Here is a 56,861-nt window from a genome sequence, read left to right as displayed (position 1 = left end):
CCGCCATCTGCGGTGCGCTGGCGGTTGACGTGGCCGATGTGGTCGCTCAGGCCAGCGTGTCGCTGCGCCCGTTCCCCACGATGGTGATCCCCGCGCCGGCGCTCGCCGTCGCCTGACCCCGAGACGACCGGTCCGCGGGCTCGGGGGAAAACCCCGAACCCGCGGACCAGGGCGGCGCACCGGGGTCGTTTCCCGATAGATTGGTAAGCACGAGCCCGGCGGTCGCCGGGCGGCCGGACCCGGATCCGGGTATGGACGTATCGAGGCGGAGGAGAACTGACGATGGCTAACCCGTTCGTCAAGGGGTGGCGCTACCTGATGGCGCTGTTCAATTCGAAGATCGACGAGAACGCCGATCCGAAGGTGCAGATCCAGCAGGCGATCGAGGACGCGCAGCGCCAGCACCAGTCGCTCTCGCAGCAGGCCGCTGCCGTGATCGGCAATCAGCGTCAGCTCGAGATGAAGCTGAACCGTCAGCTCGCCGAGGTCGAGAAGCTGTCCGCCAACACCCGCCAGGCCGTCCAGCTGGCCGACCAGGCCGCCGCCGCCGGCGACGCGGCCAAGGCCAACGAGTACACGAACGCCGCCGAGGCCTTCGCCGCGCAGCTCGTCACCGCGGAGCAGAGCGTCGAGGATCTGAAGGGGCTGCACGACCAGTCGCTGCAGGCCGCCGGCCAGGCGAAGCGGGCCGTCGAGCAGAACGCGATGCAGCTGCAGCAGAAGCTCGCCGAGCGCACCAAGCTGCTCAGCCAGCTGGAGCAGGCGAAGATGCAGGAGCAGGTCTCCGCGTCGCTCAACCAGATGGGCCAGCTCGCGGCCCCGGGCAACACGCCCAACCTCGACGAGGTCCGCGAGAAGATCGAGCGCCGCTACGCGAACGCCCTCGGCTCGACCGAGCTGGCGCAGAACTCGGTGCAGGGCCGGATGATGGACGTTCAGAACGCGACGGTGCAGATGGCCGGCCATTCGCGCCTCGAGCAGATCCGTGCCTCGATGCAGGCCAGCGGTCAGATCCAGGGTGCCCCCGCCTCCCCTCAGGCCGCGCCCGCACCGCAGACCCCGCAGCAGGCCCCGAACCCGAACCTGCAGAAGCCCTGAGAACAGAGGAACGATGACCGACCAGCAGGGCCGCCACCGCACCGACTTCTCGGCGGTGGCGGCCTCTGCCGGTCGCATGGCGGCCTCCGCTATTGCCGCGGCGTCGACCGCGATGGAGACCGCCGCCCGTGCCGCCGATGAGGCGCGCGACAAAGCCGCTCGGCGGCGCGATCCCAAAGTCGCCCACCAGCGGTCCATCACGCAGGCCCGGTACACCGTGAACACCTGGGCCGCCACGACCTCCACCTCCGCGGTCGTGGCCGTGGGCGGCTTCGCCGCCGCCGCGCCCGTCGTCGGGGGGACGGCCACGGCCGTGACTGCGCTGGTCGCGGTGCCCGCGGCGTACGCCGTGCGCAAGCTCCGGCGCCTGCGCCGCACGCCGCCACCGCCTCGCGCCTACGCCCGCCGTGCCGTGCCGCCGCGCTCCTCCGCGCTGCACGATCCGGTGCGCGGGCTGGCCGACGCCGAGCAGGAGTTCCTCGCGCTCATGGCGGTGCTCCTGCGCTCCGGCGCCCTCCCGCCCGACGCCCTCAGCGAACTCGACGACGACGCCGAGGCCTCCGCCGACGCGATCGCGTCCTACGCGGAGCAGCTCGGCGAACTGGAACGCGTCGTGGTCGGCGGCGGGGGATCCGCCGCGTACCTGCGCGAGACCTTCGACGAAGGCCTCGACAGCCTCGACGAGGGCGTTGAGGCGTACCGCGAGATGGTCCGGTCCGCGGCGACGACGGTGGCCGCTGCCCGCCGGTCGCTCGGCTCTCCCGCCCGGTTCGACGAGCTCAGCACGGCGACGCCGCGGCTGCAGGAGACCGCCGAGCGGCTGCGCGCCTGGGCCTACGGCATCGCGGCGCTGCCGCCCGTGGCGGATCCCCGGACCCGCTGACGAACCCTCGGGGTTAACCCCCAAATCTCCCTGAAACCGCAGTTCAGAGGGTGACTTTCCCGCTTCGGCGGGGGCAGTATGGAAGGCGGAAGCCTCCTCTGAAACCTCCCGAAAGGTGCACTGCAATGTTCTGGAAGATCCTCGGCGCCATCGTCGTCATCTGGCTCGCCCTGATGGTGGCCTCGGCGATCATCAAGTCCGTGATCCCGCTCGCCGTGATCGCACTCATCGTGATCGGTATCGTCACGGTGGTCAAGTGGCTGAGCTCAGGGAAGAAGACCCCGAGCACGTTCTAGCGGGGCCGTCCCGCGCACGTCCCCCCCGCGGGCGTGCCGCCGGCTCACGAAGGAGTGCGGGTGCGCGTTGCGATCGTCGCGGGTTCCGAGGCCGGGCATGCACTGCCCGGCCTCGCCCTTGCGCTCCGCCTGATCGGCGCCGGCCACGAGCCCGTTGTCTTCACCGGCCGGAAGTGGCGCGACGTGGGTGCGCGCTACGGCGTCGACACTCGCGAACTCCTCGGGCTGGCCGCTCGGTCCGGCGACGACGACGGCGACGCGGGATCCAAGATCCACGGCCGCGCCGCGTACATCGCCACCCGGGTGCTCCCCGGCATCGAGGCGGTCCGCGCCGACCTCGTCGTCGCCGACATCCTCACCCCCGGTGGGGGCATGGCGGCCGAGCTGCTCGGCGTGCCGTGGCTGGAACTCAGCCCGCACCCCCTCTACCTGCCGTCGCGGGGCCTCTCGCCCATCGGTTCCGGCCTCGCCCCCGCGCAGACGCCGCGCGAATTGCTCCGCGACGCCGTGCTCCGCGCGTTCACGTCCCGCGACATCGCGAAAGGACGACGCCAGCGCGAGCTCGCCCGCGCGGGCATCGGGCTACCGCCGCGCGACGACGGTCCCGCCGGACGGATCGTCGCCACCATTCCCGCGCTCGAGGTGCCCCGGCCCGACTGGCCGGCGCGGACGCACCTCGTCGGGCCCCTCACCCTGGAGCCGACCGACGATCCGTGCCCCGTCCCGGACGGTGGGGGTCCGCTCGTCATGGTCGCCCCGTCGACGGCGGCGATAGGGGAGCAGAACCTCGCCGACGTCGCCGTCGACGGGCTGCGTGGCGCCGGCGTGCGGCTCGCGGTCAGCGGACTGAACCCGCCCGTGTTCGACGAGCCGTGGGTCGCCAGCGGCTTCGGCCGGCAGGACCAGCTCGTCGCGCGGGCCGACGCCGTGATCTGCGGCGGCGGCCACGGCATGCTCACCAAGGCGCTCACCGCGGGCAAGCCGGTCGTCGTCGTGCCCGGCGGCGGCGATCAGTGGGAACTCGCCAACCGCGTCCTGCGGCAGGGGAGCGGCGTCGTCGTCCGGCCGGCGACCGCCGACGCGATCCGCGACGGTCTGCGCCGGGTGCTCGGCGACCCGTCCTTCGCCCGCGCCGCGCGGACCGCGGCCGAGGGGGCCCACCGCGTCGCTGACCCCGTGCTGGTGTGCGAGGCGTATCGGTAACCTGGTGCCGTGCGCCTCACCGACTTCCGCGAACTGCTCTACGCCGAGTTCGGCACCCTCCGTGGCGACACCCTGATGCGCGATCACCGGCTCGGCGATTTCGGCGTCACGGGCGAACAGGCCATCGAGTCCGGCGTCGACCCGCGGGACGTGTGGCGGGCCCTCTGCGCGGAGTTCGATGTTCCGAGGTCCCGCTGGTAGCTACTCCTGAGGCGTCGGGCCCGGCGTCCACAGCCCGGACCGCGTGACCTCGGCCCGGCCCTGCTGCGCTGCGGGCGCCTCGACGTAGGGGACGTACCGCTCCAGCGCGCCCCACTCCCGGCCCCAATCGTGATTCAGGTAGGTCGGCACAGTCTGCGCCTTGGCGAGCAGCAGCGCCCACCCCAGCGGCCCGCCGGCGTCGCCGCCCTGCCAGGTGGTGGTGGCCGCGGCCGCGAGGTCGCGCTCGGGAAGGATGCGCCACTTCGGCTGCTCCGCGACGCCGCCGTTCTCCCGCCACTGCCGCTGGCACGGGAAGCCGATGCCGGCACCCCAGTCGACCAGCGTCGGGTCGTCGCCGAGCAGTTCCTGGAGCGTCTCCAGCCGCGGTGCGCGCGGGGGCGTGTACGCCACCCACGTGGTCTCCGACGGTGCCGTGATCGTCGCGCGTACCCGCACGGCGGTCGCCCCCGCGGGCACCGACTCCGCGGGCACGCGGAGGTTGCGCCACGCCGGAGCCGGGCCGATGTCGATCGGCGCGACGACGCTGCTCGGGGTGATCGTTCCCTGACCGGTGCCGAACTCGAGCTGCAGTTCGCCGGGCCCGAAGCGGCCGGCCGCACTGATCGTCAGCAGTCGGTCGATCCCGCCCGCGGGCAGGGCGTACCAGCTGGAGATCGCCCGCGCCGAGCGCTGCGGACCGGTCTGTCGGCTGCCGACCACGGGCACGCGCGCCGGATCCAGCCCGAACGGCAGGGCCGCGATCGAGCCGTTGACGCCCGGCGCGTCGAGCGTGCCGCCGCCGGTGCCGCCCGTGTTCGACGGGGTGTTGTCGGCGTCGCCGGTGCGCACCAGGTCCGCGGCGCCGCGCGACGACGAGCTGAGGCTGCCCGCGATGCCGTTCGGCGTGAAGTTCGCGTTGAGCTCGCCGACCAGCGGGTCCGGCGCGGTGCCGATCGGCGTCAGCACGCCCGCGGTGGCGTCGCGTTCGACGAGCACCTCGTCGGCCATGCCGCACGGGTCGCCGGCGAGGGAACGCAGGTTCTGCTGCCCGTAGGAGTAGGCGGGCCACTGGATCATGACCGACGCGGCGTTGGTGGCGCCGATCATCGCGATGATGAGCGTCGCGACCAGGGTGATCGGCGTCGCGAAGCCGGGCAGGCGGAACCTTCCCCGGCCGTCCTCCGGGCGCCCGCCCGCCGGACCGCCGAACGCCGGAACCCGTGGCGACCATCCGGTGACGTGCACCACGAACGATGCGGCCAGCAGCACCGTCAGCGCGCCGAAGACCGTCGCGATCTTCACGCCGGCGACCGTCGGATCGGCGCCACCCCACGGGATGCCGAAGTTGCCCGGGTAGAACCAGCCGTTGGTGGTCTCGAAGGCGAGCGTCGCGCAGCCCGCGACCGCCGCGAGCGCGAGGAGTCGGAACTGCGGCCGACGGATCGTCCGCGGCCCGACCGCGACGACCGCGATCGCCGCGACCATCGCGCCCAGCGTCGCGAAGGCGCCGAAGTGATGCGTCCACTTGGTGGGGTTGAACGCCATGACCAGCAGCGAGACGCCGATCGCGGCCACCACGCGGCGCGCCGGCCCGCTCGCGATGCCGGGGATCCGCCGCCGCCACAGCAGCAGCGTCGCGACGATCGCGGAGCCGAGGAGCAGTGCGAGCATCGCGAACCGTCGGGCGACGGAGCCGTTGGGGTTCTGCTGGAACAGCGCCTCGTACCGGATGATCTCGCGGTGCCAGGGCTCGCTCGGCCCGACGTCGCCGAGCAGCTTCGTGGACTGCAGCATCTCGACGAGGCCGTGGTCGGCGAACACGAGGTACAGCACCGACGCGCCCGCGGCGGCGAGCGTGAGCAGGGTCGCGGCGTAGCCGTTCGCCTTGACGTGGGCCACGACGGCCTTCCACAGCGGCGCCGCCGCGACGAGGAAGACGACGAAGGCGAAGCTGCCCGTCGGGGCGGCCGAGAGGGTGAGTCCGGCGACGACGAGCCCGACGCCCGCGGGGGCGAGGCGGCGGGTGGCGACGGATCGCTCCACCAGACACCACGTCACAACGGTGCCGACCGCGACGATCGGCTCCGGGCGCAGCCCCGGGTTGTACGTGAGCCAGAACAGCGTGAAGACCGCCGCCATCGCCCACAGGGCCCGCGAGTACTCCCGCGGCGCGCGTCGCTTGCTCAGCCCGAGCCGCGGCAGCACCTCGCGGGAGAGCAGGAACCACGCCAGGATCCCGGAGAGCAGGGCTGGCAGGCGCAGCCACGGGCTCGAGACGCTGAGATCCGCCATCCAGGACACCACGTAGAAGGGCATGCCGAAGGGCGCGTAGGGCGCGTCGTAGTAGCGGAAGACCTCGGGCATGTAGCCGGAGTGCGGCGCGGCCTTGATCATCCCCAGGATGTAGCCGTCGTCCGAGGTGGGCGCCCCGACGATGTGCCAGGCCAGCAGGCTGCCGATCACGGCGACGTCGGCGAGGCGCACGTGCAGCCAGCGGCGGGGGAGCCACCGGCCGCGGCGGCGACCGTCGGCGCGGTCGAGCAGCGCTAGCGCGATCAGCGAGAGCAGCACGCAGGCGACGCCGACGAGGATCGCGGCGCCCTTGAGCACCGACGGGGAGGACGTGTATCGCGAGTCGACGTCGATGGTCATCCGCGGCGTCGGGCCCTGCAGATTCGCCGGTAGGTCTGAGAACACCCCCACCACCTGGGGCCGGAGGTCGCTCCGGACGTCGCCCTGGCCGGAGATGCCGCTGGCCGCGGCGAAGGCGTGATCGGCGTCGATCGAGATCCGCAGCTCGCCGCATCGCGTGAGGTCGGCGCGGGGCACGGTGTGCACGAGCGCGCCCCGGGAGCGGACCGTCAGGGCCTCGCCGTCGACGGTGACGTACAGCCCGGCCGTGCGCGCCCGGTCCCCGGCGGGCGGGGGCGTCGTGGCCGCGAGCACCGTCTGCCGGTCCGACGGTGCCGCCGCCGCGACGGCGCACGGGATCGCGGCGTCGACCTGCAGCGGCTTGTACATCGTGAGCGGCGCGGTGACCGGTGCGAGTGACCCGGACTGCGGCCAGTCGATCGTGACCGCGGTCTGCTTGACCGGCAGCAGCGGCATCGCGATCGCGAGCACCAGGCCGATCAGGCCGGCGACGACGGCGGCGATCCGGGCGATTCGGAGGTTCACGATCAGTCAGGGTATCGGCCCGGCACGACGGGTCCGGTCGGCGCGTGGGGAGTCGCCCGAGACGGCTGTGAAATACCCCGGCTCTGCGGCTATGCTGTGATCACCGACACAGCCCACGCCCGTTCCGCCACCCCTGGAACTGGGCGTATGAGAGAAAGCATGGTGGTTTCAGTGACCCTTGACGCCAATTCGCCATTTCAGAAGGTTCCCGGCGTTGCCGACGCCACGCAGGCCGGCCAACACGACGCGGATCCTCGTGGCGGGCAGTCGGCGGCGGTCGAATCCTTCTCCTTGGACGACCGTTACACGCGCGAAGAGGGCACGATCTACCTGACGGGCATTCAGGCCCTGGTCCGCATGGTGCGGGACCGGGCGCGGCTCGATCGCCGCCAGAATCTCACGACGGGCTCGTTCATCTCCGGCTACGAGGGCTCGCCGCTCGCGGGCTACGACCTGGAGATCGCCAAGCGCACGAAGTACCTCAAGGACTTCGACATCGTGCACCGCCCGGGCCTCAACGAGGAGCTGGCCGCCACGTCGGTCATGGGCTCCCAGATCGCCGCGCAGGTCGCGCACCTCGACCGCGGCCTCGACGGCGTCACCGGCTACTGGTACGGCAAGGCCCCCGGCCTCGACCGCGCCACCGACGCACTGCGGCACGCCAACATGATCGGAACCCATCCCACGGGCGGCGCCGTCGCCCTCGTCGGCGACGACCCGGGGGCCAAGAGCTCGACGGTGCCGTGCGCCTCGGAGATGTCGCTCGCGGATCTCTACATGCCGATCCTCTACCCGGCGGACTCGCAGGACATCCTCGACCTCGGCGTGCACGCCGCGATCATGTCCCGCGTCTCCGGCGTGTGGACCTCGCTGAAGATCTCGGCGCACGTCGCCGACGGATCCTCCACCGCGGACGTGCACCCCGACCGCATCCTGCCCGTCTACGGCGACCTGGGCACCAGCCCGCACGTCCCGTCGGGCCAGCTGCTCGGCGCGAAGCTGATGGAGCTCGAGCAGAACCAGCTCACCGTGCGCATCCCGCGCGCCATGGAGTACGCCCGGATCAACCGCCTCAACCGGATCACGGTGCGCTCGAGCGACGACCGGATCGGCATCGTCTGTGCCGGCAAGACCTACCTCGACGTGCGCGAATCCCTGCGGCTCATCGGGATCGAGGACGACGAACTCAACCGCCTCGGCATCCGCATCCTCAAGATGGGCATGGTCTACCCGTTCGAGCGGCAGATCCTGCACGAGTTCATCGACGGGCTCGACGAGGTCATCGTGGTCGAGGAGAAGCGCGACTTCCTCGAGACGATGATGCGCGACATCCTGTTCCGGCACCCCGGCGCCCCGAACATCGTCGGCAAGGCCAACGAGGACGGCTCGACGCTGTTCTCCCGCTTCGGCGAACTGGACGTCGACTCGGTCTCCCGCGGCCTCGCGCAGCGCCTCGCCCGGGTGCACCAGGTCGCCGCCGCGAAGGACTGGCTGGACCGCAAGGCCCAGATCCGCACGCGCATCGAGCTGCCGCTCGCCGCGCGCAGCCCCTATTTCTGCTCGGGCTGCCCGCACAACAACTCCACCAAGGTCGCCGACGACACGCTGGTCGGTGCCGGTATCGGGTGTCACGCCATGGTCCTGCTCATGGACCCGCAGCAGGTCGGCGACGTCACCGGCGTGAGCCAGATGGGCGGCGAGGGGGCGCAGTGGGTCGGCATGGCCCCCTTCGTCACCGAGAAGCACTTCGTGCAGAACATCGGCGACGGCACGTTCATGCACTCGGGCTCGCTGGCGCTGCGCCAATCCGTGGCCTCGGGTGAGCGGATCACCTACAAGCTGCTGTTCAACGGCACCGTCGCCATGACCGGTGGCCAGGATCCGGTCGGGGAGATGACGCTGCCGCAGATCTGCACCCTGCTGCTCGCGGAGCGCGTCACCAAGGTCGTGGTCACCTCCGACGATCCCAAGCGCACGAAGGCCCTCGGCCTGCCGAAGGGCATTGAGGTCCGCGACCGCGCCGACACGCTCGACGTGCAGCGCGAGCTCGCGGAGGTCGCCGGCGTGACCGTGCTGGTGCACGACCAGCACTGCGCCGCGGAGAAGCGCCGCAAGCGCAAGCGCGGCAAGTACCCCACGCCCAACCAGCGCGTGGTGATCAATGAGCGCATCTGCGAGGGCTGTGGCGACTGCGGCCAGAAGAGCAACTGCCTCTCGGTGCACCCGGTGGAGACGGAGTTCGGCCGTAAGACCCGCATCGACCAGAGCTCCTGCAACCTCGACTTCTCGTGCCTCAAGGGCGACTGCCCGTCGTTCGTGACGGTCACGCCGGGCTCGCAGGGCAAGGTGCGCAAGTCGGTGCCCGATATCGCGGCCGATGCGATTCCGCAGCCGAAGAAGGCGCGCCGCGAGGCGGACGGCATGGCCATCCGTATCACCGGCATCGGCGGCACGGGCGTGGTGACGGTCTCGCAGATCATGGCGACCGCCACCGTGCTGGACGGCCACTCGGCGCGCACCGTCGACATGACCGGCATGGCCCAGAAGGGCGGTGCGGTGGTCTCCGACATCAAGGTCTCGGCCACGTACGTCGACCAGGCCGCGAAGGTCGCCTCGGGCGACTGCGACGTGTACCTGTCCTGCGACAGCCTCGTCGGCGTGGACCCGGCGAACCTCAAGGTGGCCTCGCCGGAGCGCACCACTTCGATCGTCTCGACCACCGAGGTGCCCACCGGCCAGATGGTGATCGACACCTCGGTCGGGTACCCGGACGCGCGGAGCATCCACGAGGCCATCGACCGGGCGTCGCTGCGTACCGTCTACCTCGACCCGGGTGACCTGACCCTGCAGCTGTTCGGCGATGAGCAGTACGCCAACCTGTTCATGGTGGGCGCAGCGTTCCAGACCGGTGCCCTGCCCATCAGCTCGGCGTCGATCGAGCGGGCCATCGAACTCAACGGCGTCGCCGTGGAGAAGAACCTGCAGGCCTTCCGTCGTGGCCGTCAGTCGGTCTCGGACCCGGCCGGCGTGCAGGCCGCGATCGACGCGCTGCATCCCGTGCCCGCGCCGGCTCCGGTCAGCGCGTTCGCCAAGGGCCTCGTCGCCGTGCTCGATGGAGGCTCCGACGAGTTGCTGCGCCAGGTCGGGATCCGCGCGGACGAGTTGGTCGCGTACCAGGACAAGGCCTACGCGCAGCGGTACGTCGATGACGTGGCCCGCGTCTTCCGCGCCGAGAAGAGCTGGGGTTCCGAGGATCTCACCGCGGCTGTGGCGCACAACCTGCACAAGCTGATGGCCTACAAGGACGAGTACGAGGTGGCGCGCCTCTCGCAGGACGCGGGCTTCGCAGCGCAGGTCGCCGACGAGTTCGGCGCCGACGCCAAGAAGGCGATCCGCCTGCACCCGCCGACGCTGCGCGAGATGGGCCTGAAGAACAAGCTCGCCCTGGGGGAGTGGGTGAACCCGGGGATGAAGGCGCTGGCGAAGATGAAGCGTCTGCGCGGCACCAAGCTCGACGTCTTCGGCATGACCGAGATGCGCCGCATGGAGCGCACGCTGATCGCCGAGTACCGCGCGCTCGTGGGCCTCATGATCGCCGCCGCCGAGGGTGGCCGCGTCGCAGACGAGCAGCGCATGCAGGTCGTCGCCCTCGCCGAGCTGCCGGACATGGTCCGCGGCTACGAGTCGATCAAGACCGACAACGTCGAGAAGTACCGCGCCGCCGTCCAGGCGCAGCTGGAGAAGCTGGGCTGGTAGCTCCCGTTCTCTCGTGTTCGACGGTGACCGTCCCTCCGCCCGGAGGGGCGGTCACCGTTCGTACACCCACAGGCGCCGCGCTCAACCATCACTTCACGTCGATGGTCGGGTCGAATCGCGCGTGGGGCGGCGTGTCGCACGTTCGGTGCTTGCTTCGAACGCAGGTTCGCCTATAGTCGACGGTGTTCGACGTGAAAGTGAGCCGGCGAGAGCGCGCCCGAAGTGGATGCGAAACTTGTCAGAGCGTCCCTCTAGCGTCCGTAGCAACAGTAGAACCCAGCGCCGGCGGTACTTCCCACCCCGGCCCGAAGGACGGAGAGTCCCATGGCACCTGCACCCGCGGATCGCGATAAGGCCCTCGAGCTGGCGCTCGCCCAGATCGACAAGAGCTACGGCAAGGGCTCCGTCATGCGCCTCGGAGACGAGGTGCGCCAGCCCATCGCGGTGATCCCCACCGGCTCCATCGCGCTGGACGTAGCACTCGGCATCGGCGGCCTCCCGCGCGGCCGCGTCATCGAGGTGTACGGCCCGGAGTCCTCGGGTAAGACCACCGTCGCCCTGCACGCGGTCGCGGAGGCGCAGGCCAACGGCGGCATCGCGGCCTTCATCGACGCGGAGCACGCGCTCGACCCCGATTACGCCGCGAAGCTGGGTGTCGATACCGACGCCCTGCTCGTCTCCCAGCCCGATACGGGGGAGCAGGCGCTCGAGATCGCGGACATGCTGATCCGCTCCGGCGCGCTGGACATCATCGTGATCGACTCGGTGGCGGCCCTGGTCCCCAAGGCCGAGATCGAGGGCGAAATGGGTGACAGCCACGTGGGCCTCCAGGCCCGCCTCATGAGCCAGGCGCTCCGCAAGATGACCGGCGCGCTGAACAACTCGGGCACCACCGCCATCTTCATCAACCAGCTGCGCGAGAAGATCGGCGTCATGTTCGGCTCGCCCGAGACCACCACGGGCGGTAAGGCGCTGAAGTTCTACGCCTCCGTGCGCCTGGACGTGCGGCGCATCGAGACCCTCAAGGACGGCACCGACGCCGTGGGCAACCGTACCCGCGTCAAGGTCGTCAAGAACAAGGTCTCGCCGCCGTTCAAGCAGGCCGAGTTCGACATCATCTACGGCCAGGGCATCAGCCGCGAGGGTTCCATCATCGACATGGGCGTCAACGAGGGCTTCATCCGCAAGTCGGGCTCCTGGTACACGTACGACGGTGACCAGCTGGGCCAGGGCAAGGAGAACGCCCGCAAGTTCCTGGTCGAGAATCCGGACGTCCGCGACGAGATCGAGAAGCGGATCAAGGAGAAGCTCGGTGTGGGCGCCGACGTCACCGCCGACGCCGACGAGATCGCTCCCGCGCCCGTCGACTTCTAGGCCGCGCCGTGTCCGACTACTCGGACGACGAGGTGGTCTCGCGGGGCCGGCGCCGCGGGCGTCGCTCCCGCGGCGGCGACGGCCCCGTCGACGGCGAACCGCGGCAGCAGGAGGAGCAGGATCCGGCCAAGCGTGAGGCGCTGGCCCGCGACCTGATCTATCGCGCCCTCGGGATGCGGGACCACTCGCGGGCCGAACTGCGGACCAAGCTCGCGCGCCGCGGCTTCGACGAGGAGCTGACCGAGCGGATGCTCGACAAGTTCGTCGCCGCCGGTCTCATCGACGACGCCGCCTTCGCCCAGCGCTGGGTCCAGTCCCGTCATCAGTTCTCCGGTCGGGGTCGACGAGCCCTCGCGCAGGAGCTGCGGACGAAGGGGGTCGGCGAGGAAGAGGCGTCCGCCGCGCTCGACACCGTCAGCCGCGAGGACGAGCGGGAGCGCGCTGCGGAGCTGGTGGACCGCAAGCTCGCCCGCGTCGAGATCCCGGTGGACCGGGTCGAACGCGACAAGCTGACGCAGCGCCTCGTCGGGATGCTCGGGCGTCGCGGCTACCACCCGTCGATGGCGCTGTCGGTAGTGCTCGACGCCATCCGCGAGAAGGCCGATGCAGCGGAGTAGCCAGCTCGGAGTACCGTCGAGGTCATGACTGCCGGACAGGCCCGCTGGGGCCGCACACGGACGGGCGATCCGGCCATCGTTTGACGGCGCGGTCTCCACCCGGGGCGACGGAACACCACCCATCCGATCCCCTCGAAGGAGAATCCATGTCCGCCCGCTTCAATCACACCATCATCTTCGCTGTCGACGTGGCCGAGTCGGCAGCGTTCTACCGGGACTATCTCGAGGCCGAGGATGCGCAATCCTGGGGCCCGTTCACCAATCTCATGATCGGCGACGGGGTGCTGCTCCAGATCGCGTCGCCACCCGGTCTGGTGCCGCAGCCGCAGCACTACGCCTTCCTCGTCGAGGACGATCATTTCGACCGTGCCCTCTCGCTGCTCGACGACCGTCGTGCCGACTACACCGCTGACCCGCACGGGAAGCGGCCCGGCGCGATCAATCACGACCACGGCGGTCGCGGCGTGTACATCCGCGATCCGGCGGGTCACGGCATCGAGCTGCTCACAAGCCCGTATCTGTGATGTGACGGCCGCTGGAACGGCGTGCGCCCCCGGAGGATCTCCGGGGGCGCATCCGTCGAGCACGGAGGATCAGTGTCCGCGGCGCTCGCGCAGTTTGCGCTCCACCCACCGGGCGAGCATCGACAGGCCGTAGTTGATCAGGATCATGATGACCGCGACCACGATCAGAGCCACGAACAGCGAGCGGTACGAGATGCCCGCTTGGATGCCCTGCCGCACGATCTCCGTGTAGCCGATGATGTAGCCGAGCGCGGAATCCTTCAGCGCCACTACCATCTGGGAGATCAGAGCCGGGAGCATCGCCGTGATCGCCTGCGGAAGAAGGATGATCCGCATCGTCTGGCTCTTGCGGAGCCCGAGCGCCGAGGCGGCCTCGCCCTGTCCGCGCGGCAGCGAGTTGATACCCGAGCGGATGATCTCCGCGATGACGGAGCCGTTGTACATGGTGAGACCGAACACCACTGCCGCGAATGCCAGCTGCGACGACGGGAACAGCGCCGCGGCCGCGAACGCGTAGTACGCGAACAGGATGAGGATCAACACCGGGATGGAGCGGAAGATCTCCACCACCGTGCCGGCGATCCACCGCACCGCGGCGTGATCGGACTGCCTGCCGATGCCGAGGACCATGCCCAGCACCATGGCGAAGACGATCGACACGACCGCGGCGAGCAGTGTGCCCCACAGTCCGGGGAGGATGTACGTGGTCCAGAAGTAACTCTCCGTGACCATCTTCCACTTGGACCAGTCGAGCTGGCCCGCGTCCGACATCGCCATCGTGACCCAGACGAGGAAGGCGATCACCGCGGCGATGAACACGACGGCAACGATCTTGTCGCGCATCTGCTGCCTCGGGCCGCGCGCGTCGAACAGCACGCTGCCCTTCTGCTTCGGGTTGATCTTCGGTGCGGTCACCCGGACCTGATCGGGGATGGTCATCGCTTCACCGCCAAACGGTTGCCGAGGTACGTGAACAGCAGACCCATCGGCAGCGTCAGCAGCACGAAGCCGAGGGCGATGATCGCGAAGATGGTCATGATCTGGTCGGGATACGTCTCGACCGACGACTTCATCAGGAGCGCCGCCTCAGAGACGCCGATGACGGATGCGATCGTGCTGTTCTTGGTCAGCGCGATCAACACCGAACCCATCGGTGCGATGACGGCGCGGATGGCCTGGGGCAGCACGATCGTGCCGAACACCGTGAAGAACGGCAGGCCGAGCGCGCGAGCCGCCTCGGCCTGGCCCACCGGCACGGTGTTGATACCCGCGCGCAGCGTCTCGCACACGAACGCCGCCGTGTACATCGACAGGCCCAGGATCGCCAGGCGGAAGTTGTTCTCCTTGACGAAGCTGTCGTTCTGCGGGGCCAGTGTCAGGTTCAGCACCATGAACAGGCCCATCCAGCAGAACAGGATGATGAGCGTGAGCGGAGTGTTGCGCACCACGCTCACGTAGAACGCCGCGAACCGGCGCATGATCGGAACCGGTCCGACCGCCATCCCGGCGAGCACCATTCCCAGCACCAGTGCGATCACGCCGGAGAAGAACGTCAGTTTGATCGTCATCCAGAACGCGGGCCACAGCTGTGGCCCCATGTACTCCCACATCGTCACGCGGCACCTCCGCACTTGCTGGCCGGAGCGTCGACGAACGCGAGGTCTCCCACGGACGGCTTGAACTTGTCGAAGCCCCCGGCGCGGTCGATCAAACGCTGGGTCTCGGTGGCGCCGAGGTTCTTCCGGAGCGCCCGCTCCCAGCTCCCGTCGGCGATCATCTTGGCGATCGCCTCGTTGAGGGCCGCCTTCGACTTGGCGTCGTTCTTGGCCAGGCCGATGCCGTAGCGCTCCGTCGAGAACGGGTTGCCGGCCTTCTTCTGCGAGCCCTTGATGCACTGATCGGTGAGGTACGTCATGTCGACCACACGGAACTCACCGCTGTACTGCTCGTTGAACCCGGCGAGGATCGACTCGTCGGTGGTGAGGGCGTCGATCCGTCCCTGATGCAGTGCTTCGGTGCACGTGGAATACGAATCGAACTCCTGCAGCTGCACGCCGGGCAGCTGCGCTTTGACGTTCTGTGCGGATGTGGAACCCGCCGCGGAGCACAGGATCTTGCCCTTGTCGAGGTCGGCGAGTTGTCCGAGCGACGAGTCGTCATTCCGCACGAGCAGGCCCTGCCGAACCACGAGGTAGGGCCCGGCGAAGTCCACCTTCTTCGACCGCGAGGCGTTGATCGAGTAGGTCGCCGTGATCATGTCGACCTCGCCGTTGTTGATCAGCGTCTCGCGCTGAGCGGACGGCGTCTCGCGCCACCGGATCGTCGGCTTCTGCCAGCCGTTCGCCTCCGCGATCGCGTTCACCACGTACTCGCTCACGTCCACGTCGAAGCCGCTCATCGACTTGTCCGGTTTGCGCAGGCCCAGGCCGGGCTGGTCGAACTTGGTGCCGAGGATCACCGATCCGGATTCGATCGAATCGACCAGGCTGCGGGCACCGGTGCTACCGCAGGCGACGAGGCCGCCGGCGAGGACGACGGCGGTGATCGCCGCGACTATCCGTCGAATCCCTCGTGGTCGTTGCATCGTGTGCTCCCTCATCAGTGGCTCAGGATCTTCGAGAGGAAGTCCTTGGCACGATCGGACTTCGGGGCGGTGAAGAACGTCTCGGGGTCCGTGTCCTCGACCACCGCACCGTCGGCCATGAACAGGATCCGGTCGGCGGCCTTGCGGGCGAAGCCCATCTCGTGGGTCACCACGACCATCGTCATGCCGTCCTTGGCGAGCGCGACCATGACGTCCAGCACCTCGTTGACCATTTCCGGGTCGAGCGCCGAAGTCGGCTCGTCGAACAGCATCACCTTCGGCTCCATCGCCAGGGCACGGGCGATGGCCACGCGTTGCTGCTGTCCGCCCGACAGCTGAGCAGGCATCTTCTCGGCCTGGCTCGCGATCCCCACACGCTCGAGCAGTTCCATGCCGCGTTGACGGGCATCCTCCGACGACTTCTTACGCACCTTGGTCGGCGCCAGGGTGACGTTGTCGATGATCGACTTGTGGGAGAAGAGGTTGAACGACTGGAACACCATGCCGACGTCGGCGCGGAGCGCGGCGAGCGCTTTCCCCTCCTCGGGGAGGAGTTTTCCGTCGATCTTGATCGTGCCCGTGTCGATCGGCTCGAGTCGGTTGATGGTTCGGCACAACGTGGACTTGCCCGAACCGGATGGTCCCAATACCACCACCACCTGTCCCCTCGGAACGGTGACGTTGATGTCCTTGAGCACGTGGAGATCGCCGAAGTGTTTATCGACTGCTTCGATCTCGATCATCGGAGCCGAGCCTGTGGGCTCTTTTGCTGCGGGTGTGGTCATGGGCAGAAGCCTATGACCACCGGTGTTTCGCCCGCGTTAAGACGGCGGTTTTAGTGCGTCGAATGTGCACGGGAGGCCGCGGGCCGAGGGCGCTGCGGCACGGCCCGATTTGCTCCCGCCGATACCCTGGTGGGGTGATCGAGTCCGCCCCCACCAGCCGAACGTACGAGGTCCGCACCTACGGGTGCCAGATGAACGTGCACGATTCCGAGCGCCTGTCCGGCCTGCTCGAGGACGCCGGTTACGTGCGCGCGGACGGCGGCGAGCAGGCCGACCTCGTGGTCTTCAACACCTGCGCGGTCCGGGAGAACGCAGACAACAAGCTGTACGGCAACCTCAGCCACCTCGCGCCGATCAAGCGGGAGCGGCCGGGCATGCAGATCGCCGTCGGCGGCTGCCTAGCCCAGAAGGACCGCGGCACCGTCGTGAAGAAGGCCCCGTGGGTCGACGTGGTCTTCGGTACCCACAACATCGGATCCCTGCCGACCCTGCTCGAGCGCGCCCGGCACAACGAGACGGCCGAGGTCGAGATCAAGGAGGCGCTGGACGCCTTCCCGTCGACGCTGCCCGCCCGCCGCGAGAGCGCCTACGCCGGCTGGGTCTCCATCTCGGTCGGCTGTAACAACACCTGCACCTTCTGCATCGTGCCGAGCCTGCGCGGCAAAGAGGTCGACCGCCGCCCCGGCGACATCCTCGCCGAGGTGCAGGCCCTCGTCGATCAGGGCGTCTCCGAGGTCACCCTGCTCGGCCAGAACGTCAACGCCTACGGCGTGAACTTCGCCGACCCAGAGCTGCCGCGCGACCGCGGCGCCTTCGCCGATCTGCTGCGCGCGTGCGGCCGGATCGAGGGCCTCGAGCGGGTCAGGTTCACCAGCCCGCACCCCGCCGAGTTCACCGACGACGTCATCGACGCCATGGCCGAGACCCCGAACATCTGCCCGCAGCTGCACATGCCGCTGCAGTCCGGCTCCGACCGCGTGCTCAAGGAGATGCGGCGCAGCTACCGCAGCACCAAGTTCCTCGGCATTCTCGACCGGGTCCGCGAGCGCATCCCGCACGCCGCGATCACGACCGACATCATCGTCGGCTTCCCGGGGGAGACCGAGGAGGACTTCCAGGCCACCCTCGACGTGGTCGAGCAGGCCCGGTTCAGCTCGGCCTTCACCTTCCAGTACTCCATCCGCCCCGGCACCCCCGCCGCCGATCTGCCCGATCAGCTGCCGAAGAAGGTCGTGCAGGAGCGTTACGACCGGCTCATCGCGCTCCAGGAGCGGATCACGCTCGAGGAGAACCAGAAGCAGGTGGGCCGCCGCGTCGAGTTGCTGGTCGCGCTCGGCGAGGGCCGCAAGGACGCCGAGACCAAACGCATGTCCGGTCGTGCCCGCGACGGTCGGCTCGTGCACTTCGCCGGGGGCGAGGGCATCCGCCCCGGTGACGTCGTCGAGGTCGAGATCACCGCCGCCGCGCCGCACCACCTCGTCGCCGACGGCGGCGTGCTGAGCCACCGTCGCACCCGCGCGGGCGACAACGTCGAGGCCTCCATCACGCCCGTCACCGCGCCCGTCGGCGTGGGCTTGGGGTTGCCGTCCGTCGGCCGTCCGGCGGCCGCCGCGGAGCCCGCGTCGACGGGGTGTTCGTCCTGCTGACGGGCAGTACGACGACCTGTAGGAGACGCACCGCGGTCCAGGGTGGACAATGGGGCGTATGAACGCCGACAGCGAGGGCCCCCGGAGGGCCGAAGAGTTGGAGAACCTGCGCTCGCAGGTCGAGTCGGTCGAGCGCAAGCTCGCCGGCGAGTTCCAGGTCAGTCCCAGGATCCTGGTGGCTGCGATCGCCGTGGTCGCGGTGATCGGCTCGCTCGCGCTACCGCACACGGGCTCGGTGACGGGCCTCGCGATCATCACCGGCGACCCGCAGATCGAGGGCAGCTCGCTGGTCATCGTCTCGAAGATCTTCGTGTGGCTCGAGGTGCTGTTCGGTGTCTTCGCCTCGGGCGCCGCGCTGCTCACCCGCCGCTGGGCGCTGTCGGTCATCGCAGGCGCGGGCTGCGGCGTCGCGGTGGTCTTCGGCCTGCTGTCGGTGTGGTCGCGGCAGACCCCCGGTCTGCACGGCGAGCCGCCGACGGGCGCCGGGATCGGCCTCTTCCTCGGCTGGTTCGCCATGATCGTGCTGGCGATCGTGTGGATCAAGACCATCTGGGCGCGGACGCCGTACCAGCTCGCCGCCGAGAAGGAGCGCCGCGCCGCCGCGCAGGAGTGGGACGCCTTCGCCCAGTCCAACCGCATCGGCCACCAGCCGCCCCGCCCGCAGCGCCCCACCGACCAGTCGTAGTCGCTGGTCGCGGGGGAGTCAGCGGTTCTCGATCGCGCCCTCCGCCGCATCGGCCCACTCCCGCCACTGCTGCGCCTGCTCGCGCAGCCGCACGGCGTCCTTGGCCTTGCCTGCCTTCTCCGCCTTCTCGGCCTGCTCCTCGAACTGCGCGACGCGGTCGCGGAACTGGGCGGCGCGGGCGGCGGCTTCGGGATCGGTGCGACGCCACTGAGTGTCGTCCGCGGCCTTGATCTTCTTCTCCAGCGCACGGATCCCGGCCTCCAGCGAGCCCATCTGCTCGCGCGGGACCTTGCCGATCGCCTCCCACTTGTCCTGCAGCTCCCGGAGCGCCGACTTCTGCGCGGCGAGGCTCTGCGCCGACTCGATCCGCGGGGTGTACTCGTCGAGCAGTGCCTGCTTGGCCTTGCCGTTCTCGGAGAACTCGGCGTCCCGCTCGTCGGCGGCGGCGTTGCGGGCGGAGAAGAACTCGTCCTGAATGCCCTTGAAGCGCGCCCACAGCGCGTCGTCGGTGTCGCGGGGCGCACGGCCGGCGGCCTTCCACTTCGCGAGCAGGTCCCGGAACTTCGCCGAGGTCTCGCCCCACGACGTGTCGTTCTTGAGCTTCTCCGCCTCCGCGATCAGCTCCTCCTTGCGCGCCTTGGCGCCGGCGCGCTCCCGGTCGAGCTCGGCGAAGTGCGCGCCGCGCCGCTTGTTGAAGGCGTCTCGGGCCTTGGAGTAGCGCTTCCACAGCGCGTCGTCGGTCTTCCGGTCGACGCCCTTGATCGTCTTCCACTCGTCGAGCAGGGCGCGCATCCGATCGCCGGCGGCCTTCCACTGGGTGGCCTCGGCGGCGATCTGCTCGGCCTCGGCGGCGAGGGCTTCCTTGCGCGCGATGCCCTCGGATCGGCTCTTCTCACGGTCGGCCTGCGCCGTGACGATCGCGGTGTCGGCGCCCGTGAGGAGCGCGCCCACCCGGGCGGCCAGGCCGTCGAGATCGCCCACGACCGCCGCGGTGGGCAGCGTGTCGGCGACCTGCTGGGCCGCGGCGCGGATCTTCTTCGGATCGCCGGTCCCGCTGGCGAGGCGCTCCTCGAGCACCTCGACCTCGGTCGCGAGCTCGTCGTACTTGCGGCCGTAGTGCGCAAGGCCCTCAGCGGACTCCCCGGCCTGCCAGGAGCCGACGGCGCGCTCGCCGCCGGAGGTCACCACGTAGACGGTGCCGTCCTCGTCGACCCGGCCGTGCTTGCTCGGGTCCGACGCCGGACGCGTGCGCGGCGCCGCCTGCGCGGCCGCCGGGGCGTGCGGGCGCGGTCCGCCGGGGCGCGGGCCGGGATGGGGCTTGGGGCCGGGCCGAGCGCCCGGGGTCGGCTTGGGAGCGGCGCTCTCGATCGGAGTGGTCTCGGCGATCGGGTCGTTCTCGGCCACGGGGGTCCCTTCGTCTGCGCCGCGCGTCACGGCTGCCGGTCGTCACGGATCCGCACAGCGCGCGGCCCTGGATCCATTGAAGCACTCCGCGGGCCCCGCGGCGCGATCGATTAGCGTTCTCCTCGTGCACCCGTCCCAGCGCGACCACCGGCCCGTGGCCGTGATCCCCGGCGCCCCGCTGCTCGTTCCCGAGCTGGTGGGCGTCCCGGGCGACCCCGACGCAGACCGGCTGCGCCGCGCCGCACTGACCGCGGGTGGGTGGCTCGGCGCGCGCGCCCGCACCTGGCGTGTCGTGGCCTCCGAGGCCCTGACCAGGCGCGACGAGGCGTCCGCGGGCACCTTCGCCGGGTTCGGCGCCGACGTGATCGTGACGATGGGGCCCGGCGGGCCGTCGAACGACCTGCCGCCCAGCCCCGCCTGGCCGGTCCCGCTGCTCATCGCCGCCTGGCTGCGCGGGAGCGCGGCACCGTCGGCCCGGATCGTCGGCGAGGACGACGACGCCGAGGGTCTGCTTTTCGTCCTCGATGGCCCGAACACCCTCAGCGCCCGCGCTCCGGGTGGCCACCGGCCGGAAGACGAGAGCGTCTTCGAGGCCCAGGTCGCCGCAGTCCGCGAGGGCGGGCCGGTCGACGGTCTCGACGACGCCTGGCGCGCCGCCGCCTCGGCCTGCGCGGGCGGGCCCGTCGACGTGCTCTACCGGGGCGCGCCTTTCGGTGTCGGGTACCTGGTCGCCACCGGGGGCGCCGGGTGACGACGGAGACCCGGGGCGTCTCCGACACCGTCCGGCCGATCGCTGTCGTCGGACCCACCGCCACCGGCAAGTCCGACCTGGCGCTCGACCTCGCCGAGCGACTCGACGGCGAGATCATCAACATCGACGCCATGCAGATGTACCGGGGCATGGACATCGGCACCGCGAAGCTGCCCGTCGCGGCGCGGCGCGGTATCCCGCACCACCAGCTCGACGTGCTGGACGTGACCGAGACCGCCACGGTCGCCGCGTACCAGGAGCGGGCCCGCGCCGACGCCGAAGCGCTGCTGGCCGCGGGCCGCACCCCGGTGATCGTGGGCGGCTCGATGATGTACTTCCAGGCCCTGCTCGACGAGTGGAGCTTCCCCGCGACCGACCCCGACGTCCGGCGACGGCTCGAGGACCGGCTCGCCGAGCTCGGCCCCCTGGCCCTGCACCGCGAGCTCGCGGCACTCGATCCCGCCGCCGGGGCGAAGATCCTCACGACCGACGGGCGGCGGATCGTCCGCGCGCTCGAGGTCGTGACCATCACCGGCGAGCCCTTCGCCGCCTCCGCGCCCGAGATCGGCCCCGCGCGCTGGGACACCGCGATCGTCGCGCTGGACCGCGACACCGCGGAACTCGACGCCCGCATCGACCTGCGCACCCGGCGCATGTTCGACTCCGGCCTCGCCGACGAGGTTCGCACCCTCGAGGACCGTGGCCTGCGCGCGGGCGTCACCGCGTCGCGCGCGATCGGCTACGCCCAGGTCCTCGCCGCCTTCGACGGGGAGTACGACCTCGAGCAGGCCCGCGAGCTGACCTTCATCGGCACCCGCCGCTACGTCCGCCGGCAGCGATCCTGGTTCCGGCGCGACCCCCGCATCGTCTGGCTGGACGCGGCCGCACCCGACCTGCTCGGCTCCGCCATCGCCGCACACGCCGCCCCACCGTGGCGGTCGTGACCCGTCCGTAGACTGGTCCGCATGATCGCGCTGGACTTCCTCAAGGGGCACGGCACGGAGAACGACTTCGTGATCCTGCCCGACCCGGGCGTCGACATCGACCTCACGCCCGAGCTCGTGGTCGCCCTGTGCGACCGGCGGGCGGGGATCGGCGGCGACGGCGTGCTCCGTGTCGCCCGAGCGGGTGAGCTGCTCGACGCGGGCGTCCTCGGCGCGCTGCCCGAGGGCGTCGCCCGCGAGGACTGGTTCATGGATTACCGCAACTCCGACGGTTCGATCGCCGAGATGTGCGGCAACGGTGTCCGCGTCTTCGCCCACTTCCTCGCTGCGAACGCCCTGGTCACAGGCGAGGAATTCACTGTCGGCTCCCGCGCGGGCGGCAAGCCGGTCCGCGTGCACCACGCCGGCCCCGAGACCGCCGAGGTCTCCGTCGCGATGGGCGCGCCCCGGGTCTACGGCGACTCCTCGGCCGGCGTCGACGGCCGCGACCTCGCCGGGATCGCCGTCGACGTGGGCAATCCGCACCTGGCCTGCGTCGTGCCCGGCCTCACCGTGGAGGATCTGCTGGCCCTCGATGTGGCGAGCGCGCCCACGTTCGACCACGGCCTGTTCCCGCACGGCACCAACGTCGAGGTGCTGACCCCGCTGGCCGACGGCGCCGTGCACATGCGCGTGCACGAGCGCGGCTCGGGGGAGACCCGCTCCTGCGGGACCGGCACCGTCGCGGCCGCCGTGGCCGCCCTGCACGCCGCGGATCGCGACACCGGTGTCGTCGACGTGCACGTGCCGGGCGGGATCGTCACCGTCACCGTCGAGGCCGACGGTGCCGTGCTCCGCGGCCCGAGCCGCATCGTCGCGTCCGGGACGGCGCACCTGTAGAACGCGGCGCCGCGTTCCGCCCTGGGAAAACCCGCGTGACCTCCCGCGTCCCGGCGTGCCACACTGGACGTATATGACAGACATGGATACCTGGGAGCCGGCCCCGACCGTCGGCGAACTCCAGTTGCAGGAGCGCTCGTCGCTCCGTCGCGTCGTCGGCCTCTCGACCGAGCTCGACGACGTCACCGAGGTCGAATACCGTCAGCTGCGCCTCGAGCAGGTCGTGCTCGTGGGCGTCTGGACCTCCGGGTCCGCCGCGCAGGCCGACGCCTCGCTCGCCGAGCTCAAAGCCCTCGCGGAGACCGCAGGCTCCGCGGTCCTCGAGGGCCTGATCCAGCGGCGCGACCGTCCCGATCCCGCCACGTACATCGGCTCCGGCAAGGCCCACGAGCTCCGCGAGGTCGTGCTCGCGACCGGCGCCGACACCGTGATCTGCGACGGTGAACTGACCCCGGCGCAGCTCAACGCGCTGGAGAAGGTGGTGAAGGTCAAGGTCATCGACCGCACCGCCCTGATCCTCGACATCTTCGCCCAGCACGCCACCTCCCGCGAGGGCAAGGCGCAGGTCAGCCTCGCGCAGATGGAGTACATGCTGCCCCGGCTGCGCGGCTGGGGTGAGGCGCTGTCCCGGCAGGCCGGTGGCCGCGCGGGCAGCAACGGCGGCGTGGGCCTCCGCGGTCCCGGTGAGACGAAGATCGAGACCGACCGTCGCCGGATCCGCGAGCGGATGGCGAAGCTGCGCCGCGAGATCAAGGGCATGAAGCAGGCCCGCGACACCAAGCGCGGGGCGCGCCGCCGCTCCGGCGTGCCGGCGGTGGCGATCGCCGGCTACACCAACGCCGGCAAGTCGAGCCTGCTCAACGCACTCACCGACGCCGGCGTGCTGGTTCAGGACGCACTGTTCGCCACGCTCGACCCGACCACCCGGCACGGCGTGCTCACCGACGGCCGCGACGTGGTGCTCACCGATACCGTCGGTTTCGTGCGGCACCTCCCCACCCAGCTCGTCGAGGCGTTCCGGTCGACGCTGGAGGAAGTGGTCGACGCCGACCTCCTGCTGCACGTCGTCGACGGCAGCGACGTGATGCCGCAGCGCCAGATCGACGCCGTGCGCGAGGTGCTGCGCGAAGTCGCGGGGGAGCGGGAGGCGTCGTTGCCGCGGGAACTGCTCGTGGTCAACAAGATCGACGCCGCCGATCCGGTCGTGCTCGCCCAGCTGCGCGTCGCGCTGCCGGAGGCGGTCTTCGTCTCTGCACACTCGCGCGAGGGCATCGACGAGTTGCTGGAGAGGATGACGCAGCTCATCACCGCCGGCGACGTCGAGGTCAGCGCCCTCCTGCCGTACGACCGGGGTGACCTCGTCGCGCGGATCCACGCCGAGGGCACGATCCTGGAGACGGAGCACGTCGCCGAGGGAACGCGGATGATCGCGCGTGTGCCGGGCGCGCTGGCGGGTGCGCTGTCGTCGTTCGCAGTTCAGTGCCGCACAATCAACGGATGAGTCGTCCGCCAGCCAAGCCCGTCCTGTCCGTTGCCACGCGCGCAGTCCTGTCGCTCGTGGTCGGCCTGATCGCCGGTGGCCTCGTCGGCGTACTCGTCGACGCCACCCTCGGCGTACTCGTCGGGATCGGCACCGCCGCCGCGGTCTTCGTCGTCACCGGATGGGCGACACTGTGGCCGCTCGACGCCGCGTCGACACGCGCCACGGTGCAGCGCGAGAATTTCCGCCCGCGGGTCGCCGAGGTGGTGGTCGCGGCGATCGCGTTGAGTGGGCTGGTCGCGATCGTGGCGCTGCTGGTCACCGGGAGGTCCGATCACAAGGACGCCGGCGCCGCCGCCGCGCTGCTCGGGTCGTTCGCGGTGTGGGCGGCATTGCACTTGACCTATGCCACGCAATACGCGGCGCAGTTCTACGGCGACCCGGGCGACGAGCCCGGCGGGATCGACTGGAACGCCGACGAGGCGCCGGCGTACCGCGACTTCTTCTACTTCAGCTACAACCTGGGCATGACGTACCAGGTGTCGGACACCTCGGTGTCGTCGCAGCAGATCCGCAGCGTCGTGCTCCGGCACTGCCTGCTCTCGTACGTCTTCGGCACTCTCATCCTCGCGACCGCGATCAACCTGGTCGTGGGCATCGTCTCCGGCTAGGCCGCGCGGGTGAGGGACGCGGCGGCGCGGCGGACCGCGGCGCGTACGGGCGCGGGCACCCGGCCGCCCACGGTCACCGCCAGCGCGATGGGCGGTAGGGCGGGCATCGTGTCGACGGCGACCAGGCCGTCCGTCGCATCGATCACGGGAAGCAGGGTCACCCCGAGCCCGCTGCGCGCCGCGGAGTACAGGCCGGCGAGATTCGCCGCCTCGGCCGCGACGACGTAGTCGATCCGGTTGCGCACGAGCGCGTCCGCGGCGGGTGCGCGGAGGACACAGGGATCGTCGAAGAGGAGGACGGGCACGGCATCGGCGGGGCGCTCCCAGCCGCGCGCGGCGTACCAGTGCAGGGCGATAGGGCCGACGGCGTCCGGGTGATCGATCGGGGCGAGGAAGACGGCGACGTCGGCGAGGCCGTGCTCCACGGCGCCGGCGATCTGCGCGCTGCGGTCGAACCGGAACTGAGCGCCCCAGCCGCCCGGGAGGGTGCCGAACCCTCGGCTGAGCTCCGGAATGAGGCGGTCGGCGCCGTGCTCGGTGGCGGCGACCGACAGCGTTCGGGCCGTGGGGGAGGCGAGTGCGTGCACCGCGGCGTCGTGCGCGTCGAGGATCGTCTGCGCATGCCCGAGGAGACGGGTGCCGTGGTCGGTGAACCGCACGCCGCGGCCTGCCTTCTCGACGATCGTGCCGCCCGTCGATTTCTCGAGCCTGCGCAGGTGGGCGCTGACCGTCGACTGGGTGAGATGCAGCGCCTCGGCCGCGCGGTGCACTCCGCCGCAGCGGGCGATCGCGACCACGCTGCGCAGCGGGACGATGTCCAGGGTCGGCTCGGCCATGAATGAACGATAGAACCAATCGATCGTGATCGTCAATCATTGTTGGACGCGCGGCACTCCCGCGTTCGACCATCGGATCATGAGAATTCCGCCCCTGCTCGCGCTGTCCGTCGTGGTGTTGTACGCCTTCGGGTATCCCCTGGGCGCCCTCGGGATCGCGGCGATGAGCCCGTTCCTGCTGCTGTTCCTCCGCTTCGCCGTCTCCGGAGTGCTCATGCTCGGCGTGGTCCGGGCGAGCGGCCGCAGCCTGCCCCGCGGTGCGGATCTGGGCCACGCCGCCGTGGTGGGCCTGTTGACCCAGGCGACGCAATTCCTCGGGTGCTACCTGGGCCTGCAGGCCGGCGTGCCGGCGGGGGTCGCCGCGTTGATCATCGGTGTAAACCCGGCACTGACCACGGTGGTGGCCCGGATCGTGCTCCGCGAGGCGCTCACGCCGCGGCGCGCGCTCGCCGCGGTCATCGGGGTGGCCGCCGTCGTGACCGCATGCTGGTCGATGGTGCCGGCGCTGGCGCACGCCGGGGCAGGGATCGGGTTCACGCTGTTCGGGCTGGCCGGGATCGCCCTGGGCGGCGTGTACCAGCAGCGCTTCTGCCGCGACGTGGACCCGCTTGCGGCGAACGCGGTGGGAATGACCGTCGCTGCGGTGCCGGCGGGTGTCCTGCTCGCAGTGTTCGGCGCGACGGTCGCCGACCCCGCGCGGGGCGCCGTCGTGCTCGTGCTGATGGTGCTGCTCAGCTCGATGACCGCGACCACGCTGTACCTCCGCGTGATCGGCATCGCCGGGGCGAGTGGGGCGGCCATGTTGTTCGCGGTGATCCCCTCGGTATCGGCCCTGTTCGCATTCCTCATGCTGGGCGAACCCGTGCACCCGGGCGTGCTCGCCGGCCTGGCGCTCGGTGGAGCCGCGTGCGCGATAGCCTCGCGCGGACGACGAACGCCGGCCCCCGACCCTGCGGTCGACGAGCCGGCGCGGCGTGCGGCGGGTGCGGTCAGATCCGACGCATGACGGTGACCACCTTGCCCAGGATCACCGCATCGTTGCCGTGGATCGGGTCGAACGCCGGGTTGTGCGGCATCAACCAGACGTCGCGGCCCGTCCGGCGGAAGGTCTTCACGGTGGCCTCGCCGTCGAGCATCGCGGCCACGATGTCTCCGTTCTCCGCGACGGACTGCTGCCGCACGACGACCCAGTCGCCGTCGCAGATGGCGGCGTCGGTCATCGATTCACCCACCACCTTGAGCAGGAACAGCGAACCCTCGCCGACGAGCTCTCGGGGGAGCGGGAAGATCTCCTCCACCGCCTCCTCCGCCAGGATGGGGCCGCCCGCAGCGATGCGGCCGAGGACCGGCACGAAGGCCGGTTCGGGCATCCGGTCCTCGTCCTCCATGACCTTCTGGATCACCTGCGCGGTGCGCTCCTCCGCACCCTGCACGTTCACGGCACGGGGCCGGTTGGGGTCGCGGTGGAGGAAGCCCAGCCGCTCCAGCGTGCGGAGCTGGTGGGCGACCGACGACGTGGAAGTCAGGCCCACCTCGTCGCCGATCTCCCGGATGCTGGGCGGGTAGCCGCGGTCGCGGACCGACCGCCGGATCACTTCCAGGACCTGCTTCTGGCGACGGGTGAGGTGGTCCTCGGAGACGTTGCCCTGGGCGTCGCGGAAGCGCTTATCCCGGTGCTGGACTTGTCGTTCATCTGTCATGTGTCGCTCCTCGCGCCCGTTCGGTTCCGACTCCACTGTAGTCCAGCTCGCACGGCCTGACAAACATCTGTTCGAGAAATTTCACCGCGTGTCTTCCGCTCGGCAACGGCGTGTGATAGAAATCGAACAGAAGTTCTTTCGAACACTTGCACGCACTAAGGTGTGACTGGTGGGGCTGGATGGAAAAACTTGTCAGTGCCCACCGATAGACCTGTAGGTGAGCGAGAAGGACCCGCTACGACACCAGGAGAGACCATGACCGCGATCATCGATCGAGACGGCATCACTGCAGTGCAGGAGGCTGCGACGGAGGCGCAGGCGCTCGTGCGGCACGGCTCCGCCGCTGCCGGCCGGCGCGCCGCCACCCGGGCCCGCGGAGTCTCGCCGCGTCTCGCCCGCAGCCGCTCTCAGGACCCGTCGGCGGCATCGATCACCTCGTCGAACGAGCTCTTCGTGAGCCGCGTTCGAACAGAGTCCGCGGAGATCCGGGTGACCGGCGCCCGCGGGGCCGCCCGGCGCACGGTCGAACGCCCGGGCGTGCGATCGGCGGTGCGCCGTGCGCCCCGCGGCTACTCGCGCACCGACGGTTGCGCACGTCGATCGCCCACGCCGTCGCTGGCGGTCTGCGTCCTGTTCGCGGTCGGCGTCTTCGCCGGCCTGCTGGTGCTCTTCGGCGGATCCGCGCCCGCCGAGCCGGTACCGACGGCGGCGCAGCCCGGCCTGACCTCGATCGTGACGGTGCGCGACGGACAGAGTCTGGACCAGATCGCCCGCGAGATCGCGCCCGACCGTGCCCAGGCCGCCGTCGTCGCGGAGATCTCGGAGATCAACGGCCTGCGGGACGGCCGCGTGCACGCCGGCCAGACCCTCGTCACGCCGCGGTACTGACCACCACACACGCGCGAAGGAGAAGCAGATGACCACCCTCATGGAGATGCCGGATTCCCGGCAGGGCGGGCGCTCGGCCCACCTCGACAACGTGGTGCCGTTCCCGCGCCGAGTATTCTCGAGGACGAGATCGCGGGGCACGGCGGTGGCAGGGGCCACCGTGCTGCAGCTGCCCCGCCGGACGTCCGAGCGCAGCCGGGCGGGAGGTGGCCCCATGTATTGCCCGTTCTGCAAGAACGAGGACACCCGTGTGGTCGATTCGCGTGTCTTCGACGACGGGCAGGGCATCCGCCGGCGTCGGTCGTGCAATGAGTGCGGCCGCCGCTTCACCACTGTCGAGAGCGCTGTCATGGCCGTCGTCAAGCGCAACGGCGTGACCGAGCCCTTCAGCCGGGAGAAGGTCGTCAAGGGAGTCCGCCGCGCGTGCCAGGGGCGCGACGTGGCCGAGGACGACCTGCACAAGCTCGCTCAGCAGGTCGAGGAGGCGATCCGCGCCACCGGTGTCGCCGAGGTCCCCGCGAACGAGGTGGGCCTCGCCATCCTCGGGCCGCTGCGCGACCTGGACGAGGTGGCCTACCTGCGGTTCGCTTCGGTGTACCAGGGCTTCTCGTCCATCGAGGACTTCGAGGCCGCGATCCGCGACCTCCGTACCCGTGCCGCCGCCGCGGATCCGACCGACGCGGCGTAGGCCGCTCGCTCGCACGCGGTGCTCAGGTCAGGGCCGCGATGGCGGCGAGCACCTTCTTCTCGGACACCGATCCCGCCGTGCCGAGCGACTGGGCGAACAGGCTCACCCGGAGCTCCTCGATGAGCCAGTGCACCTGATCCAGCGCCGCGTCCCGACGGTGCTCGGGGAGCGCGTCCAGCTTCGCCGTGAGTGCGCCGTAGACCCGATCGAGCGTCGCCATCCCTCGGTCGTCCCGGTCCGCAGAGGCGGGCAGTGCCGCCCAGCGCGCGGCGGCGCCCGCGGTGTAGCGGGGCAGGTGCTGCAGATGCGCGTCCGGCGTCGCGGAGATGAAACCGGGATACAACAGCGCGTCGAGTTGCTCGGCGATGTCCTCCGCGGCGTCGCGGAGCGCCGTTGGGGCGGAGGCGATCGCGCCACGGACCTCAGTGGCGGTTGCGACCGCGGTCGCCACGGCCGCGAAGTTCCGCTGGACCGCCTCCCCGAGCCCCGCCCGGACCGTCGCCGTCAGCGCCGCGAACTCGTCCGGCGTCCACGCGAGCCCGGTGCGGGCGCGCAGGTCCGTGATCGCTCGTCGCCGGCAGTCGGCCAGGAGATCCATCGGCGTGGCGTAGGGGCTCTGTGAGAGCGCCAGTCGCTCCCGCTGCCCCACGGACTGCAGCACCGACTTGTGGGCCGCCGGCAGGGCGTTCGCCAGAAGCACGTCGAGTCCTGCTCCCATGAGGGCAGTCTGCTCCGGCTCCGCGGCGACCACCTTGACGCCCGCGGCGTCGCCGGCGGGGTACAGCGTGCCGAAGCCCGTGACCCGGCTGCCCCGGACCTCGGTGTCGATGGTCCGCGGCACGTCCCCGAGCGTCTGCGCGGTCCACTGCTTCGCGGGCGCCCGCTCGTAGAAACCGGCGCGGCTCGACAGATCTTCCTGCACGGCGGCGCCGAGGCGACGCTTGAGCGCGTCGAGGTCCTTGCCCGAGCCCAGCGCACGGCCGTCGTCGCCGATCACCGTGAACGTCACCCGGAGGTGATCCGGGATCGCGGCGGACGCGAAATCCTCAGGGCGGATCACCGTGCCGGACAACTGCGTCAGCTCCCGGGCGAGGCCCTCGTTGAGCGGCTCCGCACGCGGGGTGAGGCGCGCGAGAGCGGCTGCGGCGAAGTCGGGCGCGGGTACCACCTCGCGGCGCAACTGCTTCGGCAGCGACTTGATCAGCGCCACCGCCAGTTCCTCGCGCATCGCGGGAACGAGCCACTCGAAGCCGTCCGCCCGGACCGTCGCCAAGTCCTTGACGGGGATGCGCGCGGTGACACCGTCATCCGCAGCGCCGGGCTCGAATCGGTACTTCAGTGGCACCTCGATGCGGCCCTGCAGCCACGACGTCGGGTACGCCTCCGCGGTGACGTCGGCGGCACCGTCGGCGAGGAGGTCGTCGGCGGTGAAGTCCAGGAGGTCGGGATCGGTCCGAGAGGCCTTCTTCCACCACGCGTCGAAGTGCCGCGCAGAGACGATGCCCTCGGGAATCCGCCGGTCGTAGAAGTCGAAGAGCCCGTCCTCGTCGACCACGATGTCGCGGCGACGCGCCTTGTCCTCCAAGTATTCCGCGTCGTCGAGGAGCGCCCGGTTGCGCGCGAAGAACGGGTGCCGCGTGCGCCATTCGCCCTGGACGAGCGCGTGCCGCAGGAAGAGCTCCCGCGCGGCGACGGGATCTATCCGACCGAAGTTCACCGTGCGATCGGCGACCAGCGGCACCCCGAACAGCGTGACGCGCTCCTTGGCCAGCACGGCCTCCCGCTTCGTGGACCAGTGCGGCTCGGAGTAATGGTGCTTCGCGAGCGGCCCCGCCAGCTTCTCGGCCCATTCCGGCTCGATCTTGGCGACGGTTCGCGCGAACAGGCGGGAGGTCTCCACGAGTTCGCCGGCCATGACGAAGCGCGGCGGCTTCCGGTAGAGGGCCGACCCGGGGAAGACCATGAACTTGGCGTTCCGCGCTCCCAGGAACTCCTTTCCGTCCGGCTCGCGCAGCCCGATCTGGGACAGCAGGCCCGCCAGCAGGGCCTGGTGGATCAGGTCGGCCGACGGTGCGGGCTCCCGGCCCAGCGAGTCGAGCTTCCAGCCGAGGTCGCGACAGATCTGCCGAAGCTGCCCCTGCAGGTCCTGCCACTCGCGGATGCGCACGTAGTGCAGGAACTCGCGCTGGCACTCACGGCGGAAGGCGCTCGAACTCAGCTCGGCACGCCGGTCGCCCAGGTGGCGCCACAGATTGAGGTACGAGAGGAAGTCCGACGTGGGGTCGGCGAACCGTGCGTGCTGCGCGTCCGCGGCCTGACGGTGCTCGGCGGGCCGCTCCCGCATGTCCTGGATCGACAGGCCGGCCACGATCACGAGCACCTCGGGGAGGACCCCGAATTCGCGGGCCGCCACGAGCATCCGGGCCATCCGCGGATCCACGGGGAGATCGGCCAACTGCCGGCCCACGGTCGTGAGTCTCTTGTGGCCGGGAGCGGCGTCCTCCAGCGCGCCCAGCTCCTCGAGGAGCGCCGTACCGTCGCGGACCGCGCGCTCGTCCGGCGGCTGGACGAACGGGAAGGCGGACACCTCGCCGAGTTCGAGCGCCGTCATCGACAGGATCACCGAGGCCAGGTTGGTCCGGAGGATCTCGGGATCGGTGTACTGCGGCCGGGCGTCGAAATCGTCCTCCGAGTAGAGCCGGATCGCGATGCCGTCGGACGTACGGCCGCACCGGCCGGACCGCTGCTGCGCGGAGGCCTGCGAGATCGGCTCGATCGGCAGCCGCTGCACCTTGGTGCGGAGCGAGTACCGGGAGATGCGCGCCGTGCCCGTGTCGACGACGTACTTGATGCCGGGCACCGTGAGCGAGGTCTCGGCGACGTTGGTGGCCAGCACGATCCTGCGGCCCGTGTGCGGGGCGAAGACGCGGTGCTGCTCGGCGGAGGAGAGCCGTGCGTAGAGCGGGAGGATCTCCACGGCGGAGCCGCCGCGCCCGGTGGAGCCCCGGGGGCCGTACTTCGCCTCCAGCGCCTCCGCGGCGTCGCGGATCTCGCGCTCGCCGGAGAGGAAGACGAGCACGTCGCCGGGCGCCTCGCGGGAGAGCTCCTCGACGGCGTGCACGATCCCGGTGACCTGGTCGAGCGGTTCGGAATCGTCGGTCATCTCGTCGAGCGGGCGGTACCGGATCTCCACCGGGTACGTGCGGCCACTGACCTCGATGACGGGGGCGGCGGCCCCGTCGGGCCGCGCGAAGTGGGTGGCGAAGCGCTCCGGCTCGATGGTCGCCGACGTGACGATGACCTTGAGATCGGGCCTGCGGGGCAGGAGCTGCCGCAGGTAACCGAGCAGGAAGTCGATGTTGAGGCTGCGTTCGTGTGCTTCGTCGATGATGATCGTATCGTAGTCGCGCAGCAGCCGGTCGCGCGTCAGCTCGCGCAGCAGAATGCCGTCGGTCATGAGCTTGACCGAGGTCTTCGGCGAGACCCGGTCGGTGAACCGTACGGCGTAGCCGACGGCGTCGCCCAGCTCCGACTTCGTCTCCTCCGCGATGCGCTCGGCGACGCTGCGGGCCGCGAGTCGGCGCGGCTGGGTGTGGCCGATCATGCCCCGCACGCCGCGCCCGAGCTCGAGGCAGATCTTCGGCAGCTGGGTCGTCTTCCCCGACCCGGTCTCGCCCGCTAGGATGACGACCTGGTTCTCGCTGATGGCCTTCGCGATCTCCTCGCGGCGCGCACTCACCGGCAGGTTCTCGGGGTAGACGATCGCCGGCACCGCGTCGCGGCGCTCGGCGTAGCGCTCCCGCGCGGCGTCGATCTCGCGGGCGAGCCTCGGCAGGTCGGAGGCCTTGGCACGCTTGAGTCTGCCGCGCAGGCGCGCCTCGTCCCGCAGAGTGAGCGCGGGATCGGCGTCGGTGCCGAGCGCGCCGTACAGTTCGCGCTTCGACGGTCCGCCGTCGCCGTCCTCCCGTGCGGTGCGCGTCTCCTGCTTCGTCATTTGCGACTAGTTTATCCACCATGAGCGGACAGGGACCCACGACCTCATCGGCACTCTGGCACGGCTTCGCGGACATGGGCGCCGTGGTGCGCGACGGCGCCTTCGTCTTCGCGCGCGGCGAGGGCGCGTACGTCTTCGATACGGCGGGCAACCGGTACCTGGATGCGACCGCCGGGCTGTGGTTCGCCAACGTCGGTCACGGCCGCGCCGAGGTCGCCGACGCGGTGCGCGACCAGCTGCTCAAGGTCGCGCACGTGACGGGCTTCGGCGACGGGGCTACGGATACGACGGTCGCCCTCGCGGAGCGCCTGCAGGGCATCGCGCCGGTCCCGGACAGCAAGATCTTCTTCACCTCCGGCGGCTCCGATTCGGTGGACTCGGCGATCAAGCTGGCCCGCCGCTACTGGCAGGAGAAGGGCCGGCCCGAGAAGAAGCTCATCGTCGGCCGGTCCAACGCGTACCACGGCATGCACGTGGGCGGCACGAGCCTGGGCGGCATCCCGGTCAACGCCGAGGGCTACGGGGGCGTGCTCTTCGACGACACCGCGACGGTGGCGTGGGACGACGCCAAGGCGTTGCTGGGCCTCATCGAGCGGGTCGGCGCCGAGTCCGTCGCGGCCTTCGTCGCCGAGCCGGTGATCGGCGCAGGCGGTCTGCTGCCGCCGCCCGAGGGCTACCTGCGCGAGGTCCGCGACATCTGCCGCGAGCACGACGTCCTGTTCATCGCCGACGAGGTGGTCACCGGCTTCGGCCGGATCGGCGGCGCCTGGTTCGCCTCGAGCCGGTTCGACCTGCAGCCCGACCTGATGACCACCGCGAAGGGGCTGACCAGCGGCTACGTCCCCATGGGTGCCTTGTTCGTCGCGCCGCACGTCGCCGAGCCCTTCTTCGCGGGCGGCGTGTGGTGGCGGCACGGCTACACCTACGGCGGGCACGCGGCGGCGGCCGCCGCATCGATGGCCGTGCTCGACATCATGGAGCGGGAAAACCTGGTCGCCGAGGCGCTGCGCCTGCAGGACAGCCTCCTGCGCGAGCTGTCCACCCTGGCAGAGCATCCCAAGGTCAAGGACGTCCGGGGCGGCGTCGGCGCGGTCGCCGGCGTCCAGCTGCACGAGCCCGCGGAGGCCATGGCGACGGTCAAGAAGCTGCGGGCGCAGGGCGTCTCCGGGCGGGCCGCCGGACTCGGCACGCTGCAGTACTCGCCGGCGCTCATCACCACCGACGAGCAGGTCGCGGAGATCGCGGCGGCGACCCGTCGGGCACTCGACGCCTGACACGTAAGGCCCGGGTAAGGACCGTTCCACGGGTTTGCACAGCGTTTGTCACTCATTCAAACCCGGGCGCATGTGGTCCGTGCCACACTCACGAGGGTGAACGAAGAGGATACGGCGGCGGTCTACCAGCGCGCCTACGACAGCAAGGAATTCCACGAACTCCGGCGCAGATTGGCGAGGTTCGTGATCCCGGTTTCCGTGGCCTTCCTGCTCTGGTACGCCCTGTACGTGCTGCTGGCCACGTACGCCCATGACTTCATGAGCCAGAAGCTGTTCGGGAACATCAATGTGGCGCTGGTGATGGGGCTCGGGCAGTTCGTCTCCACGTTCGCCATCACCTGGGCGTACGTCCGGTTCGCGGATAACGCGATCGACCCGATGGCGACGGATCTGCGTGAGCACATCGAGGCCGAGCTCAAGGCCGGGGAGGCGGACCGGTGACCGATCTCCTGGCCTGGGAGCCCGGCACGATCGAGGTCGGCCAGCAGGTCGGCTCCACCGCGCTGAACATCCTGGTCTTCCTGCTGTTCATCGGCGTGACGATGGGGCTGGTCATCAAGGCCAGCCGGACCACGAAGAAGGCGACGGACTTCTACACCGGCGGCGCCACGTTCACCGGCCCGCAGAACGGTTTCGCCATCGCGGGCGACTACCTCTCGGCCGCCAGCTTCCTCGGCATCTGCGGCGCCATCGCTGTCCAGGGCTACGACGGTTTCCTGTACTCCATCGGCTTCCTCGTCGCCTGGCTCGTCGCGCTCCTGCTCGTCGCCGAACGTCTGCGCAACGTCGGCAAGTTCACCATGGCCGATGTGTTGAGCTTCCGGCTCAAGCAGCGCCCGGTGCGGATGGCCGCCGCCCTGGCCACGCTGACCGTCTCGCTCTTCTACTTGATCGCGCAGATGGCGGGCGCGGGCGGCCTCGTCTCGCTGCTCCTCAACATCAAGGGCACCACCGGGCAGGCCGTCGTGGTCGCGGTGGTCGGCGTCCTGATGATCGTCTACGTGCTGGTCGGCGGTATGAAGGGCACCACCTACGTGCAGATGGTCAAGGCCGTTCTGCTGGTCGGCGGCGCGCTGCTGATGACCCTCATGGTGCTCGCGGCGGTGAAGGGCAATTTCTCCGATCTGCTGCAGAAGGCCATCGACGGCAGCGCCGCGGGGGAGAAGATCATCGAGCCCGGCCTCAAGTACGGCAAAACCGAGACCACGAAGCTGGACTTCATCTCGCTGGCGCTTGCGCTCGTGCTCGGCACCGCGGGCCTGCCGCACGTGCTCATGCGCTTCTACACCGTGCCCACGGCCAAGGAGGCCCGGCGCTCGGTGACCTGGGCGATCGGACTGATCGGGGCCTTCTACATCTGCACGCTGGTCCTGGGTTTCGGTGCCGCCGCGTACGTGGGAGCCGACGTGATCGCCAGTGCTCCCGGCGGCGTGAACTCCGCAGCGCCGCTGCTGGCCTTCTCGCTCGGCGGCACGATCCTCATGGCGGTCATCTCCGCGGTGGCCTTCGCGACGATCCTTGCGGTGGTCGCCGGCCTCGCCATCACGGCCTCCGCCAGCCTCGCCCACGACGTCTACAACGGCGTCATCAAGCACGGCAGGGCCTCGGAGGAAGCGCAGGTGCGCGTCTCGCGGATCACCGTGGTGGTCATCGGCATCGCGTCGATCGTTCTCGGCATCGGCGCCATGGGGCAGAACATCGCCTTCCTGGTCGCCCTCGCGTTCGCCGTCGCGGCGTCGGCCAACTTGCCGACCATCCTGTTCTCCCTGTTCTGGCGGAGGTTCAACACCACCGGCGCGGTGCTCTCGATGTACGGCGGTCTGGTCTCGTCCATCGTGCTGATCGTCTTCTCCCCGGCCGTCTCGGGGAAGTCGACGTCGATGTTCAAATCGGTTGATTTCCACTGGTTCCCGCTGGAGAACCCCGGACTGGTATCGATCCCGATCGGCTTCGGCCTGGCGATCCTCGGCACGATCTTCGGCAAGCCCGACTTCGCGCTCGCCGACAAGGCGGTCGAGATGGAGGTGCGCTCGCTCACCGGCGTCGGGGTCGAGAAGGCCATCGACCACTAGCCCGGTCCGGGGTCAGAGCGGGATGACCTCGCTGCCGGCCACCTCGTCGGCGCGCAGTGTGACGTCGAGCGCGGCGATGCGGCCGTCCTCGGTGAAGGTCACATCGCCGAGCAGGAGGTAGCCGGGCGCGCCGGGCGGCCGCGCGGTGTAGCCGAGCACCCCGTCGACAAGAGCGACGAGGGCGGTTTTCGCCTTGAACAGGAAGGCCTCGGCGATGGCCGGCGCGCCCGTGAGGATCGACGGGGGAGCGTCGTCGGTGCGAATCCGGAAGACCGCGTCGGGGTCGAGCAGGTCCACGAGGGTGGTGAAGTCCCCGTCGCGCGACGCCGCGAGGAAGGCGCGCACGGCGTCGGTGCGCGCGGCGTCCGGGCGGGGCGCGCCCGCCACCCGGCGGCGGGCGCGGCTCGCGAGCTGTCGCGTCGCGGCGGGGCTCATGCCGAGGATCTCCGCCACGTCGTCGAAGGGAACGGCGAAGACGTCGTGCAGCACGAACGCCACGCGCTCGGCGGGCGCGAGTTCGTCGAGGACCGCGCCCATCGCCGCGCCCACGGATTCCGCGAGCTGGGCCTGCGCGTCGGGCGACGGCGCCGGGTCGGCGGGGTCCACGTCGTCGAGCGACGCGGTGTAGTGCCGGGAACGCAGGCGGTCCAGACAGATCCGCGAGACCACGGTGGTCAGCCACGCGGTCGGATTGTCGATGGTGTCGTCCCCGTCGGCCCGGTCTGCGCGCAGCCACGCCTCCTGGACCGCGTCCTCGGCGTCCGCGGCCGAGCCGAGCATCCGCGTGGCCACCGCGAGCAGCCGGGGGCGGGCGCTGACGAAGTCGTTCAGGTCCATGTGTCACATCCTCCGTCGGTGATCCGTCAACACAGTGACGGGGCGACCGCCTCGAGTGTGACCGACCGAAGGAGACCACCATGACCGCACGGATGGCGAACCCCGCTTTCGCCCTTCCCGGGGCGCTCGACGCGCTGACGAAGCTCGGTGAGGCGGTGGCGGCCTCGGGGCTGTCGCCGGAACTGCTCGAGCTGGTCAACGTGCGCGCCAGCCAGCTCAACAGCTGCAGCACCTGCCTCGACGGCCATTGGCGCGTGGCGCGCAAGCACGGCGCGTCCGACGACAGGCTCTTCGCGGTCGGCGCCTGGCGGCACACGCCGTACTTCTCCGACGCCGAGCGGATCGCGCTGGAGCTGACGGAGCAGCTCACCGCCCTGGCCGGGAATCCCGAAGCGGTGCCGGACGAGCTGTGGGACGCCGCCGCGGACGAGTTCGATGCGACCCAGCTCGCCGCACTCGTGCTCGCGATCGGACAGATCAACCTGTGGAACCGGGTCAACCACGCGACCCGTCAAGAGGCCGGCTCCTGGCGCCCCTGACGTGACCGGGGTTCAGAGGAGACGGCCGGCGGCCCAGCCGATGCCGGCGGCGGCCATCCCACCGCCCAGCAGCAGGAGGATCGACCAGGCGACACCCTGCAGCCCGTTCCACCGGTCGCGCCGCGGCGGCAGGGGGTCCACCGGTTCGATCCCGCCCGCGGCGGGGTCGCGTCGCCACAGCGGTGTCGGCTCCAGGACGAGGTACAACAGCGCGCCCACCTGCCCGATGACGAACATCCAGAACCACGCCCACCTCGTGCCGTAGGTCGGGGGTGAGATCAGCATCGCGAGGAAGACGGCGAGCCAGGTGAGGCCGAGCAGGGTGGTGACCCAGGTGGGCCCGGCGGAGGGCCAGGTGAGGAGCTCGGTGTCGTCGTCCTTCGTCGTGATGCGGACCCCGCGATCCCGCATGGCGACGGTGAAGTCCGAGAGCGTGGTCATCAACCCTTCTGCGACGGGCCCCCGGCGCCACTGGAACGGGCCCGTGGACCACGTGGCCATCCAGACGGTCGCCTCGCCCGAGCTCGACGGGGTGTCCGGGAGCGTGATCTGGACGACCTCGCCCCGGTCCAGAGCACGAGCGAACTCCCCGTAGTCCGTCTCGCGGGGGTGTGCGGCGGTCGCTGCGGCGACCGCCGCCGTGAGGAGGACGAGCAGGGCGGCCACGCGGAGCGTGACGAGCAGGTTCTGCCGCATGACCGTGTGTCGCGCGCGGCCCGCCTCCTGTTACGCGTGCGGGAACGGCGGAGACGGCGCCTGCGGTCGTTCGTCGGCCGTCCCTCCCCAGCACCCGTGCTGCCGCAAAGAACGTGTGATGAATGGTATTAGACTGATAGGTATGTCCGATCAGGTGTACCAGCCGACCCTCGCGCAGCTGCGTGCCTTCGTCGCAGTGGCACGCTCGCGCCACTTCGGCACCGCGGCGACCACTCTCGGCGTGAGTCAGCCGTCGCTGTCGCAGGCGCTGGCCTCCCTCGAATCGGGGCTCGGCGTCCAGCTGGTGGAGCGCAGCACGCGCAAGGTTCTCATCACCGAGGCCGGGATGGCGCTGCTCGAGCAGGCCTCGGGCATCGTCTCCTCCGCGGCGGAGCTGGTGAGCTCGGCCGCCGGGCTCACCGGCGAGCTGCGCGGCACGCTGCGCCTCGGCATGATCCCGACGGTCGCCCCCTACCGGCTGCCCCGCCTCCTGCCGCAGTTGCGCGCCGAGGTCGACGACCTGGCCGTCACCGTCGTCGAGGACCAGACCGCCCGGCTGCTCGACGCGCTGCGGTCGGGGCGGATCGACGTGGCCGTCCTCGCACTGCCGGTGCATAGCTCGGCGGTGGCCGAGATCCCGCTCTACGACGAGGAGTTCGTGCTCGTCGTGCCGCCCGGGTATCCCCTCGCGGGCCGCGACGACCTCACCGCAGACGACCTCTCCGGCCTCCCGCTCCTGCTCCTCGACGAGGGGCACTGTCTCCGGGATCAGGCGCTCGACCTGTGCCGGCAGGCCGAGGAGGGCGTCGGCATCATGGGGGACACCCGCGCGGCCTCGCTCGCCACGATCGTGCAGTGCGTCTCCGGCGGCCTCGGGGTGACCCTGCTGCCCGAGCCCGCGGTCGCCGTCGAGCTCCGGGGAACGGACCTGGCCGTCGCGCGGTTCGCCGCGCCCGCCCCGGGCCGGCGCATCGGACTCGCTTACCGGGCGTCCAGCGCCAAGACCGAGGGCTTCACGCGGCTCGCCGAGATCGCCCGCGCGGCCGCGGGATCTACCGTGGATATCGACGCGCTGCGCTGAGCGCTAGCCTGGGAGCATGGCTGCTGAACGCTCCGTCCTCCTTCTCATGGACTACCAGCGCGGCATCGTCGACGGTGCCGAACGGCCCGGCGCCGCGGCGCTGGCGTCCGCCGCGCGGGCCCTGTCCGCGGCGCGCGATCGCGGCGTGCCAGTGGTGCACGTGCGCGTCGCGTTCCGGCCCGACTATCCCGAGATCCCGCCGACCAACCGGGCTTTCGCCATGATCCGTGAGGGCGGCGATGCGATGACCGAGGTCTCGCCGCTCACGGCGATCGTTCCCGAGGTGGCGCCGCTGCCCGGCGAGCCCGTCGTGATCAAACGACGATTCGGGGCGTTCAGCGGCAGCGACCTCGACGTGGTGCTGCGCGGCCTGCAGGCGAGTCATCTGGTGCTCGCGGGGATCGCGACGAGTGGCGTCGTCCTCTCGACGGTCCGCTACGCGGGCGATCTGGACTACGGACTCACCGTTCTCGCAGACGCCTGCGCCGATCACGATCCCGAGGTCCACCGCGTCCTCGTGAGCAAGGTCTTCCCGCGCCAGGCCGAGGTGCTCGCCGTCGACGAGTGGATCGAATCGCTGGGCTGAGCTCAGCGACGGGGGCGCTTCGCGGGCTTGCCCTTCGACGGTCCCGGCGACTTCCCGGAGGCGGCGCGCGCCGCCTGTTTGGCGAGCGTCTTCTCCCGCGCCGTGCGCTTCGGCGCCGGCTCCGCCCGCCCGCGGGACGAGCCCGCCCTCCGGCCGCGGACGATTCCGATGAACTCCGCGACCGCCTCCGGCTGCTCGCCCTCGGGCACCGCGAGCACCACGGCGGAGAGCGGCGCGTCGGTGAGCGGCCGGTACGTGAGGTCCTTGCGGTGATGCAGCCGGGCCAGCGACTGCGGAACGATGAGCACGCCCAGCCCGGCGGCGACCAGCTCGATCGCGGCCTCCGTGGTCTCCGGCCGGTGCCCGACCGGCGTGCCGGGGGTTCCCGCCCAGTGCAGCGCGTCGTCGAGCGGCAGCAGGGCCGGCTCGTCGTCGAGGTCGGCGGCGGTCAGCTCGTCCGCGGCCGCCGCGTGGTGCTCCGTGGGCACCACGGCCACCACCTGCTCTTCGTACAGCGCGATCGTCGCGAGCCCCCGCGTCTCCGTGGGCAGGCGCAGCAGCGCGAGGTCGACGGTGCCCGCGCGGACCGCTTCCGCAGCGTCCGCTGCGGCGACGGCGACGAGCTCGAGCCGTACCTCCGGATGACGCTCGCCCCAGATGCGCGCCCACTTGGCGGGCGTGGCGCCGGGGACGTAGCCGAGTCGCAGCGACGACGGGAGCGGGGAGGTCACCCCTGGAGGTTACCGATAGGCTCGCATCCATGAGCAGGCCGAACACCCAGTCCATGAAACCGGCGACCGCTGCGAAGAAGCTGGACGTGTACCTGCCCGCCACGCCGGCCGCGTTCCAGGAGAACCCGGTCACGCGCGACGAGCTGGCGGCGCTGCAGGCCGAGCCGCCGCAGTGGTTGCAGGATCTGCGGAAGAACGGGCCGCACCCGAAGAACCTCGTCGCAGCCCGTCTCGGCGTGTCGATCTCGGGCCTGCAGCGCGCCGGGGTCGGTGAGGCGCTGACCACCGAGGAGATCGCCGGCCTGCTCGCGGATCCGCCGCAGTGGCTGATCGACGAGCGCGCGAGCCTCGTCGCCGCGCGGGCCGAGGAGCAGCGGGCCGCGGAGGCGCGCGCGGCACGCAACCGGCCTCGCCGGAAGTAGCCACGGGCGGCCCGGCGGAGAATTCCGCGATCGGCGACGGACTGTACACTGTAAACATGGCGCGCGGAGCGGCCGCACGCCGATCGCCCCAGGGAAGCAGGTGGATCATGTCCGAGCAGATATCCAGCACCCGAGTCATCGCGGCGAGCCCCGATCGAGTCTTCGCCGTCCTCGCCGATCCGGCGCGTCACCAGGACATCGAGCCCACTGATTGGGTCCGGGCCGCGGTGGACGCGGCCCCGCTCGACCACGTCGGGCAGATGTTCTCCGTCAACATGTATCTCGAGCAGGCGGGCGGCGATTACGTGATGGAGAACAAGGTCTCAGATTTCGAGCAGGACCGGGTCATCGGCTGGCGGCCCGGAACGAGCCGCGGGGGCGAGTGGGCGGCGGGCGGCTGGTGGTGGCGCTACGACCTGGTCCCGTCGGAGGGCGGCACGCAGGTCACACTGACGTACGACTGGACCGATACCCCGCAGGCGGTCCGGGACTCCTTCGGCTCTCTGCCGCCGTTTCCGCCGGAGTACCTCGACCAGTCCCTCGCGGGCCTCGACGCGGCGGTCGCGGTCCGCGGCTGACTCAGCCGGAGACGACCTCGACGTCCACGAGCACGACGTCGCCGCGCTCGTCGGACGCGGGGAGGTCGACGACGGCGCTGATCGCCCAGCCGTGGTCGCCGTCGGGATCGGCGATGGTCTGCCGCACCCGCCACGCCCTCGGCATCGAGGTGTCGAGTGAGAACAGCTGCGGGCCGCGGGCGTCCGCGCCGGTCTCGATGTCGTCGTACTCCTCGTAGTAGTCGTCGAAGGCCGCGTACCAGTCCACGCCGGGGTCCATCGCGTCGAGCAGGTCGTACTCCTCCTCGGCGACGAGCTGGACCCGGCGGAACATCGCGTTGCGCACCATGACGGCGAACGCCCGCTCGTCGGAGGTCAGGGACGTCGACCGGCCGATCTCCGGCGCCGAGGCGTGCGCCTTCACCGGGTCCGGGGAGGTCATCTCCTCCCACTCGTCGACGAGCGAGCTGTCCACGTACCGAACGAGTGCGCCCAGCCAGGCGATGTAGTCGTCGAGTTCGGGCGTGCGCACGGCCTCGGGAACGGTGTGCCGCAGCGTCCGGAAGGCGTCCGAGAGGTACCGCAGGACGGCACCCTCCGAGCGGCCCAGCTGGTATTTCGAGACCAGGTCGTTGAAGGTCATCGCGCGCTCGATCATCTCGCGCACTACCGATTTCGGCGCGAGCTCGAACTGGTTCACCCAGGCGTGCCCTGCAGCGTAGGTCGCGAACGCGGGGACCAGCAGATCCTCCAGGGGCTTCGGGTACGTGACGTCCTCGAGCAGTGCCATGCGCTCGTCGTAGTCGATGCCGTCGGCCTTCATCTCCGCCACGGCCGCCCCGCGTGCTGCGTTCTGTTGCGCGCGCAGCACCGGCCGCGGGTCGTCGAGCACGGACTCGATCACCGAGATCACGTCGAGCGGGTACTCCGGCGACTCGGCGTCGAGCAGTTCCAGTGCCGCGAGCGCGAAGGGGGCGAGGGGCTGGTTCAACGCGAAGTCCGGCTGCAGGTCGACGGTGAGCCGGGCGTGCCGGCCGTCCTCGTCGGGTTCGGCGAGTCGCTCGACCACGCCGCCCGCCTCCAGGTCGCGGAACAGGGTGATCGCGGTGCGGATGTGCCGCAGCTGGTTTCGGCGCGGTTCGTGGTTGTCCTCCAGGAGGTGACGCATCGCGTCGAAGCAGTTCTGCGGCCGGGCGATCACATTGAGCAGCATGGAGTTGGTCACCGAGAACCGTGAGGCCAGCGGCTCCGGGTCGGCCGCGACGAGTTTCTCGAAGGTCGCCTTCCCCCAGGAGACGAAGCCCTCGGGAGGCTTCTTGCGCTGCACCCGCTTGAGCTTGGCCGGATCCCCGCCCGCCTTCGCCTCCCGGCGGGCGTTCTCGATCTCGTGCTCGGGTGCGGCCACGACGACGGTGCCCATCGTGTCGAAGCCGGCGCGCCCGGCGCGCCCGGCGATCTGGTGGAACTCGCGGGCGCGGAGGTGGCGGGTCCGCGTCCCGTCGAATTTGGTCAGGCCCGTGAGGTAGACGGTGCGGATCGGCACGTTGATGCCGACGCCGAGCGTGTCGGTGCCGCAGATGACCTTGAGCAGGCCCTCCTGCGCGAGCTTCTCCACGAGCCGCCGGTAGCGGGGGAGCATGCCCGCGTGGTGCACGCCGACGCCCGATCGGATCAGCCGCGACAGCGTCTTGCCGAAACCGGTGGTGAACTGGAAATCGCCGATCGCCGCGGCGATCGCGGCCTTGTCGTCCTTGCTCGCGAGCGGCAGCGACATCAACGCCTGCGCCCGTTCCGCGGCGGCCTGCTGGGTGAAGTGGACGACGTAGACGGGCGCTTGGTGGGTGGTGACCAGTTCGACGATCTGATCCTGGATCGCCATCGTGGAGTACGAGAAGTGCAGCGGCACGGGGCGTTCCGCCCCGGCGACGAGGACCGTCTCGCGCCCCGTCCGCCGGGTCAGGTCCTCCTCGAAGAAGGACGTGTCGCCGAGCGTCGCGGACATGAGCACGAACTGCGCCCGGGGCAGCTCGATCAGGGGCACCTGCCACGCCCAGCCGCGGTCCGGCTCCGAGTAGTAGTGGAACTCGTCCATCACGACCTGCGCGATGTCGGAGTCGGCGCCCTCGCGCAGGGCGAAGTTCGCCACGATCTCCGCGGTCGCGCACACGATGGGCGCGTCGGCGTTCACCGCCGCATCGCCGGTCACCATGCCCACGTTCTCTGTGCCGAAGACCTCGCAGAGTGCGAAGAACTTCTCGCTGACCAGGGCCTTGATCGGGGCGGTGTAGTAGGTGCGGCGCCCCTGCGCCAGCGCCGCGAACTGGGCTCCCATCGCCACCAGGGACTTGCCGGAGCCGGTGGGCGTGGCCACGATCACGTTGGCGCCCGAGCAGGCCGCGATCAGCGCCTCCTCCTGGGCCGGGTACAGCGTGATACCACGGTCATCGGTCCACTCCAGGAAGGCCTCGAAGACCGCGTCGGCCGTCGGGTCGGCCGGGAGCAGGTCGATGAGGTTCACTCATCTCACTCTACGGGCCGCGATCGTGGCCCCTCAGCCCAGCTCCTGGGCGGGTGCGGCGACGGTGACGCCCGCGGCCGACCGCAGCCCGTCGCGCAGATGGGTCCGGGCCAGCCGCGCCGGCGACGTCGTGGTCAGGAAATCGGTGAGCAGCGCGAGGAACCGGTCCGGCGCCTCGGTCATGGGGAAGTGGCCGACACCGTCGAAGACCTCGACGCGCGCCGCGGGGAGGGCCGTGCGGAGCACCTCGGCGTGCGAGGCGGGGATGATGGAGTCGTCGGCTCCCCACGCGACGAGCGTCGGCACCTCGGCCGTGAGGTAGCAGCGGTCCAGCATGGTCACCACCTGGCCGCGCAGGTCCACGACGGAGCGCAGGGTTCGCGCGAAGGCGTGCGGAGAAGCGGTGTTCGGCATTCGGTCGAGTGCCCGGCGCAGCTGCGCCGCATCGGGGCGCACCGGGCTCGGCACGGCGGCCGCCGCGAGCAGTGCCGCCGCGAGGACGTGCTTGGCCCCAGGCAGTGCCGTGAGCGCGACGAGCTGCTCGGCGAAGGGCAGGGAGAGTAGGCGCAGCAGCGGCGAGACGTCGTGGTCCACGCCGCCGGGCGCGACGAAGGCGATCCGCTCCACCATGTCCGGGAACTGATAGGCGAACTGCCCCGCGACGCCGCCGCCCAGCGAATGGCCGACGATCGACACCCGGTCGACGCCGAGGTAACACAGCAGATCGCGCATGCCGTTCGCGAACGCCGCCACCGAGTAGTCGGCGCGCGGCCTGTCGGAAAGGCCGTGGCCGAGCAGGTCCGGGGCGATCACGGTGAACCGGTCGGTGAGCGGCGCGAGCACGGAGTCCCACACCAGGGAGTTGTCGCCGATGCCGTGCAGCAGGAGCACGGCCGGGCCGGTGCCCCCGATGCGGTAGGCGCGACGGTGCCCGTGAATCGTCGCGAAACACAGGTCGGGCACGTAGGGGCGGGCCCGGAAGGGCAGGACCTCGGGACTCATCGCGGCCTCCTCACGACTGACTGTCCGTCAGTGTGGGAGCGCCGGATGACGGGCGGCACCTCCGCCGGTTACGCCGGTGTTTCGGCCTCGGCGTCGAGGTCCGCGTCGCGGCGCAGCGCGGTCTGCAGCTCGGCCACGGTGAGTCGCGCGGGTTCGGTGCCCGCGATGAAGTCGGTCAGCACCGTCAGGAACCGCTCGGGGTCGCTCCGGAACGGGAAGTGCCCGGCACCGTCGAACACCTCCAGGCGCGACGAGGGCAGCGAGGCGTGCAGCAGGTACGCGTGCTCGACGGGGATGATCGGGTCGTCTGCGCCCCACACGACGAGCACCGGTACGGTGTCGGCGACGTAGGTGCGGTCGAGCATCGTCACCACTTGGCCGAGCGGGTCGACGACCGCACGCAGAGTGCGGGCGAAGGCGCGCGGCGTACCGGAGTGCGGCAGGCCCGCGAGCACCCGGGCGCACTCGGCGTTGTCGACGAACTGCTTCAGCGGAACGCGTCCCAGCAGGTCCAGCGCGGCGCTGGCCACGGGCAGCACCCCGGGGAGGGCGAGCGACCGGATCGCGATCTCCGACATCGGCAGCGAGACGGCCTTGAGCACGGGGGAGACCGAGCGGGTGACGCCGCCGGTGTCGACGAAGACGAGCCGCTCGACCATGTCCGGGTACTGGTAGGTGAACTGGCCGGCGATGCCGCCGCCGAGCGAATGACCGACGAGCGTCGCGCGCTCGATGCCGAGGTAGAGCAGCAGGTCGCGCATGGCGTTGGTGAACGCGGGCAGCGAGTAGTCGGCGCGCGGGCGTCCGGACAGGCCGTGCCCCAGCAGGTCGGGGGCGATCACCGTGTACTGCTCGGCGAGGCGATCGAGGATCGGCTCGAACGTCGACGAGTTGTCGGCCATCCCGTGGATGAGCAGTAGGGCGGGGCCGCTGCCGCCGATCCGGTAGGCCCGACGGTGGCCGTGGATCAGTGCGACGCGCTGACGGATCCGCGTCACGACGCGGTGCCGTTCTCCCCCTCGTCGCCGGCCTGCTCCGCGAGGAAGGCCTCGAATTCGCTAGCCAGATCGTCACCGGTGGGGATGGCCTCGCCGTCGGCGATGAGCAGTTCGCGGGGCTGTGACGTGATCTCGTCGTACTGCTGCTCCAGCGTTTCGACCACCGAGGAGATCTCCGCGCTCGACGAGACCTGGGCGTCGATCTGCTGCCGCAGCTCCGCGGACTCCACCGGGAGATCGCCGTCGGGCAGCTGCAGCCCGACGGAGCTGCGCAGCGCGCCGAGTATGCCGAGGACGGCCTCGGGATACTCGTTCTGCGCGAGGTAGTGGGGCACGTGCACCGAGAGGCCGAGTGTGTCGTAACCCTTCTCGGCCATGCGCAGCTCCAGCAGGCCCGCGGCACTGCCGGGCAGGCGCATCGTGCCGCCGTCCCACGAGCGCAGCTCGCTGCGCAGTTCCGGGTTGTTGCCGTGCGCGGTGACCGGCACGGGCCGGGTGTGGGGCACCGCCATCGGGATGGCGTGCAGGCCCACGACGGTGCGGACCCCGAACCGCTCGGCGAGGCCCGCGACGGCGCTGACGAAGCCGTTCCACCGCAGGTCCGGCTCGGCGCCCGCGAGCAGCAGGAAGGGCTTGCCGGAGGAGTCGCGCACGGCGTAGAGGTTGAGCTCCGGGTCGTCGACGCCGGTGAAGCCGTCCTCGAAGGTCATCGCAGGACGGCGCGAGCGGTAGTCGAGGAGCTCGTCGACGTCGAAGGAGGCGACCAGCTCCGTGGAGAGGTTGTCCTTGAGATGCCGGCGCAGGAGCCGGAGCGCGTGCCCGGCGTCGGCGTAACCGTCGAGCGCGTGCACCAGTACGGGTCCGTTGCCGTCGGTGTCCGAGACCGACGGCCCGGGGAACTCCAGCTCGTACATGTTGGACTGCTCGTCCATGCGTCACCTCCGACTGCCGTGCTCCCCGCGCGGGCGGGGAACTACCAGTTTTCCATGTCGCATAACCTCGCGTACGCCATGTCGATTCCCCCGCGCCGCGTGTTTCCGCTCACGGCGAAACAGCGGAGGTCAGGAAACGCTTCACGACCTCGGCCTCCGTGGGTGAGAGCGCGGCCGCCGCGATTCGGATCGGGCCGATCAGATCGCCGAAGAACTCCTCGCCGAGGCGCCGTGCACCCGCGGTGACATGCAGGCGGATCCTGCGTCGATCGTCGGGATCGGGGCCGCGCTCGACCAGGCCGGCGGCGGTGAGGCGGTCGAGGAGCGCCGTGCACGCCGCGGAGCTGAGCAGCAGTTCCGTGGCGAGTGTGCCGGGGGTCGCGGGCGCTCCAGCGCGCTCCAGATCCAGCAGGGCGATGAGCGCCCGGACGTCCGTTCCGCCGAGGCCGTGTCGTGCGCCGAACGCGGCGATCTCCCGCTCCCAGCGGAGGGCCGCCGCGCGCAGGGCGTGCACGAGGTGCTCGTTATCGCTCATGCCACAACGCTATCAGGTAGCTTGATCGTCATAAATCTCGATGATCGAGAGGAAATTATGAGCTCCGAGTTCGACGACGCCTACGACGCCGTGGTCGCGCAGTGGGGCGTGGCGGTGCGGCGAACCGTGGTCGACGGTCCGCTGGCCCGCACGCGGGTGCTTCTCGCGGGCGCTGCCACCGCTCCGCCGCTACTGTGCCTGCCGGGAGGAGGAGGAACCGCGGCGGTGTGGTTCGCGCAGGCCGCGGACCTGGCGCAGCGGTTCCGCGTGATCGCCCCCGATCTCCCCGGCGACGCGGGCGCGACCGAGCGGCGCGCCTTCCGCTCTCGAGCGGACTGGCCGGCGTGGGTCGACGAGGTCCTCGACGGCGTGGGCGCGCCGTCCGCCGCGGTGCTCGCGCACTCCTACGGTGCGCAGATCGCGGTCGCGCACGCGCTGGCGCGCCAGGAGCGGGTGCGCACGCTGACCCTGCTCGATCCGACGGACGTCTTCGCCCGCATCCGACCGAGCGTCCTGGTCCGTGCGCTCCCGGGGCTGGTGGCGCCGTCGAGCGCACGGCAGCGTGCCCACGCGCTCTGGGAGACGCGAGGACAGTGGCCGCCCACCTCCGAGGCGGGACGGCTCGCTGCAGCAGTCGCTGACGGCCCCCGGCCGACGTACTGGCCGCCGCGGCGGCCCGCCGCGGCGGCGCTGGATGCATTGGAGTCGGTTGCGGGCGGGGTCACCGTCGTCGTCGGGCTCCGCAGTCGGTACCACGACGGCCCTGCGCTGGCGCGTGCCGTCGGACAGCGGTACCCGTGGATGCGGGTCGAGACGCTACCGGTAGCGCACCACGAACTCCCGTTCGCGTACCGGCCGTGAGCGTCGGCGTCAGGAGACGTGGACGGTGGGGCGGCGCTTGGCGTCGTGCTCGGCCTGGCGCAGCACCTCGTGGCACACGGCCGCCACCTCGCCGGAGCCCTCCACGAGGTACTTGCCCATATTGAGCACGGGGTTCGTCTCGGACCACTGGAAGTACACCTCGGGGACCACGCCGGTCTCGTCGCGGATGTAGAGGAGCACGGCGGCGATCGTGTTCGCGATACTGCCGGACCGGACCTTGAGCAGGCGGTAGCCGAACTTCTCGATGCCGCGGACCTCCAGGTCCTCCTCGAAGTCCGAGGAGTCGCGCGGCCACACCTCGAGCAGGATCACGCGCGAGCGCCCGGGGATGTGCCCGAACTTGCGCTCCGCGCGGACCTTGTCGCGGTACTCCTTCTTGGTGTCCACGTCCGGCTCGTGCGAGACGATCCGGATGGCGTGCTGGGCGGCCGCGTCGTCACGGATGAACTCGAGGGCCTTCTCGTCGAAGGTGATCGACGAGGCACGCAGCTCGAACGAGCGGCGGACGCGCGAGCCGATGGAGACGACCGCGATGGCCAGGATGAACAGTGCGGCGATCCGCACGCCGTCGGGCCGCTCGATGATGTTGTCGATCGTGGTGTAGACGAAGACCGCGGAGATCAGCCCGAAGCCCCAGGTGGCCGCGGTCTGGCGCTTGCGACGGGCGGAGATCGTCACCGCGATCGCGGCGGAGGTCATGAGGACCAGGACGCCGGTGGCGTACGCACCGCCCTGGGCGTTCACGTCGGCCTCGAAGATGAGCACGATCACGAGCGCGATCACGGTGAGCACCACGACCAGCGGCCTGACCGCGGACGCCCACCGCGGCGCCATGCCGTACCGGGGCAGATACCGCGGCACCAGGTTGAGCATGCCCGCCATCGCGGACGCGCCCGCGAACCAGAGGATCGCCACCGTCGAGACGTCGTAGACGGTGCCGAAGGCGTTGCCGAGGTACTCGTGCGCGAGCCAGGCCAGGGCACGGCCGTTGGCGGCGCCGTTCGGCTCGAACTCCTCGGCGGGAATGAGCACGGTGGTGGCGAAACTGGAAGTGGCGAGCAGGACACTCATGATCACCGCGGCGGTGGTCAGGAGGCGCCCGGTGTCGCGGATGCGCTTGGCGGGGTACTCGGGGGGATCGTTCGGATCGCCCTTGATCTGCGGCATCACGGCGACGCCGGTCTCGAAGCCGGAGAGACCCAGGGCCAGCTTCGGGAAGACGATCAGCGCGACGGCGATCACCATGAGCGGATTCGCGTTCTCCGACCACAGCAGGTTCTGCCAGTCCAGTACCTTCTGGGGCCGCTCGGCGATGTGGAACAGCGAGATGCCGATCACGACCACGTTGAGCGACAGATACACCGCGACGAGCACGACGGCGGTGCCGATCGCCTCACGGAAGCCCTTGAGGAAGATCACGCCCAGGGCGAGGACGAGCCCGAGGGTGATCGGAATGTTCGCGCCGTGCAGGAACGACGGGGCCAGCGGGTTCTCGACGATGTGCTCGGCCGCGTCGGACGACGACAGCGTGATCGTGATGATGAAGTCGGTGGCCGCGAAGCCGAGAAGCACCAGGACGAACAGTTTGCCACCCCACCAGGGGAGGAGTCGCTCGAACATCGCGAGCGAGCCCGCGCCGTTGAAGCTCTCCCGGGCCACCCGCTTGTAGACCGGGAGTGCGCCGAAGAGGGTGAGCGCGATCAGAACGAGAGTCGCGATGGGGGAGATGGCGCCGGCCGCGATGAACGCGATGGCGGGCTGGTAGCCCAGGGTCGAGAAGTAGTCGACGCCGGTCAGGCACATGACCTTCCACCACGGCTGCGGGTGTTCCGCGTCCTTGGCATGGGGTCCGACGTGGGTGCCGGCCCGCTCAGACATGCCGCTGAGGAACCAGTCGCGCGTGCGGTCCGGGAACCGCGGTAAGCCGATCACGCGGTTCACAGTAGCCCTGACCGCCGCCGTCCGTCGGCCGCCCACCCACCGGTGTCCGGTCCGGGCCGCTCCTGTGCACAACGCCCAGCGTGGAGAACGTTTCGTAATCAAACTGGGGATGAGTGGCGCGCAGCGGCGATCGGCGTCCCCGGCCTCGGTGAGCATTCCAGCATGACGAAACATCACGCATCCCCGGCCATGAAAATCGACTCCCTCGGCGACCTGCTCGCCGCGGTACCGGCGCTCCTGGGCTTCTACCCGACGCGGTCGGTGGTCCTGCTCACTCTCGACGAGGTGACCGGGCGGATCGGTGCTACCGCCCGCACCGATCTCGAACTGACCCGGACCGGTGGGCTCCGCAAGGACTGTCGGGCGCACATCGCCGAGGCCGTGGGCCTTCTGCGGGGTCAGGGGGCGGACCGCGTTTTCTGCGTGGCCGTGGACGACCGCCCTCTCGGGCGGGCTGTCCCGGCGCTACTCCAGGTGATCGAGGGCGCAGCCCGGTCCAGGGAAGCGGTCGATCCCGACCTCGACATCGTCGACGTGGTGTTGCTCGACCGGATCGGCGCCGGCGAGCGCTGGATCTGCCGGCACGGGGAGAGCGGCGCGCTCCCGGATCCGGCCTCCTCGCCGCTCATGGTGGCGGCGGTCGTGGAGGGCCGCACCGTCCACCGCTCCCGCGCGGAACTGACCGACCAGCTCGCGGAGGAGGGGCCGGGGATCGGCGGGGACCGTTGCCGCGACGCCGCGGACCACGAGGCGGACGGCGATCCGTGCGAGCTGCTGGCCGCCGTGGTGGGTGCCGTGACCGAGCAGCGGGCGGCCCCGCTGTCGGACGCCGACGTCGCCCTCCTCGGCGGAGCACTCCTCCAGGTGAAGGTGCGCGACGCGGCGATGGCTCTGGGCCTCACCGTGATGGCGGACGAGGCCCGCCTGTTGTTCGCCGAGTTGGCCCGCCGCCTGCGGGGTACCCCACGGGCCGCGGCGGCGACGCTGGTCGCCGCGTCGAGCTACCTCCACGGCGACGGTCCGCTGACCGGCATCGCCCTCGACGCGGCGCTCACGTCCGACCCGCACTACCGGGGCGCGCACCTGCTCGCGCACGCGCTGGCCGCGGGCATGCACCCGCGGGAGCTGTGCATCACCGCCGAGGTCGGTCTGAGCGTGGCCCGCCGCCTCGGCGTGGCGCTTCCTCCCCGCGACCTCGAGTTCCCGCTCGCCGGGTGACGGCCGGCGAGCGGGCTCCGTAGGCGTGCGGTCCCGACGGGGGAAAGGTCAGGAGCGGCGCGCGGCGTGCGAGCGGTCGCCCAGCGCCTGCGTGTACTCCCAGGCATCGGCAACGATCTCGCGCAGGTCGGTCTTCTGCGGCCGCCAGCCCAGCTCGTCGATCGCGCGACGAGACGAGGCGATCAGCACGGCCGGATCGCCGGCGCGGCGGTCGGCGGCGGTCTCGGGGATCTCGCGCCCCGTCACCTCGCGGCAGGTGTCGATCACCTGACGCACCGAGAATCCCTCGCCGGAGCCCAGATTGAAGACCTCGTGGGTGCCCGGCCGCGCGTGGTCCAGGGCCAGTACATGCGCCTCGGCCAGGTCCTTGACGTGCACGTAGTCCCGGATCGCGGTGCCGTCCGCGGTGGGGTAGTCGGCGCCGAAGACCGCGATGTCGCCGCGCTGGCCGAGGGCGGTCTGCAGCACGAGCGGGATCAGGTGCGTCTCGACCTCGCGGTTCTCGCCGAAGCCACCGTAGCTGCCCGCCACGTTGAAGTACCGCAGCGAAACCGCGGCGAGGCCGTACGCGGTGGCGTACGAGGAGATCGCGGCGTCGATCGCGAGCTTGGTGGCGCCGTACGTGTTGGTCGGCGCGGTCCGCGCGTCCTCGGGAATCGGTACAGACTCCGGCTCGCCGTACGTGGCGGCGGTCGACGAGAAGACCAGGCGCGGGACGCCGGCCGCGAGCATCGCGTCGAGCAGCGTCAGCGTGGTGACGACGTTGCCCTGCCAGTACTTGTGCGGATGCGACACCGACTCGCCCACCAGCGATTTCGCGGCGAAATGCAGCACGCCGTCGAAGTCGCCATCGGCGAGCAGGGGGCGGGCCGCCTGCGCTACGTCGCCCTCTACGAAGGTGGCGCCCGCGGGCACCGCGTCCCGGTTGCCGGTGCTCAGATCGTCGAGCACCGTCACCTCGTGGCCGCGTTCGAGCAGCACCTGCGCGCAGACGCTGCCGACGTAGCCGGCACCGCCGGTCACCACCAGGCGCATCGGCTACACCGCCTCGACGAAGACGGCGTGGGCCATCTCGTCGGGGAGCTCGAAGTCCTCGTGCCCGGCGACCGAGATGATGACCGCGCCGCGCTGCACGGTGACGGACACGCGCGCGTCCGGAACCACGCCGGCCTCGCGGAACCGGCCGATCAGATCGGTATCCGCCTGCACGTGCTCAGCCAGGCGCTTGATGACTACGGCCGTCGGGCCGCCCTGCGGGAGGTCGGTGAGGCGGGCGGGACGTGCGGGCTCGGTGCCGATCGTGACCCCGAGCTCGCCGAGCCCGGGGATCGGGTTGCCGTACGGGGAAGTGGTGGGGTTGCCCAGCACCTCCAGCAGACGCCGTTCGACGTCCTCGCTCATCACGTGCTCCCAGCGGCAGGCCTCCGCGTGGACGTTCTCCCACCGCAGCCCGATGACGTCCACCAGGAGCCGCTCTGCGAGCCGGTGCTTGCGCATCACGGCGATGGCCAGCTGGCGGCCCTTGTCACTGAGTTCGAGGTGCCGGTCCCCGGCGACGCGCACGAGACCGTCGCGTTCCATGCGCTGCACCGTCTGCGAGACGGTGGGGCCACTCTGTTCGAGACGCTCCGCGATACGCGCCCGGAGGGGCACGACGCCCTCCTCTTCGAGCTCGTAAATGGTCCGCAGGTACATCTCGGTGGTGTCCACCAGATCGTTCACGTGTCCAGCTCCTTGTCGTCGCTGTTGAGCTTAACCGAGACGGTCCATCGACCCCCGTACTTAAGGTTACCTAACTCCGACACGGGGCAGGGTCGCAACGACTAGGGTCGTCACACATGGCACGGTTCCCCGACTCCCAGGTGGTCTGGGACCCCTCAGTGCTCGACTACCGATTCTCCCATTCGCATCCGATGGACCCTGTTCGCCTGCGCCTGACGATGGAACTCGCCCGGATGCTCGGCGTCCTCGACGGCGTCGACGTGGTGCCGCCCGCGGACTTCGATCCGCTCGAACTCGGACGCGCGCACACCGATGACTACCTCGCGGCCGTGCGGGTCGCGGGCTCGGGGCGCGCCCGCATCGACCTCACGGGCTACGGACTCGGCAACGACGACAATCCCATCTTCCTGCGCATGCACGAGGCGGCGGCGAGCCTGGTCGGCTCGACCCTCACCGGCGCGAAGGAGATCGCCGCCGGGCGCGCCACCCGCGCCGTCAACATCGCCGGCGGGATGCATCACGCCATGCGCTCGCACGCCTCCGGCTTCTGCATCTACAACGACGCGGCGATCGCGATCTCCTGGCTGCTCGACAACGGCTTCGACCGGATCGCCTACATCGACGTCGACGCCCATCACGGAGACGGGGTGCAGGCCCAGTTCTGGAACGACCCGCGGGTGCTCACCGTCTCCCTGCACGAGGACCCCCAACACCTGTGGCCGAACACCGGCTACCCGACCGAACTCGGCGGCCCCGAGGCCCGTGGCACGGCCGTCAACGTCCCGGTGCCGGCCTTCTGTCCCGACGGGCTGTGGCTGCGCGCCTTCCACGCCGTGGTCCCCTCGGTGGTCCGGGCGTTCCGGCCCCAGCTCATCGTCAGCCAGTGCGGCTGCGACTCCCACGCGACCGATCCGTTGACCGACCTCTCGCTCTCCGTCGACGGTCAGCGCGCGGCGATCCTCGCCATGCGCGATCTGGCCGACGAGGTGTGCGACGGCAGATGGCTCGCCGTCGGGGGCGGGGGCTACCAGCTGGTCCACGTCGTGCCCCGCACCTGGACCCACTTGATCGGCGCCATCGTCGGGGTCGACATCGACCCCGCCACAACGGTTCCCGCGGAGTGGAAGGATCTCGCCGCGAGCCTGCCGACCGACCAGGTCGGTGCCGTCGGTGCGCTGCCGGAGACCATGGGCGAGGGCGGCACGACCGCGTTCACGCCGTGGGAGCCCTCCTCGTACGACCCCACCTCCGCGCCGATGGAGGCCGCCGCCGACCGGTTCATCGCCCGCGCCCGATCCGCTGTATTCCCTCTCCACGGACTCGACCCGGAGGATCCCCGTGACTGACGTGATGGTCCCTGCCGCTCTTCGCGCTCCAGGACTCGACCCGGAGGATCCCCGTGACTGACGAATCTCCCGCGCAGCCCACAGGTCCCGCCACCGATCCGTTCCCGGCGCCGAGCCAGCAGGCACCGTCGGGTCCGCACGAGTTCCCCGCGCACTGGGTCGCCGATGTGCTCGCCTCCGACGGCGGTGTGGTGCACCTGCGGCCCGTCGTGCCCGCCGACGCCGATGCCGTGGTGGAGTTCCACGCCGGCCTCTCGGAGCGCACCCGCTACCTGCGGTACTTCGGGCCGTATCCGGTGATGCCGCCGCGCGACGTCGCGCGGATGACCACCGTCGACCACGAGCAGCGCGTCTGCCTGCTCGCGATCCTCGGCGGCAAGATCATCGCCGTCGGGCTCTACGAGGGTCTCGCCGACTCGGGGAAGCCGACATCGGCCGAGGTCGCCTTCGTGGTCGCCGACGAGCACCAGGGCCGCGGCCTCGGCCCGATCCTCCTCGAGCACCTCGCGGGCGCGGCCGCCGAGAACGGCTTCCACCGCTTCGAGGCCGAGGTCCTCGCCGAGAACCGGTATATGGTCAACGTCTTCAAGGCGGCCGGATACGAACTGCGGCGCAGCTTCGACGGCAGCGTGGTGCACGTCGAATTCGGCATCGACCCCACCGAGGCCCTGGTCGCCGTGCGCAACGCCCGCGAGTCCGCCTCGGAGGCGCGCAGCGTGAGCAACGCGCTGCGGCCCACCTCCATCGCCGTGATCGGCGCGTCGACCACGCCGGGCAAGGTCGGACACGCGGTGCTGCGCAACATCATCGCGGGCGACTTCGCCGGGCCCGTGTACCCGGTGCACCCGGACCACCGGTCCGTCGCGGGCATTCGCGCCTACGAGTCCGTGCGCGACATACCGGATCAGGTGGACCTCGCCGTGGTCACCGTGCCTGCAGACAACATGGGTCAGGTGCTCGACGACTGCCTCGCCAAAGAAGTGCGGACCCTGCTAGTCGTCTCGTCCGGGTTCTCCGACGCGGGCGGGCGCGGCACGGAGTCGGAGCAGCGGCTGCTCTCCGCGGTGCGCTCGCACGGGATGCGGCTGATCGGTCCGAACGCGCTCGGTGTGATCAACACCGACCGCGAGGTGCGCATGAACGCGACGCTGGCCCCCGTCGTCCCCTCCCGCGGCAACGTGGGCTTCTTCTGCCAGTCCGGTGCCCTCGGCATCGCCATCCTGGACACGGCCGCGAAGCGCGGCCTGGGCCTGAGCACGTTCGTCTCCGCAGGCAACCGCGCCGATGTCTCCGGCAACGACGTGCTGCAGTACTGGGATACTGACGACGCCACCGAGGTCGTGCTGCTGTACCTCGAGAGCTTCGGCAACCCGCGCAAGTTCGGCCGCATCGCGCAGCGCCTGGCTCGGCAGAAGCCGATCGTCGCTGTGCACCGTGGCGGCGTCGACGCCGATCGCCGACGCCGCGGCTCCGAGGCCCTGTTCGAGAACTCCGGTGTCGTGCAGGTCGACTCGATCCCGGAACTGTTCGACTGCGCGACCTTCTTCAGCTACCAGCCGCTTCCCGCGGGCCCGCGGGTCGCCGTGATCGGCAACTCGACGGCGCTCGGCATCCTCGCCACCCACACCGGGATCCGCGCGGGGCTCGACGTCGCGCAGCCCGTGGACCTGGGTGCGGCGGCGACCCCGGGGGAGTTCAGTGCGGCGATCGACGCGGCGCTCGCCGACGACGCCGTGGACGCGATCATCGCCGTCTTCGTGCCGCCGGTGGAGGCGCCGCCGGAGGCGCACGCCGCCGTCCTACTCGAAGCCTCCAGAAGGCTGATCAAGCCGATCGTCTCGACCTTCCTCGCCTTCGACGGCGTCACCGAGCTGCTCGCCGCCACTGACGCTGACGGCGTGCGCGTGC

The 56,861-nt window shown here is 70.7% G+C and carries 52 protein-coding genes (2 of these 52 only partly in view); 32 read left to right on the top strand and 20 right to left on the bottom strand.

What is annotated here, in order from left to right:
* From FK529_RS08690 to FK529_RS08670, 6 genes are all read left to right on the top strand, one after another.
* Nucleotides 1-116, top strand: the 3' end of a protein-coding gene (locus tag FK529_RS08690) for a helix-turn-helix domain-containing protein (protein WP_146560561.1). 160 nt of this gene lie to the left of the window's left edge; only the last 116 of its 276 coding nucleotides appear in the window; its start codon lies off the left edge, out of view; its stop codon occupies nt 114-116.
* 166 nt (nt 117-282) lie between these two features.
* Nucleotides 283-1,098 carry a PspA/IM30 family protein gene (locus FK529_RS08685; protein ID WP_146560560.1) on the top strand — a complete coding sequence of 272 codons (816 nt, stop codon included), beginning with the start codon at nt 283-285 and terminating at the stop codon, nt 1,096-1,098.
* A gap of 13 nt (nt 1,099-1,111) precedes the next feature.
* On the top strand, nt 1,112-1,981 hold the full coding sequence (gene pspM / locus FK529_RS08680) for a phage shock envelope stress response protein PspM (RefSeq protein WP_146560559.1): 870 nt from the start codon (nt 1,112-1,114) through the stop codon (nt 1,979-1,981).
* Between the two features lie 125 nt (nt 1,982-2,106).
* Entirely contained in the window at nt 2,107-2,277 is a 171-nt protein-coding gene (locus FK529_RS20205; protein ID WP_166436392.1) for a hypothetical protein, read from the top strand.
* 60 nt (nt 2,278-2,337) lie between these two features.
* The gene (locus tag FK529_RS08675) at nt 2,338-3,480 is read left to right on the top strand and encodes a glycosyltransferase (protein WP_146560558.1); all 1,143 of its coding nucleotides are present in this window, start codon (nt 2,338-2,340) and stop codon (nt 3,478-3,480) included.
* A 9-nt stretch (nt 3,481-3,489) separates the two neighbouring features.
* Nucleotides 3,490-3,681 (top strand): DUF3046 domain-containing protein, encoded by a 192-nt coding sequence (locus FK529_RS08670; protein ID WP_146560557.1) that lies wholly within the window; start codon nt 3,490-3,492, stop codon nt 3,679-3,681.
* On the opposite strand, the gene FK529_RS08665 is transcribed toward FK529_RS08670, so the two are convergent.
* Nucleotides 3,682-6,858, bottom strand: coding sequence for an arabinosyltransferase domain-containing protein (locus FK529_RS08665; RefSeq protein WP_146560556.1), 3,177 nt, complete (start codon nt 6,856-6,858; stop codon nt 3,682-3,684).
* A gap of 159 nt (nt 6,859-7,017) precedes the next feature.
* Between FK529_RS08665 and FK529_RS08660 the strand changes: the two genes are divergently transcribed.
* From FK529_RS08660 to FK529_RS08645, 4 genes are all read left to right on the top strand, one after another.
* Nucleotides 7,018-10,614: an indolepyruvate ferredoxin oxidoreductase family protein gene (locus FK529_RS08660; RefSeq protein ID WP_166436391.1), complete on the top strand. Its 3,597-nt coding sequence runs from the start codon at nt 7,018-7,020 to the stop codon at nt 10,612-10,614.
* Between the two features lie 324 nt (nt 10,615-10,938).
* The gene (gene recA / locus FK529_RS08655) at nt 10,939-11,988 is read left to right on the top strand and encodes a recombinase RecA (protein ID WP_068525022.1); all 1,050 of its coding nucleotides are present in this window, start codon (nt 10,939-10,941) and stop codon (nt 11,986-11,988) included.
* An 8-nt stretch (nt 11,989-11,996) separates the two neighbouring features.
* The gene (locus FK529_RS08650) at nt 11,997-12,605 is read left to right on the top strand and encodes a regulatory protein RecX (protein WP_146560554.1); all 609 of its coding nucleotides are present in this window, start codon (nt 11,997-11,999) and stop codon (nt 12,603-12,605) included.
* 146 nt (nt 12,606-12,751) lie between these two features.
* On the top strand, nt 12,752-13,129 hold the full coding sequence (locus FK529_RS08645) for a VOC family protein (protein ID WP_146560553.1): 378 nt from the start codon (nt 12,752-12,754) through the stop codon (nt 13,127-13,129).
* 69 nt (nt 13,130-13,198) lie between these two features.
* Here the strand turns inward: FK529_RS08645 and FK529_RS08640 are convergent, their stop codons facing one another.
* Genes FK529_RS08640 through FK529_RS08625 form a run of 4 tightly spaced genes read right to left on the bottom strand, consistent with a single transcriptional unit; the run spans nt 13,199 to nt 16,456 of the window.
* Complete coding sequence (locus FK529_RS08640) at nt 13,199-14,068, bottom strand: amino acid ABC transporter permease (RefSeq protein ID WP_146560552.1); 870 nt, start codon at nt 14,066-14,068, stop codon at nt 13,199-13,201.
* Entirely contained in the window at nt 14,065-14,739 is a 675-nt protein-coding gene (locus FK529_RS08635; protein WP_146560673.1) for an amino acid ABC transporter permease, read from the bottom strand. Before FK529_RS08635 ends, FK529_RS08640 begins: the two co-directional genes overlap by 4 nt.
* A 2-nt stretch (nt 14,740-14,741) precedes the next feature.
* Nucleotides 14,742-15,713 carry a glutamate ABC transporter substrate-binding protein gene (locus FK529_RS08630; protein ID WP_231702999.1) on the bottom strand — a complete coding sequence of 324 codons (972 nt, stop codon included), beginning with the start codon at nt 15,711-15,713 and terminating at the stop codon, nt 14,742-14,744.
* A 14-nt stretch (nt 15,714-15,727) separates the two neighbouring features.
* The gene (locus FK529_RS08625) at nt 15,728-16,456 is read right to left on the bottom strand and encodes an amino acid ABC transporter ATP-binding protein (protein WP_193559677.1); all 729 of its coding nucleotides are present in this window, start codon (nt 16,454-16,456) and stop codon (nt 15,728-15,730) included.
* 104 nt (nt 16,457-16,560) lie between these two features.
* Between FK529_RS08625 and miaB the strand changes: the two genes are divergently transcribed.
* Both miaB and FK529_RS08615 read left to right on the top strand, forming a co-directional pair.
* Nucleotides 16,561-18,144 carry a tRNA (N6-isopentenyl adenosine(37)-C2)-methylthiotransferase MiaB gene (gene miaB, locus FK529_RS08620; protein ID WP_438947182.1) on the top strand — a complete coding sequence of 528 codons (1,584 nt, stop codon included), beginning with the start codon at nt 16,561-16,563 and terminating at the stop codon, nt 18,142-18,144.
* A gap of 58 nt (nt 18,145-18,202) precedes the next feature.
* Complete coding sequence (locus FK529_RS08615) at nt 18,203-18,829, top strand: Rv2732c family membrane protein (protein ID WP_231702998.1); 627 nt, start codon at nt 18,203-18,205, stop codon at nt 18,827-18,829.
* 18 nt (nt 18,830-18,847) lie between these two features.
* Here the strand turns inward: FK529_RS08615 and FK529_RS08610 are convergent, their stop codons facing one another.
* Entirely contained in the window at nt 18,848-20,233 is a 1,386-nt protein-coding gene (locus FK529_RS08610) for a DUF349 domain-containing protein (RefSeq protein ID WP_146560548.1), read from the bottom strand.
* 124 nt (nt 20,234-20,357) lie between these two features.
* Here FK529_RS08610 and FK529_RS08605 point away from each other — a divergent pair, with 124 nt between their 5' ends.
* From FK529_RS08605 to FK529_RS08585, 5 genes are all read left to right on the top strand, one after another.
* On the top strand, nt 20,358-20,984 hold the full coding sequence (locus tag FK529_RS08605) for a class III extradiol ring-cleavage dioxygenase family protein (RefSeq protein ID WP_146560547.1): 627 nt from the start codon (nt 20,358-20,360) through the stop codon (nt 20,982-20,984).
* Nucleotides 20,981-21,928: a tRNA (adenosine(37)-N6)-dimethylallyltransferase MiaA gene (gene miaA / locus FK529_RS08600; RefSeq protein ID WP_146560546.1), complete on the top strand. Its 948-nt coding sequence runs from the start codon at nt 20,981-20,983 to the stop codon at nt 21,926-21,928. The genes FK529_RS08605 and miaA overlap by 4 nt, the downstream gene beginning before the upstream one ends.
* A gap of 30 nt (nt 21,929-21,958) precedes the next feature.
* Nucleotides 21,959-22,807: a diaminopimelate epimerase gene (gene dapF, locus FK529_RS08595; RefSeq protein ID WP_146560671.1), complete on the top strand. Its 849-nt coding sequence runs from the start codon at nt 21,959-21,961 to the stop codon at nt 22,805-22,807.
* Between the two features lie 73 nt (nt 22,808-22,880).
* Nucleotides 22,881-24,308, top strand: a complete 1,428-nt coding sequence (hflX, locus tag FK529_RS08590) for a GTPase HflX (RefSeq protein ID WP_146560545.1) — start codon at nt 22,881-22,883, stop codon at nt 24,306-24,308.
* Nucleotides 24,305-24,958 carry a DUF1345 domain-containing protein gene (locus FK529_RS08585; protein WP_146560544.1) on the top strand — a complete coding sequence of 218 codons (654 nt, stop codon included), beginning with the start codon at nt 24,305-24,307 and terminating at the stop codon, nt 24,956-24,958. The genes hflX and FK529_RS08585 overlap by 4 nt, the downstream gene beginning before the upstream one ends.
* On the opposite strand, the gene FK529_RS08580 is transcribed toward FK529_RS08585, so the two are convergent.
* Complete coding sequence (locus FK529_RS08580; RefSeq protein WP_146560543.1) at nt 24,955-25,794, bottom strand: LysR family transcriptional regulator; 840 nt, start codon at nt 25,792-25,794, stop codon at nt 24,955-24,957. The two genes, FK529_RS08585 and FK529_RS08580, sit on opposite strands and share 4 nt — an antisense overlap.
* 79 nt (nt 25,795-25,873) lie before the next feature.
* Between FK529_RS08580 and FK529_RS08575 the strand changes: the two genes are divergently transcribed.
* Nucleotides 25,874-26,800 carry a DMT family transporter gene (locus FK529_RS08575; RefSeq protein ID WP_146560542.1) on the top strand — a complete coding sequence of 309 codons (927 nt, stop codon included), beginning with the start codon at nt 25,874-25,876 and terminating at the stop codon, nt 26,798-26,800.
* Here the strand turns inward: FK529_RS08575 and lexA are convergent.
* Nucleotides 26,784-27,494 carry a transcriptional repressor LexA gene (gene lexA, locus FK529_RS08570; protein ID WP_146487104.1) on the bottom strand — a complete coding sequence of 237 codons (711 nt, stop codon included), beginning with the start codon at nt 27,492-27,494 and terminating at the stop codon, nt 26,784-26,786. The genes FK529_RS08575 and lexA overlap by 17 nt on opposite strands.
* 255 nt (nt 27,495-27,749) lie before the next feature.
* Between lexA and FK529_RS08565 the strand changes: the two genes are divergently transcribed.
* Together FK529_RS08565 and nrdR are read left to right on the top strand one after the other, a co-directional pair.
* The gene (locus FK529_RS08565) at nt 27,750-28,382 is read left to right on the top strand and encodes a LysM peptidoglycan-binding domain-containing protein (protein WP_146560541.1); all 633 of its coding nucleotides are present in this window, start codon (nt 27,750-27,752) and stop codon (nt 28,380-28,382) included.
* Nucleotides 28,383-28,596: 214 nt separating this feature from the next.
* Complete coding sequence (gene nrdR / locus FK529_RS08560) at nt 28,597-29,070, top strand: transcriptional regulator NrdR (RefSeq protein ID WP_146560670.1); 474 nt, start codon at nt 28,597-28,599, stop codon at nt 29,068-29,070.
* A gap of 22 nt (nt 29,071-29,092) precedes the next feature.
* Here nrdR and hrpA read toward each other — a convergent pair whose 3' ends face one another.
* On the bottom strand, nt 29,093-33,064 hold the full coding sequence (hrpA, locus tag FK529_RS08555) for an ATP-dependent RNA helicase HrpA (RefSeq protein ID WP_146560540.1): 3,972 nt from the start codon (nt 33,062-33,064) through the stop codon (nt 29,093-29,095).
* 20 nt (nt 33,065-33,084) lie between these two features.
* On the opposite strand from hrpA, the gene FK529_RS08550 reads away from it, so the two are divergent.
* From FK529_RS08550 to FK529_RS08540, 3 genes are all read left to right on the top strand, one after another.
* A complete protein-coding gene (locus tag FK529_RS08550) occupies nt 33,085-34,338 on the top strand; it encodes an aminotransferase family protein (protein ID WP_146560539.1) in 1,254 nt (417 codons plus the stop codon).
* A 96-nt stretch (nt 34,339-34,434) separates the two neighbouring features.
* Nucleotides 34,435-34,779, top strand: a complete 345-nt coding sequence (locus FK529_RS08545; protein ID WP_146560538.1) for a DUF485 domain-containing protein — start codon at nt 34,435-34,437, stop codon at nt 34,777-34,779.
* A complete protein-coding gene (locus tag FK529_RS08540; RefSeq protein WP_193559673.1) occupies nt 34,776-36,410 on the top strand; it encodes a monocarboxylic acid transporter in 1,635 nt (544 codons plus the stop codon). The genes FK529_RS08545 and FK529_RS08540 overlap by 4 nt, the downstream gene beginning before the upstream one ends.
* Before the next feature lie 12 nt (nt 36,411-36,422).
* Here the strand turns inward: FK529_RS08540 and FK529_RS08535 are convergent, their stop codons facing one another.
* On the bottom strand, nt 36,423-37,247 hold the full coding sequence (locus FK529_RS08535; protein WP_146560537.1) for a sigma-70 family RNA polymerase sigma factor: 825 nt from the start codon (nt 37,245-37,247) through the stop codon (nt 36,423-36,425).
* 80 nt (nt 37,248-37,327) lie between these two features.
* Between FK529_RS08535 and FK529_RS08530 the strand changes: the two genes are divergently transcribed.
* Nucleotides 37,328-37,786 (top strand): carboxymuconolactone decarboxylase family protein, encoded by a 459-nt coding sequence (locus FK529_RS08530; protein WP_146560536.1) that lies wholly within the window; start codon nt 37,328-37,330, stop codon nt 37,784-37,786.
* A gap of 12 nt (nt 37,787-37,798) precedes the next feature.
* On the opposite strand, the gene FK529_RS08525 is transcribed toward FK529_RS08530, so the two are convergent.
* Nucleotides 37,799-38,482, bottom strand: coding sequence for a hypothetical protein (locus tag FK529_RS08525; protein ID WP_146560535.1), 684 nt, complete (start codon nt 38,480-38,482; stop codon nt 37,799-37,801).
* Between the two features lie 142 nt (nt 38,483-38,624).
* Between FK529_RS08525 and FK529_RS08520 the strand changes: the two genes are divergently transcribed.
* Both FK529_RS08520 and FK529_RS08515 read left to right on the top strand, forming a co-directional pair.
* Nucleotides 38,625-39,563, top strand: coding sequence for a hydrogen peroxide-inducible genes activator (locus FK529_RS08520; RefSeq protein ID WP_146560534.1), 939 nt, complete (start codon nt 38,625-38,627; stop codon nt 39,561-39,563).
* A 16-nt stretch (nt 39,564-39,579) separates the two neighbouring features.
* Nucleotides 39,580-40,149 carry a cysteine hydrolase family protein gene (locus tag FK529_RS08515; protein WP_146560533.1) on the top strand — a complete coding sequence of 190 codons (570 nt, stop codon included), beginning with the start codon at nt 39,580-39,582 and terminating at the stop codon, nt 40,147-40,149.
* Nucleotides 40,150-40,151: 2 nt separating this feature from the next.
* Here FK529_RS08515 and FK529_RS08510 read toward each other — a convergent pair whose 3' ends face one another.
* The gene (locus FK529_RS08510) at nt 40,152-40,880 is read right to left on the bottom strand and encodes a LysR family transcriptional regulator substrate-binding protein (RefSeq protein ID WP_146560532.1); all 729 of its coding nucleotides are present in this window, start codon (nt 40,878-40,880) and stop codon (nt 40,152-40,154) included.
* Nucleotides 40,881-40,909: 29 nt separating this feature from the next.
* Here FK529_RS08510 and FK529_RS08505 point away from each other — a divergent pair, with 29 nt between their 5' ends.
* Entirely contained in the window at nt 40,910-41,302 is a 393-nt protein-coding gene (locus tag FK529_RS08505) for a DUF5997 family protein (RefSeq protein WP_146560531.1), read from the top strand.
* 107 nt (nt 41,303-41,409) lie between these two features.
* Nucleotides 41,410-41,880: an SRPBCC family protein gene (locus FK529_RS08500; protein ID WP_146560530.1), complete on the top strand. Its 471-nt coding sequence runs from the start codon at nt 41,410-41,412 to the stop codon at nt 41,878-41,880.
* A gap of 1 nt (nt 41,881) precedes the next feature.
* On the opposite strand, the gene FK529_RS08495 is transcribed toward FK529_RS08500, so the two are convergent.
* The 5 genes from FK529_RS08495 to FK529_RS08475 form a co-directional block, all read right to left on the bottom strand.
* Nucleotides 41,882-44,377, bottom strand: a complete 2,496-nt coding sequence (locus FK529_RS08495; protein WP_146560529.1) for a DEAD/DEAH box helicase — start codon at nt 44,375-44,377, stop codon at nt 41,882-41,884.
* Between the two features lie 33 nt (nt 44,378-44,410).
* Nucleotides 44,411-45,379 carry an alpha/beta fold hydrolase gene (locus tag FK529_RS08490; protein ID WP_146560528.1) on the bottom strand — a complete coding sequence of 323 codons (969 nt, stop codon included), beginning with the start codon at nt 45,377-45,379 and terminating at the stop codon, nt 44,411-44,413.
* Nucleotides 45,380-45,447: 68 nt separating this feature from the next.
* A complete protein-coding gene (locus tag FK529_RS08485) occupies nt 45,448-46,377 on the bottom strand; it encodes an alpha/beta fold hydrolase (RefSeq protein ID WP_146560527.1) in 930 nt (309 codons plus the stop codon).
* On the bottom strand, nt 46,374-47,309 hold the full coding sequence (locus FK529_RS08480; RefSeq protein WP_146560526.1) for a proteasome assembly chaperone family protein: 936 nt from the start codon (nt 47,307-47,309) through the stop codon (nt 46,374-46,376). The genes FK529_RS08485 and FK529_RS08480 overlap by 4 nt, the downstream gene beginning before the upstream one ends.
* A 109-nt stretch (nt 47,310-47,418) precedes the next feature.
* Nucleotides 47,419-47,844 (bottom strand): MarR family winged helix-turn-helix transcriptional regulator, encoded by a 426-nt coding sequence (locus tag FK529_RS08475; protein WP_146560525.1) that lies wholly within the window; start codon nt 47,842-47,844, stop codon nt 47,419-47,421.
* A gap of 57 nt (nt 47,845-47,901) precedes the next feature.
* Here FK529_RS08475 and FK529_RS08470 point away from each other — a divergent pair, with 57 nt between their 5' ends.
* The gene (locus FK529_RS08470; RefSeq protein WP_146560524.1) at nt 47,902-48,705 is read left to right on the top strand and encodes an alpha/beta fold hydrolase; all 804 of its coding nucleotides are present in this window, start codon (nt 47,902-47,904) and stop codon (nt 48,703-48,705) included.
* A 9-nt stretch (nt 48,706-48,714) separates the two neighbouring features.
* Here FK529_RS08470 and FK529_RS08465 read toward each other — a convergent pair whose 3' ends face one another.
* Entirely contained in the window at nt 48,715-50,604 is a 1,890-nt protein-coding gene (locus tag FK529_RS08465) for an APC family permease (protein ID WP_231703011.1), read from the bottom strand.
* Nucleotides 50,605-50,829: 225 nt separating this feature from the next.
* Between FK529_RS08465 and FK529_RS08460 the strand changes: the two genes are divergently transcribed.
* Entirely contained in the window at nt 50,830-51,885 is a 1,056-nt protein-coding gene (locus FK529_RS08460) for a DUF4192 domain-containing protein (RefSeq protein WP_146560522.1), read from the top strand.
* 48 nt (nt 51,886-51,933) lie between these two features.
* Here FK529_RS08460 and galE read toward each other — a convergent pair whose 3' ends face one another.
* Nucleotides 51,934-52,920, bottom strand: coding sequence for a UDP-glucose 4-epimerase GalE (gene galE, locus FK529_RS08455; RefSeq protein WP_146560521.1), 987 nt, complete (start codon nt 52,918-52,920; stop codon nt 51,934-51,936).
* A gap of 3 nt (nt 52,921-52,923) precedes the next feature.
* Entirely contained in the window at nt 52,924-53,607 is a 684-nt protein-coding gene (locus FK529_RS08450) for an iron-dependent transcriptional repressor DtxR (RefSeq protein ID WP_146560520.1), read from the bottom strand.
* Nucleotides 53,608-53,723: 116 nt separating this feature from the next.
* Between FK529_RS08450 and FK529_RS08445 the strand changes: the two genes are divergently transcribed.
* The gene (locus FK529_RS08445; protein ID WP_146560519.1) at nt 53,724-54,953 is read left to right on the top strand and encodes an acetoin utilization protein AcuC; all 1,230 of its coding nucleotides are present in this window, start codon (nt 53,724-53,726) and stop codon (nt 54,951-54,953) included.
* A gap of 53 nt (nt 54,954-55,006) precedes the next feature.
* A protein-coding gene (locus FK529_RS08440; RefSeq protein WP_146560518.1) for a bifunctional acetate--CoA ligase family protein/GNAT family N-acetyltransferase crosses the window boundary here: on the top strand, nt 55,007-56,861 show its 5' portion. Its footprint extends 857 nt past the window's final position; 1,855 of the gene's 2,712 nt are visible here — the first part of the coding sequence; its start codon is at nt 55,007-55,009; its stop codon lies beyond the right edge, outside the window.

The sequence above is a fragment of the Tsukamurella asaccharolytica genome (assembly GCF_007858435.1).
Classification (GTDB): domain Bacteria; phylum Actinomycetota; class Actinomycetes; order Mycobacteriales; family Mycobacteriaceae; genus Tsukamurella; species Tsukamurella asaccharolytica.
This window is presented reverse-complemented; position numbering and strand designations above follow the sequence as displayed.

Bases quoted from the DNA above. Each gene is read 5' to 3' on its own strand.
- FK529_RS08685 (WP_146560560.1), top strand. From the start codon at position 283: ATGGCTAACCCGTTCGTCAAGGGGTGGCGCTACCTGATGGCGCTGTTC.
- pspM (WP_146560559.1), top strand. From the start codon at position 1,112: ATGACCGACCAGCAGGGCCGCCACCGCACCGACTTCTCGGCGGTGGCG.
- FK529_RS20205 (WP_166436392.1), top strand. From the start codon at position 2,107: ATGTTCTGGAAGATCCTCGGCGCCATCGTCGTCATCTGGCTCGCCCTG.
- FK529_RS08660 (WP_166436391.1), top strand. From the start codon at position 7,018: ATGGTGGTTTCAGTGACCCTTGACGCCAATTCGCCATTTCAGAAGGTT.
- recA (WP_068525022.1), top strand. From the start codon at position 10,939: ATGGCACCTGCACCCGCGGATCGCGATAAGGCCCTCGAGCTGGCGCTC.
- FK529_RS08645 (WP_146560553.1), top strand. From the start codon at position 12,752: ATGTCCGCCCGCTTCAATCACACCATCATCTTCGCTGTCGACGTGGCC.
- FK529_RS08640 (WP_146560552.1), bottom strand. From the start codon at position 14,068: ATGACCATCCCCGATCAGGTCCGGGTGACCGCACCGAAGATCAACCCG.
- FK529_RS08635 (WP_146560673.1), bottom strand. From the start codon at position 14,739: ATGTGGGAGTACATGGGGCCACAGCTGTGGCCCGCGTTCTGGATGACG.
- FK529_RS08630 (WP_231702999.1), bottom strand. From the start codon at position 15,713: ATGCAACGACCACGAGGGATTCGACGGATAGTCGCGGCGATCACCGCC.
- FK529_RS08625 (WP_193559677.1), bottom strand. From the start codon at position 16,456: ATGATCGAGATCGAAGCAGTCGATAAACACTTCGGCGATCTCCACGTG.
- miaB (WP_438947182.1), top strand. From the start codon at position 16,561: ATGTGCACGGGAGGCCGCGGGCCGAGGGCGCTGCGGCACGGCCCGATT.
- FK529_RS08615 (WP_231702998.1), top strand. From the start codon at position 18,203: ATGAACGCCGACAGCGAGGGCCCCCGGAGGGCCGAAGAGTTGGAGAAC.
- hflX (WP_146560545.1), top strand. From the start codon at position 22,881: ATGACAGACATGGATACCTGGGAGCCGGCCCCGACCGTCGGCGAACTC.
- FK529_RS08585 (WP_146560544.1), top strand. From the start codon at position 24,305: ATGAGTCGTCCGCCAGCCAAGCCCGTCCTGTCCGTTGCCACGCGCGCA.
- FK529_RS08580 (WP_146560543.1), bottom strand. From the start codon at position 25,794: ATGGCCGAGCCGACCCTGGACATCGTCCCGCTGCGCAGCGTGGTCGCG.
- FK529_RS08575 (WP_146560542.1), top strand. From the start codon at position 25,874: ATGAGAATTCCGCCCCTGCTCGCGCTGTCCGTCGTGGTGTTGTACGCC.
- lexA (WP_146487104.1), bottom strand. From the start codon at position 27,494: ATGACAGATGAACGACAAGTCCAGCACCGGGATAAGCGCTTCCGCGAC.
- FK529_RS08565 (WP_146560541.1), top strand. From the start codon at position 27,750: ATGACCGCGATCATCGATCGAGACGGCATCACTGCAGTGCAGGAGGCT.
- nrdR (WP_146560670.1), top strand. From the start codon at position 28,597: ATGTATTGCCCGTTCTGCAAGAACGAGGACACCCGTGTGGTCGATTCG.
- hrpA (WP_146560540.1), bottom strand. From the start codon at position 33,064: ATGACGAAGCAGGAGACGCGCACCGCACGGGAGGACGGCGACGGCGGA.
- FK529_RS08550 (WP_146560539.1), top strand. From the start codon at position 33,085: ATGAGCGGACAGGGACCCACGACCTCATCGGCACTCTGGCACGGCTTC.
- FK529_RS08535 (WP_146560537.1), bottom strand. From the start codon at position 37,247: ATGGACCTGAACGACTTCGTCAGCGCCCGCCCCCGGCTGCTCGCGGTG.
- FK529_RS08530 (WP_146560536.1), top strand. From the start codon at position 37,328: ATGACCGCACGGATGGCGAACCCCGCTTTCGCCCTTCCCGGGGCGCTC.
- FK529_RS08525 (WP_146560535.1), bottom strand. From the start codon at position 38,482: ATGCGGCAGAACCTGCTCGTCACGCTCCGCGTGGCCGCCCTGCTCGTC.
- FK529_RS08520 (WP_146560534.1), top strand. From the start codon at position 38,625: ATGTCCGATCAGGTGTACCAGCCGACCCTCGCGCAGCTGCGTGCCTTC.
- FK529_RS08515 (WP_146560533.1), top strand. From the start codon at position 39,580: ATGGCTGCTGAACGCTCCGTCCTCCTTCTCATGGACTACCAGCGCGGC.
- FK529_RS08505 (WP_146560531.1), top strand. From the start codon at position 40,910: ATGAGCAGGCCGAACACCCAGTCCATGAAACCGGCGACCGCTGCGAAG.
- FK529_RS08500 (WP_146560530.1), top strand. From the start codon at position 41,410: ATGTCCGAGCAGATATCCAGCACCCGAGTCATCGCGGCGAGCCCCGAT.
- FK529_RS08490 (WP_146560528.1), bottom strand. From the start codon at position 45,379: ATGAGTCCCGAGGTCCTGCCCTTCCGGGCCCGCCCCTACGTGCCCGAC.
- FK529_RS08480 (WP_146560526.1), bottom strand. From the start codon at position 47,309: ATGGACGAGCAGTCCAACATGTACGAGCTGGAGTTCCCCGGGCCGTCG.
- FK529_RS08475 (WP_146560525.1), bottom strand. From the start codon at position 47,844: ATGAGCGATAACGAGCACCTCGTGCACGCCCTGCGCGCGGCGGCCCTC.
- FK529_RS08470 (WP_146560524.1), top strand. From the start codon at position 47,902: ATGAGCTCCGAGTTCGACGACGCCTACGACGCCGTGGTCGCGCAGTGG.
- FK529_RS08465 (WP_231703011.1), bottom strand. From the start codon at position 50,604: ATGTCTGAGCGGGCCGGCACCCACGTCGGACCCCATGCCAAGGACGCG.
- FK529_RS08460 (WP_146560522.1), top strand. From the start codon at position 50,830: ATGACGAAACATCACGCATCCCCGGCCATGAAAATCGACTCCCTCGGC.
- galE (WP_146560521.1), bottom strand. From the start codon at position 52,920: ATGCGCCTGGTGGTGACCGGCGGTGCCGGCTACGTCGGCAGCGTCTGC.
- FK529_RS08445 (WP_146560519.1), top strand. From the start codon at position 53,724: ATGGCACGGTTCCCCGACTCCCAGGTGGTCTGGGACCCCTCAGTGCTC.